Raw genomic sequence first — 50,590 nt, forward strand, 5'->3', positions numbered from 1 at the left:
TAGTTTAACGCAGTAAACCATATGATTGAAAGGAATCTGTGTTATATGCTATAATTAAACTGATAATTGATATCATCTAAGTGAAAGAAGGTGCTTAACTGTGACTTTATATAAGAGTATATTGATAGGTCTTTTGGGTTCATTCTTGATGTTTTTGGGAGATATGATTTTATATTATGATTCTAATGATTACGATAGCAAGGATACTATAAATAATATTATTGGCATAATGAAAAACGTTAACATAAAAAGATTATATCTTGGTGGTCTGTTAGGTCCAATATGTGCCTTTATTTATTGTAACGGGTTTTACCATATTGTTTTATCAGGTCGCGAAAATAATTTAACTTTTGGCTGGATTGTATTTTAATAAATGTTTTAGGAATGATATTTGGTGGAGCTTATCATATTCAATGTGCCTACTTAGGTCTTTTATCAAGGCACGAAAATAAGGGAGCCCTTGATGAATTTTTAAAATTTTTAAAATTTCAAGCAAAAATAGTTTTTGGGATAATGGCACTTGCAAATATAGGAATAGCATTGTTAATTGTATTTGGACTCACAGTATTTCCAAGCTGGCAAGCCCTATTTACACCTATATTTCTTATAATTCTCACTCCTCTTGTTGGAAGATTGCCAAAGGGCCTACATATGATTATTCGCGGAGGTTGGCTTAACATAATATATTTTATTTACTACTTATCTTTACTTATTAGCTTTAGTTAAAAATTTTTAGGAGAGAAGCTATGAAACTTTTATATTTTTTTGATGACAAAATAAAACCTATTACCATGAGCGGAAAATTTTACTGCAAGCCAGAAGATACCGGTATTTTGTGCGAAGGAATAAGTGCTATTAGAGAATATGATGTCAATTTATGGCTCTATACGAAAAATGGTAGAACCATTGCTTTTGATAGTGGACACATTAATTATGATTCTATAGATAGCGAGTTTGAGAAAATAAAAATAAATCCGGATAAAATCGAACATTTATTTTTAACACACTTAGATGTTGATCACGCTGGTGGAATTGATATAAAAGGCAGAAATATTTTTCCAAATGCTCATGTCTACATGGGTGCTGATGAAGAGAAATATATGACAAGAGAGATTCGACGAAAAGTAATATTTCATAACTGTGTGAAAATTGCTGATGGGTGGACTCCTATCAAAGATATTTCAATCTTTGAGGTTGATGGAATAAAGGTGGAAGCCATTCCTGTTCCCGGCCACACAGTAGGTCACACTGTTTACGTAGTCGATGACAAGATTTTAATTTCTGGAGATTGCCTTGCCATTAATGAAAATGGTGGCTATGCCTTCTTTGATTTTTTCACTCAAGATCCAAAGAAGAATAAAGACTCTTTAATTAAACTAAGAGATAAATTAAAAGATTATAATTTAGAATATGTTTGTACAGGACATAGTGGAATACATCCTTATTCTGCAAAGATTTTTAAACACATCGATAAGAGTGCAAACTTTGGTAAGAAAACTCCCTTTCATAGAGATGGGGAATACAATCCTTTTGATAAAAAAACAAAGCCTGACTACAAAAACTGGGTTCCTAAAAGATTGTTGAAGGCTAAGATTACTGAAAGTATAGTATGTCTTATTTTATTTATCATATTTGGTGCAAGTGACCTCATTCTTCAAGGAAGGCAAAGGACTATCTGGGAAATTATTTTGGGACTTGCAGTCTTGATACTTTTATTCTTTTCAATCATGCTTTCTCACATGTATCGAACTTTTGATTACAAGGGTAAGAGAAAACTTGCCAAAACTATTATAGAAGGCGTCGCAGAGTATGTAAAGATCCCAGACGGCGGACTTGGACTTGATGTAGGATGTGGTAGTGGTGCACTTACCATAGCCTGTGCAAAAAGAAATCCAAAAGCGACTATGGTGGGTTGTGACATATGGAGTGGGTCTTACAAGAGTGAATTTTCAAAGAAGCTCTGCCTGGACAATGCTAGGTCTGAGGGAGTAGAAAATGTGAGATTTGAAGAAGGAAATGCAGTGGGTCTTCCTTTTGAAGATGAAAGCTTTGATCTAGTGACAAGCAACTATGTTTATCACAATATAATTGGACATAATAAGCAGAAACTTCTATTAGAAACTTTACGTGTACTCAAAAAAGGTGGCACATTCGTTATACATGACATAATGAAGAAATCAAATTACGGCAATATACAAAAATTTATTGAAAAATTGAAAGCGGAAGGATACGAAGACATAAAACTTATTGATACGACCAATGGAATGTTTGTTGGGCATAGAGAAGCTGTGTTTTTAGGACTTTACGGTTCAACTCTTCTTATTGGGAGAAAATAAAAATCCATATAAATTACCATAAAAAATTTTAGAAAATTAATAGAAGAAGCAGATGATTTAAGCAATGATAACCCCATGGCATACAATGAGATGTTCGCCCTTACCTTTCTTGCTCCATATATAGTAAGTAAGAAAAAAATACTGGCGGAGGCATCCAAAAAATGATCCATAGCATTCTTTATTTTATTTCAGGCGGTAAAGAATGAACCTAAGTTATAATAATAAATATTGGTGAAAATTTGCAAAATTAAGATTAATTGATTATTAAGGGAGTAGAATAAAATGAGTATAACTTATAAAATTGCATCAGAAATAGTAAGACTTCTTGGGGTCAAAAAAATGTTTTTAAAGAACAAGGAAGAGATGCTTGAGTATGCAAAGGGAGAAAACGCAAAGGCGGTATTTGATTTAGATAAGGCAAAGAAGAGAGCCGAGAGAAAAAATTACTATCTCATAGATAGAGATGTTATGGGATACAGGCTTATCTCCTATCAAAAGAATAAAAGCCCTGCTGAGGGAGTGGTGCTACATTTTTTCGGCGGAGGAATGATTACACAACCTGACAAATTGGATTTTGCACTGGCTGAAAGAATAATGGAACAAACTGGCAAAGACGTATGGTTTTTATTTTATCCCCTTTGCTCGGAAGATGTAAAGATAGATAAGACCTATGAAGTTTGTTTTGAAACCTATAGGCTGATGACCCAAATATATAAGGCAGAAAACATAAGTGTCCTTGGATTTTCATCAGGCGCTGGTTTAGCCCTAGGAATTTTTTTGCATAATAATGCATTAGGCAGACCTTTACCAATGGCTGGGAAAATAATTTCAGTATCTCCTGGTGGACTTCCAGATGTAAGTCTTGATGAAAATAAAGAAGTATGGGAAAAATTAAATGAACTTAATCATAAAGACATAATGATTGAACCTACTTATTTTAAAACTGCAAGGGAAATCGTAAAAGGAGATGCAGACTTACCTGAATATATGTTAGACGGAACAAAGGGAGATTTTTCAGACTTTCCAAAAACTTACTTTTATTACGGAGGAAATGAATGTCTTTATGCTTTTGCAGAATACTTTAAAAAGGCAATGGAAAAACATAATGCTCCATATAAAATCATTGTGGGTGAAGGAATGTGCCACTGTTATCCACTTTTAAGATTTTTTAGAGAAGGTAGAGAGGCGCAGGATGAAATTATTGAATTATTAAAGTCTTAATATTACAAAGATATAAGAAAAGTTTATAAGAGGGAAAAATGAACTTTATAACATTTGGAAATAGAAATAATAAGTCAATATTATTTATTCATGGACTTGCCTCTACTGCAGACCTATGCTTCAAACCTCTGCTTCCTTATTTTCAAGATTATTTTGTAATTTTCTGTGAATTGGACGGACATTATGGGACCGATCCCAAAGATTTGACATCCTTGGAAGAAACCGTAGATTCCATAGAAAGCTACATATTAAATCAAATGGGTGGAATTGTCTATGGACTATGTGGATTTTCTATGGGAGCAACCATCGCAGTAGAACTCATTGGAAGAGGAAATATTTCTGCTTCGAAAGTCCTTTTAGATGCGGCTATTACAGCCGAGTTGGGCTTGATGGCAAGACCTTTGACCTATGCTTTTATCATTGGAACAAGTAGAACCAAAAATAAAAAGCCAATACCTAAATTTTTATTAGATAAGATTATGGGCAAAGATAATCTAAGTGTAATCGAAATGATGTATCCGCAAATTTCAAAAAATACGATTAAAAATGCTTGTAAGTTTATTTATCATTACAAGCCCCCAAAAAATCTAAGCAAGTTTTCAAACCCAGTAATGTTTTGGAGGGGAAGCGAAGAGCCAATCCCTTCTAAAAGTGAAAAAATATTAAGAGAGTATCTTCCACAAATGGATACAGAAGTATTTGAAGGAATGGGGCACGGACAATTTCTCCACGAACATCCCCAAGAATATGCTGAGAAACTAAAAATCTTTTTGGAAAATAAATAAGGAGATTATTATGGATATAACAAGAGCTATATTAGATGGAATTGCAATGGCTGCTATCTTTAACGGACCAGTGGCAGCTTTTGTACTGATTAACCCAAGATTTTTCTTCGATTCCTATCCAAAGGCAATTCAAAATTCTGCTCCAGATAAGATGACAAAAAAAGAAAAAAGAATAAATTTAATACTTACGATTATAATTTCAGGGATTGTATTTATATATGGAGTGACCTCTCTTTTACATACAGGAATAAGAGGACTTAGAGATCTTTTCTGGATGAGCTATATTCAGTGGATAATATTAAACTTGGGAGATTTCCTTTTGTTGGATCTACTTTTGTTTCAAGGAAGATACAAGGATAGGATAGTCATACCAGGCACAGAAGGGCATGAGGACTACGAATTTGGAAATTGGATGAAACATTTGGCCATCAAGGAACATTTTATCTTGATGCCATTATTACTAATTCCAATCGTATCCATAGTAGAAGCTTGGCTAGTGGTGTTACTGGGATTATAAAATAAAATTTGAAAGGTGTGAAAAAAGTTGTGATGCAGAAGAAGTACGAGAAAAACTCTTCAAAAAAGTGCAACTAATATAAGATGTTAATTTAGGACCAGATAAATTCAAGCAAAAACAAGAGGAGAGAAATTTGGAAATTAGAAAAATATCAAAATCAGATTTAGAAGAATTAGCAAAGTTAATGGTAGGTGTCTATAATGCTCCACCTTGGAATGATAACTGGACGGCAGAAACAGCCCTGGAATCCTTAACCGATATTTCAGATTTTCCTAAATTTTTTGGCAATGTAATTGTTGATGGGAATAAAATAATTGGCGCAATAATTGGTCATATAAGAAGATATGCTAGTGAATCAACTTTTTATATTGATGAGTTTTTTATTTCTGAAAAATATAGAGGGACTGGTCTAGCAAAAAAACTCTATCAAACTAATATAAAACAATTGCAGCAAAGAGGTATAAGCGGTGCATTTTTTACTACTTTAAAAAATTCTCAAGCCTATAATTTTTATGTAAAACAAGGTGCTTGGGTTTTGGAAGATTCAGCATGTTTCTACCATAAATTTTAGTAACTTTCTATCAAGCTGACACGTGTTTTTGTTAAAAAAATTTTTGATAAGGGTATTATTGTAATTATTTATTACTTGTGGGGCATTTTATTTTACAGCCTATTATAGAGATAAAATATAGAGCCTTTGTACACTAGTATCATCCTGCAACATTTAAAAAAGAACTATTTGAAAGGCTTTTAAAATTAAGCCAGGAGTCTTCAAAATAGAGAAAACATAGCATTTATAATAATTTCATATCAGAAGCTTAAGGATATTGCAATCAAAAAGTCAAAGACAGAAGAAAATTTTTAAGGGTAAAATTCTAGGATAAAAGAACCTAATTCAATATGTAGATTTGTTTATTGAAGAGCTAAAGATATAATTTGAGTTTAAAATAAAATCCATATTCTCTCAGGACTGATTTTTTGTAATTTTTATTTATATTTAATTAGTCCTATGAGTAATACTTTTATATTAATCCCTCTTTTTTCATAAGAGATAACTCTCTTGAAAGGGCAGACCTATTACAAGCTAAAAATTTAGCTAAGTCCTCTCTGGATAATTTATTTGAAAATAGGTAATCTTTTCCATACCTATCTATATACATATTAATTTTCTCCCTAATCTTAGGTTTAGAATATATATCTAATTTGTAAGTTAAGTATGAAATTTGCTCATCATACAATTTTATAATATTTTCCATAAAAATCGGTCTGCTTGAACAAGACCTTTTATTTTCTTCAAAGATTTTGCTAACATCAAGTGCTAAAACTTCAGAATCTTTTTTTGCGACCATGAATCTATCAGCTAAGGAGGAAAAATTCAAAGAAAAAGAATCTGAAGCCTCATAAATTCTATCTATAATTTCTTTATCATCATCTATTGTAGATAGATCAATTCTTCCCTTCAAAACTATACCTGCCTTAAATCCCTTAGAAAAATCATATAGGTATTCGCCTTTACTAAAAACTAAGATTTTATGATCAATACAAGAAAGTATGTGGTGTATAGTACTTTCGTCTAAACCATAAAATAATTTACTTTTCACAATAATTTTTTCCATAAAATCCTTTCTTGTTGCTTTAGCAACTGCAATAAAAATCATCCATGCTATAATTATAAATGTAATGATAATTATTATCAAGGAGGAAGATAAAATGGAAAAAAATAAAATTGTTTTTGGACATGATTTTTTAAAGATGCTTGGAAGAACAAGACTCAGACCAGGCGGCGGTATTATGACCGATTGGTTGCTTGATCAGGTACAGATAGATAAAGATATGCAAGTTTTGGAAGTTGCTTGCAATAGAGGAGATAACCTAATAAGAGTTTATACGAAATATAAATGCAAAGTAATAGGTATAGACAATGACCAAGTTGTCATAGATCAAGCCCTAGAGAATATAAAGCTTTTAGGCTTAGACAAAGAAATTGAAGTTATGAATATGGATGCCTTAAAGTTGGATTTTGAGGATGAAACATTTGACTTAGTAATTAATGAGGCAATGCTCACCATGCTTCCAAATGAAGAAAAAGCAAAGGCTATTAAAAATTATCACAGGGTTTTAAAAAAGGGCGGCTATTTATTAACTCATGATGTAGCATTAGAAAATGAAAGCGAAGATATAAGAAGGCAACTTTCGAAATTTACAAACATGAATGTGTATCCTCTAACCGAAGAAAATTGGAACAAGCTATTTATAGAAAATTCTTTTAGACCTTTTGCACAAAGGACTGGTAGGATGCTTCTTTTAGACAGGGATACGATCATAAAAGATGAGGGGCCAGTAGGGGCTGCAAATTTTTATAAAAATGCTTATTCAGAAGAAAATAGGGATAGATTTGTAAAAATGTTAGAGAGGTCTAAAAATACAAAAATTTCTTATATAGTTTTAGCAAGTAAAAAGGAGGATTAGATGAAAGTTATAAAAAAACAAAGCTAAGCTCATATATAATCCTCATAAGTCTACCCATATTAACTAGTATTTTGGCACTTGCCATAGGTAGGATGCCTCTTAGTATAGCAGGAGATTAAAATGGAAAATATTAGCAAAGGGAAAATATTGACACTAGAAGAGGTCATACCCATAAAAGAAAATCAAACTATAAGCAAGAAACTCTTAGATTTATGTGATCGTCATATCTTACTTATGAGTCTTGACCAAAACACGGACATTTCCCCTGAATTTTATGCTGAAGACAGAATATATTTTGTTTTAAAAGGCGAGATTAACTTTAATAATGAAAAACTTATAAATAATGAATTAATACTTTTTGAAAAAAACAAACTTTTTGACATCGAGACAAATAAAAAAAGTATATTTTTAGAAATTGCCATTAACTTGAAGGAGGATGAAATGAAAAATATTGAAAAAGGAAAGAAAATCAAATTAATTAACTGTTTAGATTATGTAGAGGGAGCAATCGCAAACATCGATCTTGTATCAAAAGAGGAGTTTAAGGTATTTCTAATGGCCTTTGATGCAGGAGAAGGTCTAAAACCACATAAGGCTCCCGGAGATGCTCTTGTTATGGCACTTGAGGGCAAGGCAAAGCTTCTTGTTGGAGACAAAGAAATCGAGATTGAATCTGGAGAACAAATAGTATTTCCGGCAAATGTAATCCATAATGTAACTGCAATTACAAGATTCAAAATGTTATTAATCTTATCTATAGATAAATAAAAAAGATTTTGAATGATTTCTCAATCATAAATCTGAAGCCTAAAAATGGGACCAATACCAGAGTTGGCATTAAAGCTTACTCTGGTATTTATTTGTAATAAAGATGCTCTATAATAAAGAAAATAGCAAATGTACAGAGAGATAAATATCGGCAGTCTTCGGACTGCCTTTATTTCTTCTTTACAAGCACATTTGGCACTGTATAATATTTTCTTGCACCGGAGATTAAACTCTCTTTTCCAATTCTCGTATAAGGTGCGACAAATTTTTCGTCATATATAAACATTCCAAGTACTACGCCAAACTCGCCAATATGAAGCTTTCCCTTGTCGTCAAATTCTACAAATTTTAGTGGGTCCATGTCGTAATATTCTTGGTAGATATAGTTATTTCCAAGGATGTCTCTTAATATTATTTCGTATTCTTCTTTTGAATAGTCTCGTCCTGTATATATTCCTTGGGATGCATAGGAGTCCATTGGTTTTAGTATATAGTTGTCTTTATTATTTAAAACTTCATTAAAGTCTTCTTCTGTTTCAAACTTAAGTGTTTTTGGAATGGACTTTTCTAAAAATTCAATTTCATCCTTCTTTAAAAAGGCTTTGGTTTCGTCCATTAAAAGTATTTCAAAAATTGGTTTAATATGCATTAGTTGTGACCTAAAGGAGCCTAGCATCATAAATGCATTGTCCATGTAGGCGTCTATAAATGGTTTTACTGTATCAATTTTATTCATTATTTCAACGGTGACAGCTCTTCTATACACCAAGTCAACCATATAGTCGCCTTTACATAACTTGCCATTTTTATATTCAAGATCTCTTATATCTATGATTTCACAGTTAACTCCCGCTTCGATGTAGGCTTTTTTAAAGGCTTCAAATTCATATGTTGTACCAATATCTAAAAAGTCTACAATTGCAACATTTGGTTTGCCTTCTTTATTTTTGCTATATATGTCTAGTGACGCCTTAACCCAAGAGTTAATCAAGTCCACATTTATAAGTTCATACTCTTTTGAAAGTTCTTTCATTGCCGAGGTATCTAAAAGTATTTGACCGATTTCGTTGTCCTCATTCATTGCAGAAGATCCGTCAGTATTAAACTCTACAAATTTAAATTTGTCCTTGGAGTTATAAAATATATCGTATCTGCAAATTGGAACGGGAATGTCATATCCAGGGTCGTGAAGAATTAGCTCTTCAAGTTTTTTTGGAAAATTAAAAAGCTTTCTATATTCTTCGTCATCTAGGTATTGTTTTGTAACTTTCCTTGTGATTTGCATAAGTTTTGATGAGATGTCACTTAAGTTTTTTCTAGTGTCTTCACCATAAAAAAGTCCTTGATAGGTTACAGGTATTGGTTCTCCATTATAAATTGCATTGGAATGATTTACCTTGTCAACCATATTTAGGTAGTCACTGTAGTATTTATCTTTATCTTTTTCAATTATTTCAAGGTATTTATCAAAATATTCTTGATTATACAATTAGTCCTCCAATCTTATTTTAAATCTGTCTATGGCTTTTAAAAGGCCCTCTTTTCTATAGATATTTTCAAAAATATCCCTTGGAGTCTTTTTATTTTCAATATATGGCTTTAGAGGTTTTAAATAAGGTTTATCCTCTTCATCGAGACCGTCCATGGCCATTTCGTAAAGTGTATTTGAGAGTTCGCTTAGTGTTTTGCCAAGATATTTTGCATCAAGACCACTTGATATAATGTCCCTCTTTGCCTTTATAGCCTCTTCATAAGTTGTGCCTTTGGCGATTTCATAAAGTTTTTTTAGGTTTTCGCTACTGTAGAAAAGTCCCTTTATTAAGGCTGGCACTGTGAAGTTAAGAGGATATGGCACGGCGTCAAACATTCTAACTTCAATATATTTTTTTGCTCTTATGTCAGGAAACACTATCGATAGGGCGTGAAATATCAGTTCATCTGTAAGTTCTACGCCTTCTTCAACGACTTCTCTTAAAGTCATATCTCCAGTGGAAACTATTTTGCCATCCACATCTCTAAAGATGATTGGCGTGTTATATATCTTTGTTGCATATTTTTCGTATGAAAAGTTTTCATCAAAACCTATTTTGAAAAGTCCAGACCTATCCCTGTCGGTGTTTTCCCAAATCTTTTGTCTAATGGTGTGTAAATTAGTAGGATTTGATTGAAAAATATATGCATTGTCGTACATTGCATAGAGCACAGGTGTGAAGACACTTAATAGAAAATATTTTAATTTAAAGTCCTCTTCGTCTTTGTAATCTATGGCAGTTTGGACAGATGCAGTTCCCTTCATCATATTGTGGGCCATGTCCCCTTGCTTTTTAAAATAGTTAAACATGTGGTCATATCTATGTTTAGGAAGAATTTTTATATCTTCAATCTTAGTAACTGGATGGTATCCAAGGGCTACTAGGGATTGATCCTTTTCATCTAAATGTTTTAATACACTAGGCATAAACTCCCTGTAAATTTTATCAAGTTCCTTTACAGTCCTTTGAGATTTTATGGCTATTTCAAACTGGCTGCCAGGTTCTGTGCTAATATCTACAAGGGGAGAATCTAGAGTTAATATATAACCATCTTCTTCTCCAGCTTCAAAGTCAAAATTATCCTTTAAATATTTAAGTGTTTCATTTACTCCACTATCGCCATAGTAGCTAATGGAAGTTCCGTCTTTATTGGACACTGTAAAGTGTTCCATTTCGACGCCAACGGTGAAGTCTTCTATTTTTTTCTCACCAGACTTTATGTAGCCGGTAATTTTTTGAATATTAACGTCTTTCATAACTCTCCTACTTCTTTATATCATTATATTTAGCATTTATTAAATTTATTAAATCATTAGGTGCTATTTTTAATTGTACCCCTATTTTACCTCCTGAAACATATATGAAGTCCTTGTCCGATGCGGAAATATCAATAACTGTAGGGAAGAGTTTCTTCATTCCAATAGGGGAACATCCACCTCTAACGTAGCCTGTGGTTTTAAGTAGGTCCTTTAGATGAAGCATTTCGATCTTCTTTTCATCAACTGAAGAAGCTGCCTTTTTTAAATCAAGCTCTCTATTTACTGGAATAACGAAGACATAATTGGAGTTTTTTCCAGTTGTAACCAAGGTTTTATATACAAGATTTTCATCTTCACCAAGTTTTTTTGCCACGGACACTCCATCAACGTCCTCACCTGGCTCATAGGTAAAGTATTCAAAATCTATATTTTTTGACTCTAATAATCTAATTGCGTTTGTCTTTAACTTTTTAATAGTACCACCCTTTTCCTTTAATACTATTATTTATTATATCACTAATCTATAAATCATGACTTAGACTTGGCTTATTGGGTAGATATAAGTAAAGATGATATAGAGGAGGTTTCTATGAAAAATAAAATTAAGATTACATTCATTCACCACAGCTCTTTTACAATTGAAACAGATAAATTCTTTTTCATTATCGACTACTTCAAAGGTGAATTGCCAAAGCCAAAAGAGGACAAAGAAACTATTTTTTTGGTGACACATAGCCATAGCGACCACTTTTCAAAGGAAATCTTTAACTATGGAGACTTTAAGAATAATGTCTATATACTTTCAGAAGATTTGAAGGAGCTACCTAAGGAAGACAAGGTAATCTATTTAAGAGACGATATAGAGGAAAAGAAGAAGATATACTCTGCGTCAAATGTATTTTTTATGAAGCCAGATGAAAAATTATCTTACCATAACATCGACTTTTATACCTTTGGCTCTACGGACAAGGGCGTGTCATACTTAATAGAACTTCCGTTTATGACAATCTTTCACGCTGGGGACCTAAACAACTGGGTATGGCCAGAGGACTCACAAATTGAAAGAGAAAAGATGAAGAGGGATTTCGAAAGGGAAATAAATAAGATTCACACGGACATTAATGTGTCATTCTTTCCAGTGGACCCAAGATTAAAGGAGAACTACGACCTGGGAGTGTCTTACTTTTTAGAACAAATTGCACCTGACTATCTGTTTCCAATGCATCTATGGAATGATTTTGAGTTTTCAAAGAAGTTTAAAGAGGATTATAAAGACTGCTACAGTAGTATTTTTGAAATTGAAAAAGACGGACAGAGTTTTGAAATATGTATAGAAGAATAAAAAAGGCTTACCTGATGGTAGGCCAATTTTTATATCATACGTTTAATAAGTAATAGTGCACAAAGTAAAAACAAGATTAAATTTCCAATGGGAACTACTAAATTTTTCTTTGAACCACTTTCTCTATATTCTTCATAGTCAAGGAAACCATTTATTATAAGTACAACTGCAAGTATCCCCATAAAAATATTTTGACTAACTGGGACTTTTAAAAAGTATAGAACCAAGTAGGCTATAGTTGCGGCAATTAGTATTATATTAAGAATCTTTTTCATAACGCCCTCCTTTTTTTTATTATACTATAGGAAGTTATGAAAAATAAAGAAAAGACTCATCCACTAGGACAAGTCTTTAAGACTATTCATTTTCACTTATATTTTTATTTTTCCATTTACGATACTTATTAAGTTCTTTTCTTATCTTCTTAATCATATAAGTAAACACCGCTAGGTCATCTAAAAATCCAATTCCAAGTATAAAGTCTGGTATCACATCCATTGGGTTTAAAAGATATAGTAGTGAACCGATTATTAAAAGTAGGGAAGTTTTTGAAACTTTTTTATAATTGCCATGTAAGTAGTCGCCTACTAAACTAAAAACAGTTCCCAAATCGGATTTTATTTCATTAAATTCATCAACGCCATCTGCCTTTGACATTGATTTTGTAAAAACATCAAAAAATCTATTTTTATTATTCAAAATGCCATTTGCTTTACCCATAAGACCATCTAAAATTGTTTTTGCGTTCATTTTTACCTCCAATATTATAATACTAATTATTTTAGTTTAAGCATTTTCGTAATTTGCCTTTATATTATATACCCGTTTTTAATAAGATGATACAATTATATTTAAGAAACACTAAGGAGAAATTATGGAAAATAAAATTTTGAACCTTGCAAAGGGCGTGGAAGAATATATTATAAAAAATAGAAGGGAGCTTCACAAAATTCCAGAGCTTCATTTAGATTTACCAAAGACTTTAAAATATATTACAGATGAACTTGACGATCTTGGAATAAAATATGAGGTTTATAAAGATATATCTTCGGTGGTTGCAATTATAGAAGGAAGGGGAAGGGGCAAAACACTAGCAATAAGATGTGACATGGACGGTCTTCCAATAAAAGAAGAGACGAATCTTCCATTTGCTTCAACAAATGAAAACATGCACGCCTGTGGCCATGATGGCCATATGGCGGTGTTACTTGGAGCGGCGAAGCTTTTAAATGAAAGAAAGAATTTTAAGGGCAGAGTTAAACTAATATTTCAAGCTGGGGAAGAATATCCTGGAGGAGCAAAGCTTCTAATCGAAAGAGGCGTTTTAAAAGATGTAGACTCTATAATTGGAATGCACGCTGGAAATTTACACAAAGACCTTCCAAAGGGATGTGTCGGTTTTAAAGTAGGACCATTAATGTCTTCCATGGATAGATTTTTAATTAGGGTTAGTGGCAAGGGAGGCCACGGAGCAAGCCCTGAAAACACAGTGGACTGCATAAACATAGCCTGCGAAATAGTTCAGTCCCTAAACAAAATACCTTCCAGGGAGGTTTCTGCAACGGAACCTGCGGTACTTTCAGTTACTAGAATAAATGGAGGTATAAATCAAAATGTGTTGCCAGAGGTTGTGGAGATTGAAGGAACCTGTAGAAGCACTTCAGAACAGGTGCGACAACTTATGTATAGACGAATTGGGGAAATATCTAAGGCAATTGCAGGATGCTTCGGTGGAGAAGTAGAGTACCAATACGATTTTAAATACCCTGCACTTATAAACGACGAAGATTTTACGAACTTTGTAATTAGGTCCACGGGAAAAATTATTTCCAGTGACAATATCAAGATACTAAAAAATCCTGTAATGTCTTCCGATGATATGGCATTTTACCTGGAGGAAATTCCAGGAAGTTATTTCTTTTTATCAAATCCCAAATGTGGGAAGTGTCCTACTCCACATCACAACAGCAAATTTGATATGGACGAAGAGCTACTTTACTTACCGGTGGCTATATATTTAAATATTGTAGAGGAATTTTTAAATGAAGATAACTAAGTCAAGAGCACTACTGCTTTCATTTTTTGCGGTTGCTTTTTACGATTTATTTTTCATGCTATTTTTTAGTATTGTAGAAGTATCTGCAAATTATTTTAAGTTTAATTATGATAGTTTAATAGAAAACAGTTATATGCTAATGGATAGCATTAGCTGCATCTTAATCCTGCCCATATATATTTACATCTATAGGTCTAAAATAGATAGGGATTATATGACGGGGAAAATATCCATATTAAAAGCCACCATTATGGCTTTAGGCTGTGGAGGAATTTCCACAATATGGATGATGATTCTTGGACAGTTGGCAGAGCTAAGCCCAAAAATTAACGATATGTTTAATGATTTTGGAGATAGCTGGGATGAAATGCTTGACACAAACTATATATGGATACTTTTATCGGTGGTTGTACTTGGGCCGATTATTGAAGAACTGATTTTCAGAGGAATTTTAATAAATATTTTAAAGAAACCCTTTGGTAAAATTACAGCGGTTGTACTTCAGGGAATATTTTTTGGACTATGGCATAGGGACCCGGTACAAATTGTATACACTGCTATATTTGGAATATTTTTAGGAGTTGTGTACCTTCGCACAAATAAAATTAAGTACCCAATATATATGCATATTCTAAATAACTTGACCAACTCCCTTCCAGAGGGGCCCGTTTTTGAAGATATTTACTCTGGTGTTACAATAATTTGTTTAGTTTTAATACTACCTGCGGTTATTTTGGTCACAAGAAGGGGTAAGAATGAACTGTATATTAAAGAACAAGATGAATATATAAATTGAATGAAAGTGTCTGATAATATATAATAGTCTAAAAGGGGAGTAGCTATAACGTTCAAGTCGTCAATACGGATTTATCCCGGCTGAACACCCTAGAGGTAGCAAGACCTTTGCTTTATTATAAGGCAAGGGTCTATTTTTTATAAGATTACAGGAGGTAAAAAATGAATTGGTATAATCAAAAACCAGAGGAAATCGAAAACAAACTCGATACCAATAGAAAATCTGGTTTAACTTCCTCCAAAGCCCAATCACTTCTACAAGAGCATGGACCAAATGCGCTAAAAGAAGGAGAAAAGAAGGGACTTGGAGAAAAATTAAAAGAACAATTTTTAGATCCGATGATTATAATACTATTTATTGCAGCAATTCTTTCAGCAGTTGTATCTGAATGGTCAGACGCAGTTATAATTATTGCAATTGTAATTTTAAACGCTGCACTTAGTATTTATCAAGAGGGAAAGGCGGAAGAGGCAATTGCAGCTTTAAAGAAGATGGCATCGCCCTCAGCCAAGGTCTATAGGGATGGACAATTAAAACACATCTCATCAGAAGAACTAGTTCCTGGAGACTTGGTTGAACTTGAAACTGGAGATATTGTTCCAGCAGACCTAAGACTTGTGGATTCAGTTAACTTAAAAATTGAAGAAGCGTCTTTAACAGGAGAATCAGTTCCGGTTGAAAAAAATGCGGACCTTACTTATGACCAAGATATGGGACTAGGCGACACTGCCAATATGGCATATAGCTCCACAATAGTTTCATATGGTAGAGGTATGGGAATTGTAGTTGAAACTGGAGAACATACAGAAATAGGTAAAATTGCAACAAAACTTGCAACAACAGAAGACGAACAAACACCTTTACAAAGAAAACTTGCGGGACTTTCAAAGGTTCTAGGAATACTTACAGTGGGAGTTTGTATTGTAGTTTTAGTAGTAGGAGTTATTTATGGCCATGAATTTTTAAACATGGTACTTACTTCAGTGTCCCTTGCAGTTGCAGCCATACCAGAAGGACTTCCTGCCATAGTTACAATAGTTCTATCCCTTGGCATGAGCAGAATGGCAGACAGACATGCCATAGTTAAAAAGCTACTGGCAGTAGAAACCCTTGGTACAACAACATTTATTTGTTCAGACAAGACAGGAACCCTTACTCAAAACGAAATGACAGTTGTTAAGGCCCTTGTGGACAATGAAGAGATAAATATAACCGGTACGGGATATGCTCCAGAAGGAGAATTTTTCATAGGAGAAAATAAAATTGGCGTTGAAAACGAAGGCTCATTATATACCTTCCTAAATATCTGTGCACTAACAAACGACGCAAAGCTTAAAAAAGAAGCTGATGGTTACGAAATGATTGGTGACCCAACAGAGGGGTCCCTACTTACATTGGCGGGCAAACTTGGAATCACAAAGGAAATGGCAAACGAAGACTACGAGAGAATTGCAGAAATTCCATTTGATTCTGGAAGAAAGATGATGACAACTTTCCACAATAGATTTATCCCGGAAAAGATAGTTTCATTTACAAAAGGTGCACCAGACATTGTAATCGACAGATGTACAAAGATTTTAATAAATGGAAAAGTCGAAGAACTTACAGAGGATATGAGAAAGAATATCCTAGATAAGAATACAGAATTTGCAAGACAGGCTCTAAGAGTTCTTTCATTTGCATTTAGAATTCACGACAGCCTTCCAAGTGAAATAACATCTGAAAACATAGAAAAAGATTTAATCTTTGTAGGACTTGCGGGAATGATTGACCCTGCAAGACCAGAAGTTAAGGTAGCAATAAAAGAATGTAAATCAGCGGGAATAGTTCCTGTTATGATTACAGGGGATTACCTTGAAACAGCCCTTGCAATTGCAAAGGAACTTGGAATTGCAGAAGATGATTCACAAGCTATTATGGGAAAAGAACTTAACAACATGAGCGAAGAAGAAATTAGAGAAGTTGTTAAGACAAAGAGAGTATTCGCCAGAGTTTCTCCAGAAAATAAAGTACAAATAGTAAGTGCTTTAAAACAAAATGGAGAAATAACAGCCATGACAGGGGACGGTGTTAACGACGCTCCTGCAATTAAAAAGGCGGACATTGGTGTTGCCATGGGTATTACAGGTACCGACGTAACAAAGAACACCGCAGAAGTAATCTTAACAGACGACAACTTTGCAACCATTGTTCACGCAGTTGAAGAAGGAAGGATAATATACTCAAATATTAAAAAATTTGTTTCCTTCCTACTAAGCTGTAACGTAGGTGAAATACTTGTAATCTTCTTAGCCATTATATTCAACTGGCCGGTACCACTTGTGCCAATCCAATTGCTATGGCTAAACCTTGTTACTGACTCCTTCCCTGCATTAGCACTAGGAGTTGAACATGGGGAAAAAGATATAATGGAAAAAGCACCAAGAGATCCAAATGAAGCCATTATAGACAAACAACTTACCGTTTCAATAATCCTACAGTCACTGGCAATTACAGTTGCAGTACTGGCATCATACTTCCTTGCACTTAAAAACTATGCACCGGCAGGATGGCAAGAACTCCACGCAGCGGGAACGCTAAACGCTGTTGAACTTAGAGAACCACGTTCCATAGCCTTTACAACACTTATACTATGCGAACTTCTACGCTCATTCTCAGTTAGGTCAGCAGACTACACATTATGGGAACTTGGACCTGCTTCAAACAAGAGACTTCTTCAAGGAGTTGGAGTATCACTACTTCTAACACTTATAGTAGTATATATTCCAGGACTTAATGACCTGTTTGAAACATTCCCACTAGGATTAAGAGATTGGGTTCTTATAATACCTTTCTCACTACTTCCTTTTGTAATTGGAGAAGTGTGGAAAGTTATAAAGAGAAAAAAATAAAAAATATGATGCATCTTTAAAAGAGATGCATCTTTTTTTTATTTTGAAAAATATAAATTACCAATGATATTTATATTTTTACTTTTTTATTTTTATTTACTATGATACAATAACAGCAAGGATTAATCATCTTTAAATTAAGAGAAAGGAGAGTAAAAATGAAAAAAGAAGACAGTAAAGTATTTTTAGGAGGACTTCTTATTGGTGCAATTGGAATTATTTTAATGCATCTAGGAAATCCTGGTAACATGGGCTTTTGTATAGCGTGTTTCTGGAGAGACATCGCCGGAGGACTTGGTCTGCATAGAGCAGAAGTTGTCCAATATATAAGACCAGAAATAATAGGTCTAATACTTGGAGGAACTCTATCAAGCTTTATCTTTAAAGACTTTAGAGTAAGAGGCGGATCAAACACACTTATAAGATTTTTATATGGTGTGTTCATGTCCATAGGAGCACTAGTATTCTTAGGATGTCCTCTTAGAATGATATTTAGACTTGGTGGCGGGGACCTAAACGCAATAGTTGGACTTGTAGGATTTTTAGTAGGAATTATAATTGGTATTCAATTCTTAAAAAATGGTTATTCACTTGGAAGAAATTACAGAGAATCTAAAGTAGCAGGATTAATCATGCCAGCATTTGCCATAATGTTATTAATCTTCTTACTAGTTAAACCTGCATTTATCTTCTTCTCAGAAAAGGGACCAGGTTCAATGCATGCACCAATAATAGCATCATTAGTAGGTGGACTAGTAGTTGGAGCAATTTTACAAAGAACAAGACTTTGTACAGGTGGAGCATTTAGAGATTTATTCCTAATCAAAGACAAACACTATCTATGGGGAATTATTGGAATATTTTTAGCAGCACTAATAGGAAACCTTATCCTTACAAAGGGTCAACTACACATAGGCTTTGCTGAACAACCAGTAGCTCACTCAGATGGACTATGGAACTTCTTAGGAATGGTTATAGTTGGACTTGGCGCAGTACTACTAGGTGGTTGCCCAATTAGACAAACCATCCTTTCATCAGAAGGAGACAGTGACGCAGCAGTTACAGTATTCGGTCTTTTAGTAGGAGCTGCAGTGGCTCACAACTTTGGACTTGCATCAAGCCCAGAAGGAGCTACACCTAATGGAAAGATAGCTACAGTCATAATAATAGTTATTATGCTTATAATGTCCGCAATGACAACAAAATTTGCAAAGGAGAAATAATGAAAAATATAGACGTTAGAGGACTTTCATGTCCAGAACCTGTTATCCAAACACAAATGGCAGTTAAAGCAGGGGAAAAATCCTTAGAGATTTTAGTTGACACAAACATAGCAAAAGAAAATATTAACAGATTTTTAGAATCAGAAGGCTTCAAGGTTCAAATTAAAGAAGAAGGATCCGATATAAAAATATCGGCAAATAAATAATGAAACATATTGTAACATTTCACACCATAAGCGAAGCACTGAGATTTGAAAGAGAATTAAAAGCAAAGAATTTAAAAGTGGGACTTAGACCCGTTCCACGAAAACTTAGCAGTTCATGCGGCAACTGTGCCTTTATAGACTCCAGTGAGTTAGAAGAAGTAAAGTCCATAATGCAAGAAAAAAATTTAGAATATGACGGTATCTATTCAGAAAAAGATGCTATATAAATGTTTGAAACCTTCGACAAACGGATATATATAATATATGGGAGAACAATTCTCAAATTTTTTATTTATTAGGAGGCATTATGGGATTTTTATCTTGGATTATAGTTGGAGCCCTTGCAGGATGGATTGCAAGTATGATAATGGGCAAGAACGAACAAATGGGAGGTTTTGCTAATATAATAGTAGGTATTATCGGTGGTTTACTAGGAGGAGGAATTGCAAGTAAGTTCTTTAGCCTTGGAAAACCAAACGGTATCAACATCTACAGCATACTAATTTCCGTTGTAGGTTCAGTAATACTATTAGCAATAATCAACGCAGTAAAAAAGAAATAAAGATGATTAATTAAAGAGGGAGGCAGTGGCCTTCCTTTTTTGATTTAAATAGAGAGAAACAAAATAAAGTACCTGGGAATAAAAAAACCCCTTGACTAGTCCTTTACTAACAATAATCAAGAGGTTTATCACAAAAATAACAAGATAAATTTATTTATACTCTTCTAAAAACTCATTTATTAAATTTTTGTATTTATCTTCTTCTTTTTTTGGAAACTCTGTATGCTCAAATCCTTTTGCTGTGAATAATTTTTTTCGGTTATGGGAGACTGCGTTATATAAATCTTCTCCCATGTGAGGTGGGGTAACTTTATCTATATTAGAATTAGTTATTAGAATGGGAATTGAAACATCTTTTATCCATTTACAGGCGTTTATATCACTATATTTAAAGTGAAGTTTAAAATTTGTATAGAAATTGCCAGTCCATTTCATATAGGAGAAAGGAATTCCTTGAGATTTTTCAATTTCTTTTAGTTTAGGGTCTAACATTTCATTTGAGTCAGATATGGGGGATTCGAGAATGAGATAATCTATATCACTGTCATCTCGTCCTGCAGCTATTGCAGCGGTTGCCCCTCCATAGGACTCTCCCCACAGAACCAGTTTTCCTGTGTCATCTATTTTGGTTTTAGCTGTCTTTACAGCGTCTAAAACGTCAAAGGATTCTAAGACTCCAAATGTATTATAGAGAGCTTTATTCTCACCAGAATTTCTTTGGTCAATGGCAATTACATCATAGCCCAAGTCTAAAAACAAACGCATTATATGAGGCATGGATGTCTTTGTTCCGCCTAAGCCATGCACTAGAACGGCAATATTTTTATTCCCAGGTTTTCTTACAAGCAGTGCAGGTATTTGGTGGTCATATTTACTTGAAGGTATGCTTAATTCTTCCACAACCTTATCTTCTGCAAAAGCATCAAAATATTTTTGGTACGTTTTGGCATTTTTAATAGTTTCTTCTACAGGCATAATATTTGTAACACCTTTAAAAACTTCTCTTCCCATAAAAATTGAGAAACCTATGGCTAGCAATAAGACGATAATTAGTATAGCAATTAATACTTTTTTTAATACTTTTAACAAAATCCACCTCCCGAGTTTACCAAAATCTTTGTTTAAATATCTAATTTTATTTTATCTTACACTATTTATAAACTCAAACATTCTATCAGCTATTTTTTCCCAAGAGTGGGCCTTAACTTCTTCAAAGATTTCATCTGGAATCTTTTCGCCGCTCTTTGCCCTTTGAACTTGAATGTCGATGGATTTGGCTAGGTTATTTACATAGGTAGGTATCTCTTCTTCGACTGGTGTGTCCAAATTTTTTAATTTTGGTAGTGGACAGAACTCAATGGCACTTGAGTTATTCACCTTGTCTCCCAGTACTTCCATAAGTGGTTTTTGTTCTGAGGAGACTATAAAGCAACCTGAGGCCAAGGCTTCTATGGCAACTAGGCCAAGGCCTTCGTAATATGATGGTAGGATAAATATGTCTGAGTATCTAAACATATCTGCCAGTTCAACTTGATGCTTTGCGTTGAAAAGCTTTATATTTTTTGTGCCCTTTATTGCATTGTGGATTCTTTTTATATTTTCTCCAACGGGCGTGCCGATTACATTTAATATTACATCACAGCCATAGTTCAGTGACTTAAATGCTTCTATCATTTCATAAACGCCCTTTGAATTGTCGATCTTTCCGGCGAATACTACATTTATAAAGCTGTTGTGCTCTTCGTATTTATATTCATCGTCACGGTAAAAAAGTTCTTGATTGTATCCACCGCCGGTGTAATGAATTTTGTCTTTGTCTATGCCGTAGGTTTGTGCAATTTCATCAATTTGTTTTTTTGACAGTGCAAAAGCAAGATCAAGTCTATTTAAGTCGTGAACATATTTTTCTTTCATTATTTTGTTTTGAACGCATTGTCTAATATCTGTGCCATGGCAGATTCCAACAATTTTTTTGCCTTTATCTGAAAGTAAATCTAACACCAACGAAGTTAACATCCAAAGGTGGTGGCACACGATTATATCTGGATCTATTTCGTCAAAGGCCTTTAGTATTTGCTCTTCGAAAGCGCGTTTCCAGTCTTTAACCATGTCTTCTGTCATGTCCTTATACCTGGTGTTGTCATAGGGCATAACATCTGACATTCCAACTATTGGGAAGTTTAGATTGTCGCTTTTAAAGTGAACTGGATAGCAGTTTTCTTCATCAAGTTCTGTAAAAGTATAGCCTATACTATTATCAAATCCATAGATGGCATAGTTTTCTCCATGCTTTTTAAATTCTCTTATTAAGTTTGAAAAGTAAACTCCACTGCCTGTTCTTGCAGGAAGTTGAGCAATTATATGAAGTATTTTCATTTTTTCTCCTATCATAAATTTAGTCTCTCCAATCCTCTATAATTTAACATTATGCGAGAATTTAGTCAAATTATAAATAAGCTAAAAAAGCGCTTAATAATATATGGTAAATATCGTTCTTTATTGTTACAATGTAGTTAAGTATTATTAGTGGAGGAATGTGATGAACAAAATTCTTACAATAATTGTGGGCAGCAAATATGGCAAAAAGATACTGGAAAGTATTGACAAGAGCCTATATAAAGAAGTATTCTTACTTGAAGGCACTGGAACATCTTCCAGTGGACTACATTATTTGCTAAAACTTTACGACATTAAAAAGGACATTATGTCTTTTATAGTTTCAAAAGAAAATTTGGATAAAATTTATAATTTTTTACTTGATGATATGGGCCTTGGTAACGATTTACGAGGTATAGCCTTTGACATAGACATAGATAAATTTGGGGATGAGGATATGAATACAGATAGACGAGAAGAAGGTTTTCTTTACGATGCAATATTTGCAATAGTTAATCATGGACATAGTGATGATGTTATATTAGCTGCTGAAAGAGCTGGAAGTATTGGAGCAACTGTACTAAATGCAAAGGGCTCTGGTTATGAAAAGAGAAATCCTATTTTGGAACTAGTGGTAGAACCGGAAAAAGAAGTTGTACTTATTATTAGCCCCCATACAAAGACCAATGCTATTATTGAATCCATCGATGAAGATATGAATAGTGGTGGAAAGAAAAATGCAATAACTTTTGCCATAAATGTAAATAGGGTTGAAGGGCTTAGAGGTTGAAAAATATTTTTGAGTATGAAAGCCCCATGGGACGTCTTTACATTGGAGAAGAGAGAGGCTTTTTAACTGATATCTCCTTTGAAAAAATAGTTGGAGAAAGAAGAAAAACCGATGTTATTTCAAAAACCATTCAGGAGCTTGATGAATACTTTAATCATCAGAGGACTAATTTTGATATTCCTATTAAATTAAGTGGAACGGATTTTCAAAACAAAGTATATGAATGTATTTATAAAACTTCTTATGGCAGTACCACTAGCTATGGAGAAGTTGCAAGGGTCATTGGTTTTCCAAGAGCATATAGGGCAGTTGGTAACGCCCTAAATAAAAACCAAATACTTATAGTAGTTCCATGCCACAGGGTTGTTAAGAGTAGTGGCGAAGTTGGAGGTTTCAGAGAGGGATTAAATAATAAAAATTTTTTATTAGAACTTGAGAGGGAAAATAATGATAAGACGATTTAAAATATTTTTAGCAGTAATTTTATTAATATTTATCCTATACAATGTGTACAACTTTTTTAATATAGTCATAAATAAGAAGGTATTTAAAAGTTCAAAGGTTCCAAAGGAATTTGATGGCTTTAGAATAATTCAGATAAGTGACTTTCACAATAAAAAATTTCACAGAAGAGATTTTTTCATAAAGTCTGTAATAACACAGAGGCCAGATGTGGTTTTTTTAACTGGAGACTTTGTTGACTCTAGAAAGCCAGACTTTAAATATGCACTTAATGTAATTAAAGAGCTTGTACCTGTAACTAAAATTTATTATGTTTTAGGAAATCACGAGGGAAGACTTAAGGGAATAGATAAATTTCTCGACGACTGCACAGAGCTTGGGGTTGTGGTACTAAGACAGCAGTCTGAAATAATTAGAAGGGGCGACTCTTTTATAAATATTGTAGGTGTGGATGACACCAGTATTACAACCATATGGACCATTAGAGATGTACTAAAGGAAAAGTTAATTAATGGTAATTTAAATATTCTCCTATCCCATAGGCCAGAAATTTTTGATGAGTATGTTGACAAAGGCTACGACCTTATTTTTACAGGACACACCCATGGCGGCCAGGTACGAATACCATTTCTTGGTGCAATCTTTGTTCCAGAACAAGGGGTATTACCAACCTATGACAAAGGCGCATTTACAAAGAAAGATAGCATGATGATAGTTTCATCGGGCATAGGGACTTCTGTAGTTCCCATAAGAATTTTTAACAAGCCTGAGTTAGTATTGGTTGAATTAAAATATGAAAAATAATCTTTACCTTTTAACACTACTCTGCTATACTGTACTAAGGAGGTAGTTATGTTAGACGTAAAAAGACTCACTAAGAAATACAATAAGGTTAAAGCCATAGATGATGTATCTTTCTTTATACCCGATGGAAAAGTTGGAGTTATTATGGGACCAAATGGTTCTGGCAAGTCCACAACTATAAAATCCATCGCTGGTCTTTTAAGATACACTGGAGAAATAAGCATACAGGGATTTGACAACAGGAGCATTGAAGCAAAGAAAGTTTTTGGATATGTTCCAGAAATTCCAACAATGTTTCCGCTTTTAACCGTTAGAGAACATATAATATACACTTTAAAGGCATATGGCCTTCCAATTGACGAAGAAAAGATTGAGTACTTATTAAATACCTTTGAGCTGAAGGACAAGGAAAATAAACTTGGGGACGAACTTTCAAAGGGGATGATGCAAAAGGTTTCAATTTGCTGTGCTCTTATTATAGAACCAAAAGTACTTATGCTTGACGAGCCTATGATTGGTCTTGATCCAAAGGCCATTAGAGAGCTTAAGAAGATGATATTAGAACTTAGGGACAAGGGAGTTACCATACTTATTTCGACTCATATGCTTGAAATGGTGGAAGGGCTTTGGGACACCATAGTCATACTAAAAAATGGAAAAGTCATGGGACAGTTTGACAAGGACATGGTGGAAGGAAAGAACTTGGAAGAAATCTTCTTCAAAGTAACCGGTGATGAAGATGTATAGTTCAAGTGTCTACTATATTAAGAGAAATTTAATTAATAGGGTAAAACAACTTAGATATAAGCCGCTAAAAGTTATTGGGAAACTGCTTATACTACTTTACTTTATAAATCTTCCCTTTATTTTGCAACAAAATTTTAAGAGTATAAACTTTGACTCACCAGAAGGCTATGTTGCGGTTTTTGCAGTTCTTATGATTTACTTTGGAATCCCTGGAACATTAAGTTATTTAAAGAGAAGGGGAATAATTTTTAAGCAGGAGAATGTAAACTTTGACTTTACAGCTCCCTTAACACCAAAGCAAATTCTTTTAAAGGGATTTACATTAAACGCCTTTTATGGATTGATATTACAACTTGCCATGGCAGTTGGAGGCTACTTCGTGTTTCATTTGAAACTGTGGCAGGTACTTTTAATATTTGCGATACAACTTACGGTGTCACTGGCTTCAGACTTTGCCATAGCTGTGATTATATATGCTTCAGAGGACTTAACTGAAAAGCATAAAAGTATTATTCGATATACTGTCTATGGGCTGTTGGTATTAGTTGCAGCCTATATGATTGAAGTTGTAGTTAGAGGTACAGGACCAGTAAGTGGAAGAATTTTAAAAATGTTAAACTCAGACCCACTTATGTTTGTGCCAATATATGGATTTGAAATTGGTGTTATTTCATTAATTATTAAGGGATACACTCTACCAAGGCTTGTGGCAACAATTTTAAGTTTTGTAACTACAATTATCCTGGTAATTTTGGCAAAAAAATGTACCTCCACTGGAGAGTACTATGAAGATGCCATAAAATTTTCAGAAGATTATAGAATTGCCGTTAAAAAGAATAAAGAAACTGGAAAATCCCATAGGGTTGGAAAGAAACAAAAGGTTTTGGAAAATGCTAAGTTCACCATTAAGGGAAACTACGCAAAGGCAATTTTTGAAAAGCGGGTTAATGAATATAAAAAACTTCCTCTACTGGATAAAATAAAACTTCCAGGTTTTGCAGTTTTAGCTTCCTTATTTTTTGTGTTTATATTTGGAGACGAAGAGTTTGGAAAAAATGGATTTTCTGCAGTAATAGGAGCCATTTCTATATATATAAATCTAATATCATTTAGATTTTTATCCATGGACGGGGAATATAATCACTATTCATTTTATTTAATTCCAGACACCATGGGTAAAAAAGTATTTTACTCAGGCCTTTTAGGAAATATAAAAACTTTAGTTGTTTCAATAGGTCTATTCCTTCCATTTTTTATAATAACTGGACAGGGACCACTAAGGATAGTTGGCGCGGTGCTAATGTTTAATTCCATCTCACTTATTTTCAACTACTTAGGCAAGGGGATAATTAAAGTTTTAGAATCTCGCCTTGGAAGAACTTTTGGAATGTTTGCATTTATAATAATTGGAATAATCCTTTCAGGAATCAGCCTAGGAATAGGAACAGTGGCAGAAGTATTTTCAAATGTAGAAGATTCTGGATTTTTTGTTACAGCTGCAATTGCCATACTGATTTCAATAATTTTACTTTTTATAAATGGAAAACTCTACAAGCACATGGAGTTTATTACAGAAGAATAATAAAAACTGTTGGAGTGATATGCCCCAACAGTTTTTTATTGCTATTTAATATTTTTCTTTAATACGCCAAGTAATATTGTGGAAATTGCAGTACCAACTATAAGAGCCAGTAGATACATAAGTGGGTTTCCAATTACTGGAACTACAAATATTCCACCATGTGGAGCCATTAGAGTACAGTTGAATAACATTGACAATGCTCCCGCAACTCCAGAGCCGATTATACATGAAGGAAGTACCCTTGCTGGGTCTTGTGCTGCAAATGGAATTGCACCTTCAGTTATAAATGAAAGGCCCATTATAATATTTGCCGGTGCTGACTTTCTTTGTGTTTCTGTAAATTTGTTTTTAAAGATTAGTGATGCCAGTGCTATTGCAATTGGAGGCACCATTCCACCAATCATAACCGCCGCCATGATATTGTAGTTTCCTGCAGCTATTGATGCAGTACCAAATACATAGGAAGCCTTGTTGAAAGGTCCACCCATATCCACAGCCATCATACCTGCCACTATAAAACCAAGTACGAGGCTACTTGTTCCTTGAAGGCTAGACAACCATGTGTTTAGTCCCACATTTATCTTTCCAACCACAGGCTCAATGGCAAGTGTCATTACAAGTCCTGTAAATAAAACACCGAACACAGGATAGATTAAAATAGTTCTAATTCCGTCTAGGTTCTTAGGAAGTGGATTTGTTATCTTCATTAAACCATTTACAATATAGCCTGCTAGAAAACCTGCAGCTAGTGCTCCCAAGAATCCAGAAGTTCCAGCAGCTGCTATGGCACCACCGACAAAACCTGCCACAAGGCCCGGTCTATCGGCAATACTCATGGCAATAAAGCCAGCAAGTACCGGAAGCATAAATGAGAATGATAGTCCACCAATGGTCTTGAGTGTCTTTGCAGTTTCAGTTATTGTACCAAGATTTGATCTTTGTTCTACTGTAAGAGCGCCAAGGTCAACGGACAAACTGTCAACTAAGAATGAAAGGGCAATTAAAATCCCTCCACCAACTACAAATGGAAGCATATGGGATACACCATTCATCAAATGTCTATATATCTTATGTCCTATACTTTCATTTTCAACTTTGTTTTCCTTTACAGAACTTCCGCCCTTTGCCTTATAGATTGGTGCATTTTCTGAAAGCACTCTTTCAATTAACACATCTGGTTTTGAAATACCGTCAGAAACTTGAGTTTCAATAACCTTTTTGCCAGCGAATCTATCCATTTGCACATTGGTGTCAGATGCAATTATTACACCATCTGCATTTGCAATGTCTTCTTCAGTTAAAACATTTTTTGCACCACCGGAGCCCCTTGTTTCAACTTTGATATTGTATCCCAGTTCCTTTGCCTTCTTTTCAAGGGCTTCTGCCGCCATATAGGTGTGGGCAATACCTGTAGGACAACCTGTAACTGCAACAATGTTTTTAGTTTCCTTTGGAACTTCTTGAGATAAAGGAGCTTCTTCTTCAAACTTTTCCTTTTCCGCATTGTCGATTATTTCTAAAAATTCTTCCTTGCTCTTTGCCTTTACAAGAGAGCTTATAAAGTTTTCATCCATAAGCATTTTTGAAAGCCTTGCAAGAATTTGTAGATGCAAATTTGAATCACTGTCTGGTGCTGCAATTAAAAATAATAAATTTACAGGATTTCCGTCCAATGAATTAAACTCTACGCCATCAGGAATTGTAATTGCTGCAAGGCCTGGTTCTTTTACTGCCTTAGACTTACCATGGGGAATGGCAACACCTTCGCCAACTCCTGTGGAGCCCTGTTCTTCACGATGATAAACTTGTTTTTTAAACTCTTCTAGGTCTTCAATATTGTTTAAATTATTCATAAGATCTACAGCAGTATCAATGGCCTCATTCTTGCTATTTAAACTTTCGCCAATGGAAATGCTATCTTTTGTTAGTAAGTCGGTAATCTTCATATCAGCCCTCCATATACCATTATGATGATAAGGTTTTCAAACCTAATAAATTACAAGCACTACCTTAAGATAGTGCTATTGTATTTTTGTTTTATTTATTTTTTTAAAAGCTCTTTAAGATGTCTATATATCCAGTTGCCGCTTTTTTCATTTTCTTCTTCATTAGGAACTTTTCCGTCAAATACAGGAGTTTCTTCTGAAATAGCTTCTTTAAGAAGGCGAGTTGGATTTGTAATAGCATCTGCAACCTTTGTTAATACGAGTCTCTTTCCTTTAAATCTTTCCATAGGAACTTTTGTGTCCGATGCAACAATTACACTAAATGCCTTTTCAATATCTTCATTAGTAAGTTCGTTTCTTGAATTACTTCTACCTCTAGTTTCAACTTTGATATTGTATCCAAGTTCCTTAGCCTTTTGTTCCAGTGCATCCGCTGCCATATAAGTGTGAACAATACCTGTAGGACAACCTGTAACGGCAACTATATTCTTTGCTCCAGAAATATCTTCTTTCTTTTCTTTCTTGAAGCCTTCATCTTTGAATTTTTCCTTTTCAGTTCTGTCGATTATATTTAAAAATTCTTCCTTATCCTTTGCTAGAACTAATTCATCTATAAAACTTTGGTCCATAAGCATTGTAGAAAGTCTTGAAAGAATCTTAAGATGTATATTTGTATCATCTTCGTGGTCTGCAATTAGAAATAATAACTTAACTGGTTCGCCGTTTAGAGAATTAAAGTCAAGTCCATTTGGAATAGTTATTGCAGAAAGACCCGGCCTAATAACTGCGTCTGACTTTCCATGGGGAATGGCAACGCCTTTACCAACTCCTGTTGAAGAGATATCTTCTCTAATAAGAACTTGTTTCTTAAATTCGTCCACGTCTGATAAGTTATTAAGGTTTTTCATTAGGTCGATAGCTTTGTCGATGGCTTCGTTTTTGTTTTCAAAACTCTCTCCAATAAGAATACTATCTTTTGTTAGTAAGTCAGTAATTTTCATAATCATTCCTCCAATGCATTAATAGTTATATTTTTAATAAGTTTCAAAACGTCATCACTTGTGGCAAGTTCTTCAGAAAATGCCGATGCAGCACCACATGCAAGGCCATACTTCAAAGCTTCTTCAAAAGAATTTTTCTTTATATATCCATATAAAAAGCCTGCCACCATGGAGTCGCCGGCGCCTACGGAGTTAACAAGTTCTCCCTTGGGAGAGTTGCCACAGTAAACTCTATTCCCTTCAGTAACTAGTATAGCACCCTTTTCGCCCAGTGACACTAAAACATTTCTTGCACCAAGCTTTTGTAACTCTCTTGCATAGTAGATGACATCAGCTTGAGAATTAATTTTTACATTAAAAACTGAACCTAATTCCTCTTCATTAGGTTTAATCAAAAAAGGTTTATAGGACAGGGATTTTTTTAGCTGTTCCTTTTCGGCGTCAACTACAACTTCCACATCTTTGCTATTTACAAGCTTCATAATTTCAAGATAAAAATCAGAAGGCATGGATGGAGGGATTTTACCTGCCAATACTAAGTAGTCACCATCGTTTAAATTTTTAATCTGATTAAGTAATTTGTTTTTTGTCTCTTCACATATGCTAGGTCCCTGTGCGTTAATTGCAGTTTCACTATCGGAACGGACCTTTACATTTATTCTTGTCAGAGCATCTTCTTGAAAGATTAAATCTTCATGAATATTTTTTTGTTTTAAAAGCAGGGCCAAGTGCTCTCCCGTAAAGCCTCCCACAATTCCAAGGGCCGTGTTTTCAAGTCCCAAATTGCTTAAGACCTGACTTACATTTATGCCTTTGCCACCGGGAAGAAACTTTTCGCCATGGCTTCTGTTTATAATTGACGCTTCAAAATTTTCTACATCCACAATGTAGTCTAAGGAGGGATTTAGAGTAACTGTTTTAATCATTTTATCTCCTTATAATATTATTTACTATTTTATATAAACTTACCCTGTTTCGCTTGTTTCAAACTTCCTAGATGATTTACTGGTAAATACTTAATCAATATTCAAACTTGTGATAAAATATGATACATAAACATCTTGTTAACTAGAAGTCATAAGAGGGAGAAGACAATGATAGATTTTAAAAATGAAATTGCTAACATATTAAGTGAAAAGATAAGTGAAATTTCAAAAGACGAAATATTTCAAAATATCGAAGTACCACCAAGCTATGAAATGGGAGATTTTGCTTTTCCAACTTTTCAATTAGCTAAGGTATTTAGAAAAAACCCAGCTGTAATAGCAACAGAATTAAAAGACTCAATAGATTCAGATATGTTTGAAAAAATTGAAACAAAGGGAGCGTACTTAAACTTCTTTATAAATAAAGAAAAATTATCAGAGACAATTATGAAAGAGTCCATTGAAAAGAAAGAGGAATTTGGTCGTGTAGACATTGGAAACGGTAGAAATGTAATAGTTGAATACTCTTCACCAAATATTGCAAAGCCATTCCACATTGGCCACATTAGAACTACAATTATTGGTGACTCTTTAAAAAGAATTTTTTCATTCCTTGGATATAATGCAATTGCATACAACCACCTTGGGGACTATGGAACTCAATTTGGTATGCTTATAGTTGCAATAAAAAAATGGGGAAACCTAAAGGAAATTGAAAATAATCCTATTCCAGAGTTACTTAAGTTATATGTAAAAATAAATGAAGCTATTGAAAATGACGAAAAGCTTCACAGAGAGTGTAGAGATGCCTTTGTGGATCTTGAAAACAAAGACCCTGAAGCAGTTAAAATGTGGGAGTGGATTAGAAATATTTCACTGGAAGAGTTCAAAAGGGTTTATAAGATGTTAGATATTGAATTTGACTCTTACAAAGGCGAACACTATTACTCAGACAAGATGGACGAACAAGTTAAAAGGATGGAAGAACAGGGAATCCTTGTGGACTCTCAAGGTGCAAAGATAGTTGACCTTGAAAAGTATGACCTACCACCTGCACTTATAATAAAATCTGACGGCTCCACCATCTACATCACAAGGGATGTGGCGGCGGCAAAGTATCGTCATGATAATTACAAACCATACAAAAATATATACGTTGTAGCTTCACAACAAAATCTACATTTCCAACAACTTAAATATGTGCTAAAGGAAATGGGATATGATTGGTATGACGAAGTTACCCATGTTCCTTTTGGAATGGTATCTCTAGAAGACGGAACCCTTTCAACAAGAAAAGGTAGAGTTGTATACCTTGAAGATGTATTAAATCGTGCTGTTGATAAAGTTGATGACATACTTACAGAAAGAGAAGAAGAAAAGGGTATAAAGATAGAAGACAAGGAAGAACTTGCAAAAGAGATTGGAATAGGCGCAGTTAAATTCCAAGAACTTTTCAACCAAAGAATAAAGGACTATGTATTCTCATGGGACAAGACCTTGTCATTTGAAGGAGAAACCGGACCATATGTACAATACGTGCATGCAAGAATCTGTTCACTTCTTAAAAAAGGTGACTTCAATTTAGATATGGAATTTGATCCGGCACTTCTAAAGACAGAAGAAGAAATAAATGTGCTTAGAGTGTTATATAACTTCAAAGACACTGTAATAGATGCCCATGAAAAGATGGAACCATTCTTCGTAACAAGATATGTGGTAGAACTTGCCAAGGAGTTCAATAAATTCTATAATAGAGTTCCAATTCTTGACGAAGACGAAAAGTTAAAGAATACAAGACTATTACTTTGCTATACAGTTAAGAATGTAATAAAGAAGGGGCTTTATCTACTTGGAATAAAAGCACCAGAAAAGATGTAGTTTATTAGAATTGAGAATCACGCCTTCATGTTATTAAGGGGAAAATTTTTGTAAAGCAAAAATTGAAGTCGAAGAATCTCATTTCAATTTAATAAAATTTTATAAAGAGCCCACCATTGTGGGCTTTTGAATTTGGTTAGGAGATAATATGACAGCATTAGCTATGTCCACATTAGATATGCTACTTTTAGGGGTGGGTGTATCCGCCGATGCCTTTGCAGTTGCCATGTGCAAGGGACTTTGTCTAAGTCGATTCGACAGGGGATATGCCACAAAGATAGCAGTTCTATTTGGATTTTTTCAAGGTATGATGACCTTTTTAGGTTACTTTATAGGATATAGATTTATAGGGTTGATAATGAACATTGACCACTGGATGGCATTTACACTCCTATTCTTTATAGGAGGCAAAATGGTTTATGAAGCCATTACCGAAGAAAAAGACGAAGATTATATATGCCCACTTGATATGAAATTTGATATAAAAGAAATGCTTGTACTTTCGGTTGCAACAAGTATTGACGCTTTAGCAGTAGGCCTTTCCCTACTTGCATTTAATGTAAATATATTAAAACCTTCTGGAATAATAGTACTGACTACATTTGCTTTTTCATTTGTGGCAGTATATTTAGGATTTAAATTTGGAGACAAATTCAAAAAGAGCTCAGAAGTTTTAGGTGGAAGTATATTGATTCTTATAGGACTTAAAATATTGTTAGAACATCTTTTAGATCATGGATTTTTAAGTCGCTAGAATTAAAAGTAATAAATATTAGAGTAATGAAGAGAATACGAAGTTTTAAATTTATTCTTTTCATTACTCTTTTTTATATTGAAAAAAAATTCTAGGCTTGTATATACTCAACATATACAAGGAGTGATAAAAATGACAATAAAAATTCAAAAATGGGGTAATAGCCAAGGCATAAGAATACCAAAAGTCATTCTTGACGAACTTAATATTAGCGAAAAAGACGAGTTAAAAATAAAAGTAGAGCACAATAAAATATTAATAGAAAATATAGGGCAAAGAAAAAAATAGTAAGGATTTCTTCAATGGCTTTGACGGATATTATAAAAGTGTGAACGTTAATTTGTGAGACTAAATGGGCTATAGAAATGATAATGATTATTGATTTAATCTTAAGCACATGCTAAAATGAATCTACAAAAGCTCGTGCTTTTAAAATAAAAAGAAAGGATAGTTTTAAATGAAAGAACCTGTAAAAAAATTATTGAGAAACAAAAGCTACTTAAGTTACTTTTTTTCAACAGCTTTTTCTATGGGCTCAAGTAATATACTTCAATTTACTTTGGCATTATATATTCTTGAAAAAACAGGGTCGCCTTTAGTATATGCTTCCATTCTTTCTATTGTAATTGTGCCTAGAATTTTTCTAACGCCTATAGGTGGAGTGGTAGGAGACAGGCTAAAAAGAATAAACATAATTAAAACTCTAACCTTAGTACAATTATTAATCATGACTTTTTACGCGATTTATTCGGGTACATATAGAGATATTTCTCTCTTTTCTGTTTATGTTTTAGTTATTGCATTGGAAATGATAGAGGTATTTTACAATGCTGCGGAAAGTTCAATTTTATCGGAAATAATAGATAAGGATTTAATGGAAGAAGCTGTAACTCTATCTAGAGTGGACGATGGTATTGTATATATAACTACACCTGTGGTTGCGGCATTCATATATAAGAAGTTCGGTATTTTTGGTGCGTTTATATTAATATCTAGTTTATTATCCCTTGCAATGGTATTAAACTTTTTCATAGATACACCCTATGCTTCTAATAAAAAAGAGAATAAAGTCGGAGGATTTAAGAATTATTTTTTAGAATTCAAAGAAGGCTTGGAAGAATTAGGCAGAAATAAATTTGCTAAAATCTTTGTTATTGTAGCTCCTTTAATAAATTTTTCATTCTCAGCAGTATTTAGCGTAGTGATTACTTATGTGTTTTTAGAAGTGTTTAGCATAAGCGAATATGCTTATGGAGCATATAGAGCGGCAACGGCAAGTGTAAGTATTGTTCTTCCGTTTTTAATACTACCTATAATTAAAAAAGTTAAGCCTGAAAAATTACTTAAATACAGCTCGCTTTCCATATCGGCATTTTTATTTCTAATAGGCTGCAGTGTTTATTTTGGAATGAATGGAGGAAAGGAAAACATATTAGCGGCAGTGTGTCTAATAACCGTACTTGATTGTCTAGTAATTAGTTCGGTGATGCCATTAAATATTGCAACGCAGGTATTTTTTCAAAAGAATATCAAAAATGAATACAGAAGTCGAATCATGTCAGTGTTTAGTATGTTGGCATTGTCATCCATACCACTAGGAAATATGTTTTATGGATTTTTAGCAGATAAATTTCCAGCCTACACCTGTGTTTTTATAGCAAGTTTAGCAGTGTTTATTTCCTACCCAATTATTATATTTGCTTCAAGAGAAGAATCTCTTCAATAAAAAAACGCCCCCTTCAGAACGAAGGGGGGATTTTTTATCCTCTATAAACAACATTTCCACCACAGATGGTATACTTAACAACTCCCTGTAGTTTCATTCCTCTATAAGGAGAGTTTTTTGATTTGGAAACAAATTCATCGTAGATTATTTCTTCATCGGGATTAAAGATTGTTATATCTGCAGGCAAATATTTTTTTATTTCTCCCGCAGGAAAGTTAAATAACTTTGCAGGGTTTAGAGACATCTTTTCAATAAGTTGTTGAAGTGTTAGATGTCCCGGCTTTACAAGTTTTGTTATGGAAAGGGACAGTGAAGTTTCAAGTCCAAGGATGCCGCTAGGTGCCCTTTCAAATTCCCTTTCTTTTTCCTTCATGGTATGGGGAGCGTGATCCGTTGCAATCATGTCGATTGTACCGTCTTTCAAACCTTCAATAAGTGCAAGTCTATCTTCCTCTGTTCTAATTGGTGGATTTATTCTTGCCAGGGTTCCAAATTTTAAAACATCTTCTTCGTTTAAACTAAAGTGATTTGGTGTTACTTCGCAAGTTGCATTTACTCCAAGCTCTTTAAATAATTTTATTATTTCCACCGATTCTTTGCATGATATATGTTGAATGTGGATGTGGCCCTTGGTACTTAGTCCTATTGCCAAGTCCTTTGCAATTTGTGAATACTCTGAAACCTTTGATGCGCCCTTTACATTAAAGGCCTTTGCAACTTCCCCTTCATTTACTCCATGGGAGCCTAGCATATCCGAGTCCTCTTCATGAAGGCTTATTGGTACATTTAATTTATATGCCCTGTCTAGTGCGTCTTTTAAAAACTTTCCGTCTTTAATCACAACACCGTCATCACTAAGACCAACGGCACCAAGTTCAATTAGCTTTTCGAAGTCTGTAAACTCTTTACCACTTAACTTTTTGCTTACTGTGGCAATGGTCTTAACATTTATGGGACATTTTTTTGAACGCTCTAAAAATTCTTTCAATGTGTCTTCGTTATCCATGGTGGGGTTGGTGTTTCCCATGCAAACAACTGTTGTAAATCCACCTCTTGCAGCTGCATTTGCCCCAGAGTAGATATCTTCCTTATGGGTAAAGCCTGGGTCTCTAAAGTGAACATGCACATCCACAAGGCCAGGGGAAACCACTAGACCCTTTGCATCTATAACTTCTTCTCCATCTTCCCTTAGGTCCTTAGCAATTTCTACAACTTTTCCATCTTTAATTCGAATATCCAACACTTCATCCACATTGTTTTTAGGGTCAATTACATGACCATTTTTTATTAACATATGTCCTCCTTAAGTTCCACGCTTCCAGTTTTAAGATGTATGACTTTGCTTTTTGTCTTGATGACAAGAGAATAATTTTCATCAATATCAATTACTTTGCCTTTTTCTTTGTGCCCTTCATAATCGAAAGTAACAAAGTGGCCCTTTAGATACGACTTTTCTCTATAATACTCATAAAAATCTTTAGAATCAATATTTTTATAGTGGTGGATTACATTATCAATTAACCTTGCGATAAACTTTGCCTTTAGTGCTTCATCAAAGTCTTCAATAACATAGCCTGCAATACTTGAAATATCATTTGGAAGAGCTTCTGGTTTAAAAAGATTTACCCCAATGCCCAGCACCGCATAGGATAAATTTAACTGTTCAAAGTCCATTGAACCTTCCGTTAAAATGCCACAGATTTTTTTATTGTCAATAAAGATATCATTAACCCATTTTATTTTAGTATCCTTATTAGTAAACTCCTCAATGGTTTTAGAAACAGCAACAGCAGCAGACGTTGTAATGTTTAGAGCCTTTTCCATAGAAAACTTTGGACGAAGGAGCATGGACATATACACTCCAGTGTTACCGGGAGAGTAAAAAGACTTGCCCTGCCTGCCCTTGCCACTGGACTGGCTGTCTGAAATAACAGTATAGTACTCAGGATAATTTTTATTTGCGAGCACCTTAACATAATCATTGGTAGAAGAAACTTCATCTAGGTACTCAAGAGAAATTTTATTTTCGCATAGGGATAGAATATCCTCTCTAAAACCCTCTCTGCTCTTTCTTAATAGACGATAACCATATTGGTTTTTTGCCTCTATTTCAAAGCCTTCGCTACGAAGCTCTTCAATTGCCTTCCAAATGGCATTTCTTGTAACTTGAAGCTCCAGCGCCATCTTGGTGCCGGGAATAAAATTATTTATATTTTTTTCTAAAAGTTTAAAAACTTCATCCTTTATCTTCATAATCTAACCAACTTTCTTTAATAGCCCTGCAATATAATCTGCTAATAAAATCTTTAAAACATCAGGAATTATAAATGGAATTACACAAAGGGACAGCGCCTTTGAAAAACTCATGGCGGCCTTTGTGTACATATTTATAAACCAAAAAGTTCCAAATATGTAACATATAATAAGACCAATAAACATAGAAAAATATCTGCAAGACCTCTTGTCAGGCAAAAACTCCAGAAGTTTTCCAGTAACAATTGCAGTTAATAAAAACCCTATGATGTATCCGCCAGTTGGCCCGGCAATGGCTGCAACCCCGGACTTAAAACCAGAAAAAACTGGAAGGCCAACAAGCCCAAGGGCGATATAAGAAAGCACGACAAAAAATCCCTTCCATGTTCCAAGAACAAGAATAGTTAAAAAGATTGCAAAAGTCTGTAGAGTAAAAGGCACCACCATAGGTATGGGTATCCATGAAGATATAACCATAATCCCAAGCAACATTCCCATAAAAGCAATATCTCTTGATTTATTCATTTAATCACCCCTTAGTAAAATATTATGTATTTATTTCCCGATTTTATTTAGCTTATTTGTAGTGATTTTCAAAATTTACCGTTACATTTCAATTCGATTTTATTTTTCGTAAAACTTATACTTTTTATTTTTCAATTCACATTTCGTTTTTGCAACACTAATGCTTTTCATTTCGATATCACATTTCGTTTTCACATCACTTATGTTTTTTATTTTTCAATTTACATTTCGTTTTATCTAGTTTATAGTGGTTTTTATTTTGATTTTCATTTCACATTTCATTTTCGTATAACTTAAATTTTTAATTTTATTTCACATCGATTATGCCTTTTATTTTCGCTATTCATTTCATTTTAACTATTAATTTTATTTTAATCACAATCTTAACGTATATTTCTTTACATCTTAATTACTTCCACAGTCCATCTCTTTATATTATATTCCCACGACAGGGGAAACCTGTCAACTAAAATGTTACAACTAGGTTGACAGGATGGGTAGGCGGAATATTTTGGTGGAAAGTGTCATAGGTATTGAAGTGAATGAAAAATATGATAGTTAGTGACATGATTCAAGAAAATAGAAATATAAATGTTTTTTTAACGGTCTTACTTTCCTTTTTAATTTAAATTTCTATTCCAATTTATGTTTTGATATGCTTCTTACTTAGTTTCATAAATTATTTTCTAACAATACACTCTCTTGACAATGCAGCCTGTCAACTAAAAAATTAAAATTAAGTTGACGGGATGGGTAGGCGGAATGTTTTAAGATAAAAAGCACTGTTATGGTTAAATTTTGTGGTGAGAAGGTAGAAATAAGTCGATTTCAAAATGGTTCTAAAAAGTATTCTTAAATATAAAAGTATTTGCGTTTGCATAGACAACTTAAACAAAGCTTGGTAAAAAAGAAGGCTTAAAAATTAAAAATTTTTAGGATAGGCAAAGAAATAAATTTTGTAGAAGAGGTCATAAATAATAATAAAAAACATTAAAGTTTTAATTGTTTTTTCAAATTGTAAGAATTTTGTAATAGTTATGTAATAATTTTGAAATAATTGGATTGTATAATTATAGTAGGAAGAAAAATAAATCAAAGTAATGATAAGGAGTGAGGGTTATGAAAAAAACATTATTACTTTTACTGATAATTGGTTCAACTCTTTTTGGATCTTATATGCTATATGGCAATGAAGAAGATAGGCCTAGTGATGCAAATTTAACTGTAAACAATAGAACTTCTGTAAATTTCAAAAACATTGGACTATATAATGGAAATTGGGCAAGCATTTTGTCTGATGTTAGGGAAAATAAAATAGACCACTCTAAGAACTACTACTTTAACTTAAAGGACTTAGAAAGCAAGGATGAGTGGTGCTTAAAGGGAATCGACAATGATGGAAGAGAATATTTTTCATATGTAAAATTAAAGCCTGGTGATGAGCTTGTTGTAAAGGATATTAAAAATGGAAAGCTTATTACAAATAGCGACTGTGAACCGGGGAAGGACTTAAGTAATTTTGATATGGCGAGCCTTGTTTCAAATTGGGAATATAGAATCGACAACGATAAAATCATTTCAAGGTTTGTATGCAAGTACAAACACAGCACAAAGGTTATGGGCAAGGACAACAAAATAAATAGTTCTAAGATTACATCTCCTAATAAGAGTTCACAAGTTTTTGGAGAAAAGGGTAAAAAGAATCTTTCTTGGATAGAGATTGTGTATAATTAAAGTATCAAAGACAGAAAGAGGATTTTATGATAAATTACAATATTTTAGTTTGTGAAGATGACAAGAGTATAGGAAACTCCATAAAAATATTTTTGGAGAACAAAGGTTATACTGTTTTTAATGCATATAATGGAGTTGAAGCTCTAAAAATTTTTGAAGAAAAAAATATTCATCTAGTTATAATGGACTTGATGATGCCGCTTATGAGTGGGGAAGAAGCCATAAGGGAACTTCGTAAGGACACCTATGTGCCAATTATAATTCTGTCTGCAAAGTCGGAGGAAGAGGACAAGGTCAATGGACTTAACATCGGCGCCGATGATTATATTACAAAGCCTTTTAATGCCAACGAGCTAGTGGCAAGGGTAAACTCTGCCATAAGAAGATTTTATAGATACACTGAAGATGAAAATAACGATGACAAAATTGAAGTTTCAGATGCAGTGCTAGATTTAAACAAAAAAATTCTTGAAATAAATGGACGTGAGGTTCATCTAACCTCCATTGAGTTTGATATATTGAAGCTACTTATGTCAAACCCAGGGAGGATATTTTCAATGGACGAAATTTACGAAAGGGTTTGGAACGAACCGGCAATTGAGTCGAAGACCGTTTCGGTACATATTAGGAGAATTAGGGAGAAGATAGAGATTGATCCTAAAAATCCAAGGTACCTAAAGGTTGCATGGGGGGTAGGTTATAAATTTGAAGCAAGCTAATCTAGATAAAGAAATGAATTTCAAAGTGGATATGAAGTTAGTTTTAAAGAGGATGCTCGTGGCTCTTTTAATACTTGCCATATCAACTGGGACGGGAATTTTTTTCTATAAAAATTATGGACAACTCAGTGAAGATGAAGTTATTCCATACTATTTAAATAATGGTTTCGGAAGTTACACTGATAACAAAGAATACGGTAACTATATGGGCGACTACTACAACACCGATTTGTTTATCGACTATTACTTTAAATATGGCGACTTTTACCCTTCCGACTCAATGGGTCATCCCATTGAAAAAGTGAGTAGTGGAGAAGAGATGCCTGAAGATGCAAAGCCAGAGGACTACTCTGTGCTAAGTAATATAAAAGAAAAGACCATAGACGGATTTGAGTCCTACTATAACGACAACGACTTTGTATTTTTGTCAAAGGGCCATATAAAAGACGGTAAGCTTGTCTTCGAAGGCAAGGAGCTAAAGAAGGAATATAAAAAAGCGATTATTCCAATTGTAAATAACTACATGAGTAATACCATCTACGAAAACCAGACCAGATATATTCCTAAAAGTAGCCCCGACTTTAACGACAAAAAATTTCACGAGATGCAAGGCTCCAATGAATCGGAAATTGAATATATCTACGCAGATGACGGCAATGAAGTGGTGGGAGTAAATATAAAAACACCTAAGTATAAGACGGCAAAGCTAGAAAGTTTTAACATTGGAATGACAAAGGATAAATACGAAAACAATCCGATTATAAAACACCCGACAAAACTTGTGTTTTCCTATGGATTTTTACCGGGAATTGCAGTCATGGCAATATTGTTTTTAATTTATGATTCCTTTTCCGATTTTGATAAATATAAAAACCTTCCAGTTATTAGGGCGTTTAGAAAAACGCCAATTGAAATAAAAATATTATTTTGGGTTGGTCTGATTTTAATATCGGGAGTAGGCCTTAACTATCCAGTAAGGTTTGGAGATATAAACTTTATAAACATTAGCTACATTTCGTCAATGGCATCCCTAATGCTTTTTTCATTTGCTGTTATATTAATTGAAAGATCCATTATTCTTCAAATCAAATTAATCTATAGGAATGGATTTAAAGAGGGATTTTTAGAAAATTCACTTATTGTAAATGGGTTTTCAATAACAAAGGACTACTCTAAAGTTGGCGTAAAAAAATTAAGCAAGAAGATAAAGACACTTCAAGGAGATATTGGAGAGTATTCATTAGGAAAGATTGTGGCCATAGTTGCAATATTTTTAATTCTTATGTTAATTGGACAAACTCTTGAAGTTAGCTGGCTTCTTACTCCAGCAATCGCATATATAATAGGCAAGGTAATATATACGTGGTCAAGGAGCATCTCAAAGATAAATAAACAAAGTAGTCTAATTGCAGAGGGAAACTTCGATGAAAAAGTAGACGAAGATATTCCGCACTTCCAAGTTATTGCAAAGAACTTCAACACCATTGGAGACAATATAAATAAATCTGTAGAAGAAAAGGTTAAGGCGGAGAGATTAAAGACCGACCTTATTGCAAATGTAAGTCACGACTTAAAGACCCCACTAACATCTATAATTTCATATTCGTCACTTCTTAAGGAAGAAGACACTCCTGAAGAGATGAAGGAAGAATATGTTGATATTATTTATGAAAAGGCAACGAAGTTAAATAATCTTATTGAAGATTTATTCCAAATCAGTAAGATTACAAGTAACTCTATTCATTTCAATAAAGAAAAAATAGATATTGTTGCATTTATAAACCAGGTTACTGGGGAATTTAGAGATGAGTTTGACCAAAAGGGAATGAAACTTATACTAAACGAGCCGGAGTATCCGATATACTGTCTACTGGATGGTCAAAAGACCTATAGGGTATTTGAAAACCTAATTACAAATATATTAAAGTATTCACAGGACAATACCCGTGTGTATATAACACTGGACGATGGCGGTGACAAGATTCGAATTACACTTAAAAATATTTCCAAGTTTGAACTGGATATCTCACCAGAAGAATTACAACAGAGATTCATCAGGGCGGACAAATCTCGAAACACCGAAGGAAATGGCCTAGGACTTTCCATTGCCACATCATTTGTGGAAGGGCAAGGTGGAGTTTTCAATATGGAAATAGACGGCGATTTGTTTAAGACGATTATTTATTTTAAGAAGTTCGAGGAGTAAAAATAATAATATCCTAAGGAGGAAGAGATGAAAAAGCTAAGCATAGGTTTTTTAATTTTGTTAATGGTGGTGTTTACATCTTGCAATAAGGATGTGAAAAATGTTGACACTTCAAATTCAAAAGACGGAATAAATACTACAGAGAATGTAAGTAATGCGGATTCTAAAATCTCAACAGAGGAGATTAGAAAAGATGAACTGAGATTTAATTATCTTGGAGCGGAACGGGGCTATATTGGGTTTGAACTTTTCTATGAAGGCCACGAAGATGATATGAAAGATTTATTTGAAGAGCTTGATAAGGTAAAGGTGGATGACCACTATAAATTAATTGGATACACCACTCTTGTTCATGAAAACAAATCAATTAACTTTAACTTTCCAAATGATGGGGAAGAGCTTGGCCTAAACATGGAAGAGTTTGATAATGGAGAAAGAAAATCAAGCTGCGCAGAACTAAAAAAAGGAGACAGAGCCTATGAGCTCATTGTAAAGATATATGAGAATGCTTTGAAGTCTTCAGAGCTTTCACCTGAAATAATTCAGAAGGCCTATGATGAAAATTTCAGTTTAAATAATTTAAAATAATTTATCATATGTGGAAGGGCAAGGTGAAGTTTTCAATATGGAAATAGACGGCGATTTATTTAAGACGATTATTTATTTTAAAAAGCTTGAGGAGGCATAATCTACCAAGGAGGAAGAGATGAAAAAGCTAAGCATAGGTTTTTTAATTTTGTTAATGGTGGTGTTTACATCTTGCAATAAGGATGTGAAAAATGTTGACACTTCAAATTCAAAAGACGGAGTAAATACTACCGAGGATGTAAGTGCTACGGATTCCAAAATCTCAACAGAGAAGATTAGAAAAGATGAACTAAGATTTAATTTTCTTGGAGCGGAACAGGGCTATATTGGATTTGAACTCTTCTATGAAGGACACGAAGATGATGTGAAAGATTTATTCAAAGAGCTTGATAAGGTAAAGGTGGACAACCACTATGAATTTATTGGACACACCACTCTTATACATGAAAATAAATCAATTAACTTTAACTATCCAACAGATGGGGAAGAGCTTGTCCTAAATATGGAAGAGTACGACAATGGAGAAAGAAAATCAAGCTGTGCAGAATTAAAAAAAGGAGACAAAGCCTATGAGCTCATTGTAAAGATATATGAGAATGCTTTGAAGTCTTCACAGCTTTCGCCGGAGATAATTCAGAAGGCCTATGATGAAAATTTCAGTTTAAATAATTTAAAATAATTTTTATGCCCGCCGTGCAGGTGGGTATTTTTTATGCGCAATTTTTTAAGCTGAAAAAGCCACTATTTCTATGTTATAATAAATTAAGAAAGGAAGGTATTATGAAAACAATTTGTATTTTTAATCAAAAGGGCGGAGTGGGTAAGACCACCACTGTTGTGAACTTGTCCTGTGGCATGGGAATAAGAGGGAAAAAGGTTTTGGTTTTAGATATGGATCCACAAGCCAACACCACTTCTGGACTTGGACTTGATAAAAACAATTTAGACAATTCAATATATGATTTATTTTCATCATCTACTTATGACATAAATGATTTAATTCATGAAACATCAAGCGAAAATGTTCATATAATACCTTCAAATATACAGTTATCAGGTGTGGAAATCGAACTTATCAGCATGGAGGAAAGGGAGTTTTATGTTAAGAAGGCCATAGAGTCTTTGAAAGATGAATATGATTTTATCTTTATAGACTGTCCACCATCTTTGGGACTATTAAGTATAAACGCCCTTGTTGCTTCGGACTCTGTTATAATTCCGATTCAGTCGGAGTACTATGCTCTTGAAGGACTTAGCCTAATTATAGAAACGATTAATCTTGTGAAGAAGTCTTTGAACAGCTCTTTAGAGATTGAGGGAGTGCTTTTGACAATGTATGATGGAAGGAATAATTTGGCGGTTGAAGTTGAAAAGGAAGTTAAGAAGTACTTTAAAGACAAGGTGTTTTCTACGATTATTCCAAGAAATGTACGACTTGCAGAGGCGCCAAGTTTCGGTGAATCGATTTTTACTTACGACAAAAATTCTCTAGGAGCGGCGGCTTTTAAAGATTTGACTAAAGAGATAATAAATAATAACAGGTGATTAGATGACTAAGAGAAAAGGTTTAGGAAGAGGCTTAGGCTCACTTATTCCACAAGACAGCATAGAAAAGTCCCTGATGGATTCTGATTTAGGTTCGGAAATACTTGAGCTTGATATAGATAAAATATACCCAAGGCACGACCAGCCAAGAAAGGAATTTGACGAAGATAGTTTATTTGAACTTAAGGAGTCAATTGAAGAGTTTGGTATAATTCAGCCAATTATAGTTAGAAAAGTAGACTCAGAATATGAAATTGTCGCTGGTGAGAGAAGGTATAGAGCATCTCTATTGGCAAATCTAAAAAAGGTTCCAGTTAGGATAATTGATGCTACGGACAAAGAGATTATGGAGATGTCCGTTATTGAAAACATTCAAAGGGAGGACTTAAATCCCTATGAAGAGGCGACTGCCTACGAAGAGCTTTTACGAACATATAACTATACTCAAGAGGAACTTGCAAAAAGGCTTGGCAAGTCGAGATCTTATATTGCAAATACCATTAGACTTTTAAAGCTTGACCCTAAGATACTCGAGTATTTGAAACAGGGAGATATAACTTCTACTCAAGCGAGAACTCTTCTTTCTATACAGGATGAAAAAGAGCGCTTCAAGATGCTTGAAAAGTTACTACTAAACAAGTCTTCTGTTAGGGAAGTTGAAAAGAAAACAACAAATAAAAGACCAAAGGATATTTACAAAGTCGAAATTGAAGAGAGACTTGTGGATTTTTTTGGGACTAAGGTCAATTTAAAACCTAAGAAAAAAGGTGGAAAGATAGAAATCCTCTATATGAGCAATGAGGATTTAGATAGAATTTTAGAAATTTTGGGAGGTATTTAATATGTATATTGATATGGATTTAGTTAACTTTCTAGAAAAAGTTAAGGGACCTGAAATGCCAGGTGGTGGCTCTGTAGTAGCTTATACTGGTGCTCTTGGTGCAGCTCTTACACTTATGGTTGCAAACTTAAGTTTTGGCAAGAAATCTTTTGAAAAGCTAGACGATGATATAAAAGAACTTGTTAAAGCAGACTATGTTAAGATGGAAAATAAAATTGAAGAGCTTAAGCTAATGGTTGAAGCTGACGCTAAGTCCTTTGACGCAGTTCTTGAAGCTATGAAATTACCAAAAGAAACTCCTGAAGAAAAGAAAATTAGAAATGAAAAGATGCAAGAGGGATACAAGACAGCCCTAGAAGTACCTCTAAAGACTTGTGGACTAATAATTGACTGTATGAAGCTTCAAGAATCATTTGCAAAATATGGAAATATTTGGGCAATAACTGACCAAGGCGCTGGAACTGCACTTCTTTATGGCAGTGGAGAAGCGGTGCTTCTAAATGTAATTATAAACCTTGAATCAATTGAACCAGGAGATTACAAAGACGGAATAGTTGAAAAACTAGAAGAGTATCAAGAAACATTAAAAGACCTTCACGAAGAGCTTATGGATAGTTGCTACAATAGATTGAAAGAGATGAAGTAAATGATTTATTTTGACAATGCTGCTACTTCTTGGCCAAAGCCTGAAATAGTTTATGAAAAGACAATGGAGGCAATGAAAGATTTTGGAGCAAATCCGGGACGAAGTGGCCATGCTATGTCTTTAAAGATGGATAGGGAAATCTTTACTGCCAGAGCAAAAGTTGCAGAGTTTTTCGGAGGGGACAATCCTCTAAACTTAATATTTTCGAAAAACTGTACTGATGCACTTAACATTGCCATTAAAGGTGCATATAAAGAAAAGAGCCATGTAATAACCTCTGCACTAGAACATAACTCTGTACTAAGGCCGCTGGTTCATTTAAGAGATGAGGGTCATATAGAGCTTACAATAGTTGAAGCAGACGAAAAGGGAGTGCTTAATCCAGAAGATTTTAAAAAAGCCATAAGGGACAACACTGACCTTTGCGTAATAACTGGAATGTCAAACTTAATCGGAACTATTACTCCTCTTGATGAAATAATAAAAGTTCTTAAAGAAAAAGATATCTTTGTCATTGTAGATGGCGCTCAATGCGTAGGGTATCTAGACATTGATGTGAAGAAACAAAACATAGATATACTTTGCTTCCCAGGACACAAGTCACTTCTTGGACCTATGGGGACAGGTGGATTATATATAAACACAGACAGAGTTTTAAGAACTGTTGTAGAGGGTGGAACTGGATCTTTTTCACAAGATTTAAATATGCCAAAAATATATCCAGACAGACTTGAGGGAGGTACATTAAACGGACCATCCATAGTAGGGCTTGGATATGGAATAGACTTTATTAATGAAACTGGACTTGAAAAGATAAGAGAACATGAAAATAAACACAGAGATAAATTTATTGAAGGAGTAAAAAATATTCCTGGAATTGAACTTTACGGACCACTTGACGAAAGACAGGGGCCTGTAGTTACATTGAACCTTGATGGAATTGACTCCTCAGCCCTTGCATATAAGCTGGACCAAGACTATGGAATAGCCACAAGAGCAGGTTTTCACTGTGCGCCATTGGCGCATAAGACAATCGGCACAGAGGAAAAGGGCGCTGTGAGATTTAGTTTTTCTTACTTCAATACCGACGAAGAAATAGATAAGGGCATTGAGGCTCTTAAAAACATATCTAATGAGGTAAAAAGTGGAAACATTTAAAACGATAGTACAAACAGGAAGCTTCTTTTTATTCATATTGTTAGCGCTTCTTATGTTTATAGCATTTACGAATATCTTTAAATTAAATAAAAAAATAAACAGACTTAAAAGGCGATACGACAATATACTAAGAGGAAGAGGAGAGCTTAACCTTGAAGAGATACTTTTGTCCCACTCTGAAGACCTGGACAAAGTTATAATATCCCAAGAGCAGATAAAGCAAAGGCAAGATGCTTTGGAATCCGTTATAACTAAAACCGTTCAAAAAGTTGGATACGTTAGATATGACGCCTTTCCTGAACTTAGAAATAGACTTTCTTTCTCCCTTGTACTTTTAGATGGAAAGGACAATGGAGTTATACTTACAAGTATTTATGGCAGAGATAACTCAGTAACTTTTTCTAAGGTGGTAGAAAGAGGAAAGGTTTCGGAAGATTTGTCGGAAGAAGAGAAGGCGTCTTTAGAAATGGCATTAAAACAAGGAGATTAAATTGGACATAATTAAAAATGTTAAAGATAAAATAGAAGGAAAAAATATAAAAATTGTCTTTCCTGAAGGGGAAGATTTAAGAATATTAAATGCAACAAGTAGACTTCAAGAAGAAAGCATCATCCATCCAATACTACTGGGAGATGTTGATGAAATAAAAAAAGTTGCAAGTGAAAATGGACTGGATATTTCAAAAATTGAAATACTTGACATGAAAAACTACGAAGAAAAAGACTTGTTACTTAAATCCCTCGAAGAGAGAAGAGCTGGCAAGAATACAAAAGAAGAATGTGAAGAAATGCTTAAGATTCCAAATTACTTTGGAACTATGCTAGTTCATACTGGAAAGGCTTCAGGACTTGTAAGTGGAGCGGTAAACTCAACTGGGGACACAGTTAGACCAGCGCTTCAAATAATAAAGACAAAACCGGGCATTTCAAGAACAAGTGGTGCAATGCTTATGCTTGGACCAAATGAAGAGCTATATGTATTTGCAGACATTGCAATAAACATCGAATTAGATGCTTCACAACTTGCGGAAGTTGCTATTTGTTCAGCAGAAACTGCAAAGCTATTTGGACTAGATCCTAAAGTTGCAATGCTTTCATTCTCCACAAAGGGATCTGCTAAGCACGACTTTGCAACTAAGATGGCAGATGCAACAAAACTTGCAAAGGAATTAAACAAAGACTTAGTAGTAGATGGAGAAATGCAATTTGACGCAGCAATTTCACCTGTGGTTGCAAAGAAGAAGGCCCCAGGTTCAGAGGTTGCAGGACATGCTAATGTATTTATATTCCCAGACCTACAATCTGGAAACATCGGTTACAAAATTGCACAAAGACTTGGAAACTATGAAGCCATAGGACCAATTCTACAAGGGCTTAACAAACCAATATCAGACCTTTCAAGAGGCTGTGTAGAAGAAGATATTTATAAAATTGCCCTTATAACTGCGGCACAATCATTACAATAAAAAGTGAGTAGTTTCGGAAAAACCGAGACTACTTTTTTATTGGGTATAACATACTAGAGGTGAGAATATGAGTGAATTTTATACTTCAATAGCAAACTACTATGAACAAATATTTCCTGTAGGAGCTGAAAAAATTAATTTTTTAATGAAGAGTAATCCTAAAACTGCAATGGACATCGCCTGTGCCACAGGAGAAGTCATGAAGGCACTTCAAGAAAAAGGTGTAAAAGTTTTGGGGATTGATTTGGACGATAAATTTGTAGAAATGGCAAGAGAAAAAGGCCTAGATGCAATAAAATTAAATATGCTAGACCTTGACGAAATAGATGAAAAGTTTGACCTGCTTTACTGCATTGGAAACTCCATAGCTCACTTAAAAGACTATGATGAAATAAAAAAATTTTTACAAAAGTCCTATGACAGAATAAACTTCGAAGGAAGAATTGTAATACAATTTATAAACTTTGAAAAATTTTTGAAAAATGAAAACGAAAATGGATTTCTAGGTAGCCTTCCAGATATAAAAAATGATAAATTTACATTTTATAGAAACTACTTTAAAGAGAAGGACCATATAAGATTTAACACCACACTGGCAATTAACGATCTAATAATAGAAAATAACGAAATACTATTTCCGCTATTAAAAGATGAAGTTGTTAGCATAATGCAGGAAGTGGGCTTTAAAAACATAAAAGTATATGGAAACTTTAAAGGCGAAGACTTTGACGAAAAAGTTAGCTTACCAGTAATAATAACAGGAGAAGTAAAGTGAACGAAACAATTAAACATCAACTTAAACACAGAAGCATTAGAGAATTTAAAGACCAAGAGGTATCAAAAGAAGACCTAAATATTTTTAAAGAAGTCATACAAAGGACAGCCACTAGCACCGGAGTACAATCCTATTCAGTAATAAGAGTGGTGGATAAGGAAAACAGAAAAAAGATAGCAGAAGTCTGCAAGCAAAGTTATGTAGAAACGGCGCCAGAACTTTTTATATTCATTGTGGACTGCTACAGAAACAATGAAATAGTAAAAGAAAAAACAGAAAAGAGCTATGAACAGGCCTACGACATGGAAAAATTTTTCCAAGGCTTTACCGATGCAGCCCTTGCTTCACAAAACTTAATGAACGCCATAGAATCAAAAAATATGGGTGGAGTATTTTTAGGGTCAATCCTTAATGACAGCAAAGAGATTATAAATATTTTAAAACTTCCGAAATATACCTTTCCTGTACTTGGAGTTGCCTTTGGGTATCCAAATCAAGAGCCAATGCTAAAACCAAGAATGGACATGAATTTAAGATTTTTTGAAGACGAATACAAAATCTTCGACAACTACCTGGAAGAGATAATAGATTATGACGAAGAGATGAAAACATACTATGACCTTAGACAAAAAGACAAACCACTGGACTCATTTAGTGAGCAGTTGATACAGAGATTTGAAAACACATTAGAAAAAAGAACGCTTATATTAAATGTAATTAAAGAACAGGGCTTCGACTTTAAATTAAAATAACTATAAATAAAGTAGGAACGAGAATAAGAAAACTTTAAAAAGAATTAAAACAAGGAAAATAATAAAAACATTTGACAAGATGGAAATAACTTGTTAATATAATTAGGCACTCAAGGAAGTGCCTTTTTAAATTCTTCGAAAAGAAGCAAGTTTTTTTAAAAAAGTTTAAAAAAGTGCTTGACAATATATTTTAATAGTGATACTATTAAATAGTTGTCGCTCAAAGCGAGTGCAAAGAACCTAAACAAGTGAAAAGTGTAAAAAACTTTTGAGTAAGTACAACCAAACAATTTCGGTGAAAAAAATAAAGTCAGCGAGAGCTGATCAAACATTTAATAGAGAGTTTGATCCTGGCTCAGGACGAACGCTGGCGGCGTGCTTAACACATGCAAGTCGAACGATGAACCTCGAAATGATTTCTTCGGAG

53 protein-coding genes, 1 rRNA gene and 1 pseudogene are annotated in these 50,590 nt (G+C 34.0%); 41 read left to right on the plus strand and 14 right to left on the minus strand.

The annotated features are described in order from the left end of the window. Positions 1 to 163: 163 nt before the first annotated feature. The 8 genes and pseudogenes from WKS98_RS06660 (at position 164) to WKS98_RS06695 (ending at position 5,430) form a co-directional block, all read left to right on the plus strand. Entirely contained in the window at positions 164 to 370 is a 207-nt protein-coding gene (locus tag WKS98_RS06660; protein ID WP_498918067.1) for a hypothetical protein, read from the plus strand. A gap of 14 nt (positions 371 to 384) precedes the next feature. Beyond that, a complete protein-coding gene (locus tag WKS98_RS06665) occupies positions 385 to 726 on the plus strand; it encodes a hypothetical protein (protein ID WP_498917980.1) in 342 nt (113 codons plus the stop codon). A 65-nt stretch (positions 727 to 791) separates the two neighbouring features. After that, positions 792 to 1,415: pseudogene (locus WKS98_RS06670) on the plus strand (MBL fold metallo-hydrolase); the annotation flags it as partial. A gap of 162 nt (positions 1,416 to 1,577) precedes the next feature. Then, positions 1,578 to 2,336, plus strand: coding sequence for a class I SAM-dependent methyltransferase (locus WKS98_RS06675; protein ID WP_498918069.1), 759 nt, complete (start codon positions 1,578 to 1,580; stop codon positions 2,334 to 2,336). Between the two features lie 282 nt (positions 2,337 to 2,618). Further along, a complete protein-coding gene (locus WKS98_RS06680; RefSeq protein ID WP_498917982.1) occupies positions 2,619 to 3,557 on the plus strand; it encodes an alpha/beta hydrolase in 939 nt (312 codons plus the stop codon). A 38-nt stretch (positions 3,558 to 3,595) separates the two neighbouring features. After that, the gene (locus tag WKS98_RS06685; RefSeq protein ID WP_237037086.1) at positions 3,596 to 4,342 is read left to right on the plus strand and encodes an alpha/beta fold hydrolase; all 747 of its coding nucleotides are present in this window, start codon (positions 3,596 to 3,598) and stop codon (positions 4,340 to 4,342) included. 10 nt (positions 4,343 to 4,352) lie between these two features. Next, positions 4,353 to 4,859 (plus strand): hypothetical protein, encoded by a 507-nt coding sequence (locus WKS98_RS06690; RefSeq protein WP_498917983.1) that lies wholly within the window; start codon positions 4,353 to 4,355, stop codon positions 4,857 to 4,859. A gap of 133 nt (positions 4,860 to 4,992) precedes the next feature. Then, on the plus strand, positions 4,993 to 5,430 hold the full coding sequence (locus WKS98_RS06695) for a GNAT family N-acetyltransferase (protein ID WP_498917985.1): 438 nt from the start codon (positions 4,993 to 4,995) through the stop codon (positions 5,428 to 5,430). 451 nt (positions 5,431 to 5,881) lie between these two features. Here WKS98_RS06695 and WKS98_RS06700 read toward each other — a convergent pair whose 3' ends face one another. Beyond that, positions 5,882 to 6,475 carry a Crp/Fnr family transcriptional regulator gene (locus WKS98_RS06700; RefSeq protein WP_498918071.1) on the minus strand — a complete coding sequence of 198 codons (594 nt, stop codon included), beginning with the start codon at positions 6,473 to 6,475 and terminating at the stop codon, positions 5,882 to 5,884. A gap of 94 nt (positions 6,476 to 6,569) precedes the next feature. On the opposite strand from WKS98_RS06700, the gene WKS98_RS06705 reads away from it, so the two are divergent. Together WKS98_RS06705 and WKS98_RS06710 are read left to right on the plus strand one after the other, a co-directional pair. After that, positions 6,570 to 7,328, plus strand: a complete 759-nt coding sequence (locus WKS98_RS06705; protein WP_498917987.1) for a class I SAM-dependent methyltransferase — start codon at positions 6,570 to 6,572, stop codon at positions 7,326 to 7,328. 120 nt (positions 7,329 to 7,448) lie between these two features. Then, positions 7,449 to 8,096 (plus strand): cupin domain-containing protein, encoded by a 648-nt coding sequence (locus WKS98_RS06710; protein ID WP_498917988.1) that lies wholly within the window; start codon positions 7,449 to 7,451, stop codon positions 8,094 to 8,096. 169 nt (positions 8,097 to 8,265) lie between these two features. On the opposite strand, the gene WKS98_RS06715 is transcribed toward WKS98_RS06710, so the two are convergent. The 3 genes from WKS98_RS06715 to ybaK are packed head-to-tail and all read right to left on the minus strand — an operon-like array spanning position 8,266 to position 11,362. Further along, entirely contained in the window at positions 8,266 to 9,585 is a 1,320-nt protein-coding gene (locus WKS98_RS06715; RefSeq protein ID WP_498917990.1) for a glutathionylspermidine synthase family protein, read from the minus strand. Beyond that, positions 9,586 to 10,884 (minus strand): glutamate-cysteine ligase family protein, encoded by a 1,299-nt coding sequence (locus WKS98_RS06720; protein WP_498917992.1) that lies wholly within the window; start codon positions 10,882 to 10,884, stop codon positions 9,586 to 9,588. 7 nt (positions 10,885 to 10,891) lie between these two features. Further along, positions 10,892 to 11,362, minus strand: coding sequence for a Cys-tRNA(Pro) deacylase (gene ybaK, locus WKS98_RS06725; RefSeq protein ID WP_498918072.1), 471 nt, complete (start codon positions 11,360 to 11,362; stop codon positions 10,892 to 10,894). A 114-nt stretch (positions 11,363 to 11,476) separates the two neighbouring features. On the opposite strand from ybaK, the gene WKS98_RS06730 reads away from it, so the two are divergent. Beyond that, positions 11,477 to 12,229 (plus strand): MBL fold metallo-hydrolase, encoded by a 753-nt coding sequence (locus WKS98_RS06730; RefSeq protein ID WP_498917994.1) that lies wholly within the window; start codon positions 11,477 to 11,479, stop codon positions 12,227 to 12,229. Positions 12,230 to 12,258: 29 nt separating this feature from the next. On the opposite strand, the gene WKS98_RS06735 is transcribed toward WKS98_RS06730, so the two are convergent. Together WKS98_RS06735 and WKS98_RS06740 are read right to left on the minus strand one after the other, a co-directional pair. Next, the gene (locus WKS98_RS06735) at positions 12,259 to 12,504 is read right to left on the minus strand and encodes a hypothetical protein (RefSeq protein WP_498917996.1); all 246 of its coding nucleotides are present in this window, start codon (positions 12,502 to 12,504) and stop codon (positions 12,259 to 12,261) included. Between the two features lie 82 nt (positions 12,505 to 12,586). Then, a complete protein-coding gene (locus tag WKS98_RS06740) occupies positions 12,587 to 12,979 on the minus strand; it encodes a YkvA family protein (protein ID WP_498917998.1) in 393 nt (130 codons plus the stop codon). 124 nt (positions 12,980 to 13,103) lie between these two features. On the opposite strand from WKS98_RS06740, the gene WKS98_RS06745 reads away from it, so the two are divergent. From WKS98_RS06745 to WKS98_RS06775, 7 genes are all read left to right on the plus strand, one after another. Further along, on the plus strand, positions 13,104 to 14,285 hold the full coding sequence (locus WKS98_RS06745) for a M20 metallopeptidase family protein (protein ID WP_498917999.1): 1,182 nt from the start codon (positions 13,104 to 13,106) through the stop codon (positions 14,283 to 14,285). Continuing rightward, positions 14,272 to 15,081 (plus strand): CPBP family intramembrane glutamic endopeptidase, encoded by an 810-nt coding sequence (locus WKS98_RS06750; RefSeq protein WP_498918001.1) that lies wholly within the window; start codon positions 14,272 to 14,274, stop codon positions 15,079 to 15,081. The genes WKS98_RS06745 and WKS98_RS06750 overlap by 14 nt, the downstream gene beginning before the upstream one ends. Before the next feature lie 161 nt (positions 15,082 to 15,242). Then, positions 15,243 to 17,972: a cation-translocating P-type ATPase gene (locus WKS98_RS06755; protein ID WP_498918003.1), complete on the plus strand. Its 2,730-nt coding sequence runs from the start codon at positions 15,243 to 15,245 to the stop codon at positions 17,970 to 17,972. Between the two features lie 158 nt (positions 17,973 to 18,130). After that, positions 18,131 to 19,195 carry a YedE family putative selenium transporter gene (gene yedE, locus WKS98_RS06760; RefSeq protein WP_498918005.1) on the plus strand — a complete coding sequence of 355 codons (1,065 nt, stop codon included), beginning with the start codon at positions 18,131 to 18,133 and terminating at the stop codon, positions 19,193 to 19,195. Beyond that, entirely contained in the window at positions 19,195 to 19,401 is a 207-nt protein-coding gene (locus tag WKS98_RS06765) for a sulfurtransferase TusA family protein (protein ID WP_498918007.1), read from the plus strand. Before yedE ends, WKS98_RS06765 begins: the two co-directional genes overlap by 1 nt. Next, entirely contained in the window at positions 19,401 to 19,628 is a 228-nt protein-coding gene (locus WKS98_RS06770; protein ID WP_498918008.1) for a putative Se/S carrier protein, read from the plus strand. The genes WKS98_RS06765 and WKS98_RS06770 overlap by 1 nt, the downstream gene beginning before the upstream one ends. Before the next feature lie 80 nt (positions 19,629 to 19,708). Continuing rightward, positions 19,709 to 19,963: a GlsB/YeaQ/YmgE family stress response membrane protein gene (locus WKS98_RS06775; RefSeq protein WP_498918010.1), complete on the plus strand. Its 255-nt coding sequence runs from the start codon at positions 19,709 to 19,711 to the stop codon at positions 19,961 to 19,963. Between the two features lie 150 nt (positions 19,964 to 20,113). Here the strand turns inward: WKS98_RS06775 and WKS98_RS06780 are convergent, their stop codons facing one another. Together WKS98_RS06780 and WKS98_RS06785 are read right to left on the minus strand one after the other, a co-directional pair. Continuing rightward, entirely contained in the window at positions 20,114 to 21,052 is a 939-nt protein-coding gene (locus WKS98_RS06780) for an alpha/beta hydrolase (protein ID WP_498918012.1), read from the minus strand. A 51-nt stretch (positions 21,053 to 21,103) separates the two neighbouring features. Then, positions 21,104 to 22,339, minus strand: a complete 1,236-nt coding sequence (locus WKS98_RS06785; RefSeq protein WP_498918014.1) for a glycosyltransferase family 4 protein — start codon at positions 22,337 to 22,339, stop codon at positions 21,104 to 21,106. A gap of 163 nt (positions 22,340 to 22,502) precedes the next feature. Here WKS98_RS06785 and WKS98_RS06790 point away from each other — a divergent pair, with 163 nt between their 5' ends. Genes WKS98_RS06790 through WKS98_RS06810 form a run of 5 tightly spaced genes read left to right on the plus strand, consistent with a single transcriptional unit; the run spans position 22,503 to position 26,724 of the window. Then, a complete protein-coding gene (locus WKS98_RS06790; protein WP_498918016.1) occupies positions 22,503 to 23,129 on the plus strand; it encodes a P-II family nitrogen regulator in 627 nt (208 codons plus the stop codon). Continuing rightward, positions 23,126 to 23,593 (plus strand): methylated-DNA--[protein]-cysteine S-methyltransferase, encoded by a 468-nt coding sequence (locus WKS98_RS06795; protein ID WP_498918018.1) that lies wholly within the window; start codon positions 23,126 to 23,128, stop codon positions 23,591 to 23,593. Before WKS98_RS06790 ends, WKS98_RS06795 begins: the two co-directional genes overlap by 4 nt. Next, positions 23,577 to 24,395 (plus strand): metallophosphoesterase, encoded by an 819-nt coding sequence (locus tag WKS98_RS06800; protein WP_498918020.1) that lies wholly within the window; start codon positions 23,577 to 23,579, stop codon positions 24,393 to 24,395. The genes WKS98_RS06795 and WKS98_RS06800 overlap by 17 nt, the downstream gene beginning before the upstream one ends. Before the next feature lie 48 nt (positions 24,396 to 24,443). After that, positions 24,444 to 25,142 (plus strand): ABC transporter ATP-binding protein, encoded by a 699-nt coding sequence (locus WKS98_RS06805; RefSeq protein WP_498918022.1) that lies wholly within the window; start codon positions 24,444 to 24,446, stop codon positions 25,140 to 25,142. Continuing rightward, positions 25,135 to 26,724, plus strand: coding sequence for a putative ABC exporter domain-containing protein (locus WKS98_RS06810; protein ID WP_498918023.1), 1,590 nt, complete (start codon positions 25,135 to 25,137; stop codon positions 26,722 to 26,724). Before WKS98_RS06805 ends, WKS98_RS06810 begins: the two co-directional genes overlap by 8 nt. A gap of 41 nt (positions 26,725 to 26,765) precedes the next feature. Here WKS98_RS06810 and WKS98_RS06815 read toward each other — a convergent pair whose 3' ends face one another. The 3 genes from WKS98_RS06815 to pfkB all read right to left on the minus strand — a co-directional run bounded on the left by WKS98_RS06815 (position 26,766) and on the right by pfkB (position 30,597). Then, positions 26,766 to 28,670 carry a PTS fructose transporter subunit IIABC gene (locus WKS98_RS06815; protein WP_498918025.1) on the minus strand — a complete coding sequence of 635 codons (1,905 nt, stop codon included), beginning with the start codon at positions 28,668 to 28,670 and terminating at the stop codon, positions 26,766 to 26,768. A gap of 95 nt (positions 28,671 to 28,765) precedes the next feature. Continuing rightward, on the minus strand, positions 28,766 to 29,671 hold the full coding sequence (locus tag WKS98_RS06820; RefSeq protein ID WP_498918027.1) for a fructose PTS transporter subunit IIA: 906 nt from the start codon (positions 29,669 to 29,671) through the stop codon (positions 28,766 to 28,768). 2 nt (positions 29,672 to 29,673) lie between these two features. After that, positions 29,674 to 30,597: a 1-phosphofructokinase gene (pfkB, locus tag WKS98_RS06825; RefSeq protein WP_498918029.1), complete on the minus strand. Its 924-nt coding sequence runs from the start codon at positions 30,595 to 30,597 to the stop codon at positions 29,674 to 29,676. 168 nt (positions 30,598 to 30,765) lie between these two features. Between pfkB and argS the strand changes: the two genes are divergently transcribed. From argS to WKS98_RS06845, 4 genes are all read left to right on the plus strand, one after another. Further along, positions 30,766 to 32,475: an arginine--tRNA ligase gene (gene argS / locus WKS98_RS06830; RefSeq protein ID WP_498918030.1), complete on the plus strand. Its 1,710-nt coding sequence runs from the start codon at positions 30,766 to 30,768 to the stop codon at positions 32,473 to 32,475. A gap of 148 nt (positions 32,476 to 32,623) precedes the next feature. After that, complete coding sequence (locus WKS98_RS06835; protein WP_498918032.1) at positions 32,624 to 33,229, plus strand: manganese efflux pump MntP; 606 nt, start codon at positions 32,624 to 32,626, stop codon at positions 33,227 to 33,229. 132 nt (positions 33,230 to 33,361) lie between these two features. After that, positions 33,362 to 33,517: an AbrB/MazE/SpoVT family DNA-binding domain-containing protein gene (locus tag WKS98_RS06840; protein WP_498918034.1), complete on the plus strand. Its 156-nt coding sequence runs from the start codon at positions 33,362 to 33,364 to the stop codon at positions 33,515 to 33,517. A 169-nt stretch (positions 33,518 to 33,686) separates the two neighbouring features. Continuing rightward, the gene (locus WKS98_RS06845) at positions 33,687 to 34,955 is read left to right on the plus strand and encodes an MFS transporter (protein ID WP_498918036.1); all 1,269 of its coding nucleotides are present in this window, start codon (positions 33,687 to 33,689) and stop codon (positions 34,953 to 34,955) included. Between the two features lie 34 nt (positions 34,956 to 34,989). Here the strand turns inward: WKS98_RS06845 and WKS98_RS06850 are convergent, their stop codons facing one another. The 3 genes from WKS98_RS06850 to WKS98_RS06860 are packed head-to-tail and all read right to left on the minus strand — an operon-like array spanning position 34,990 to position 37,733. Further along, on the minus strand, positions 34,990 to 36,249 hold the full coding sequence (locus WKS98_RS06850) for a dihydroorotase (protein ID WP_498918038.1): 1,260 nt from the start codon (positions 36,247 to 36,249) through the stop codon (positions 34,990 to 34,992). Further along, a complete protein-coding gene (locus WKS98_RS06855) occupies positions 36,243 to 37,208 on the minus strand; it encodes a biotin--[acetyl-CoA-carboxylase] ligase (RefSeq protein WP_498918040.1) in 966 nt (321 codons plus the stop codon). Before WKS98_RS06855 ends, WKS98_RS06850 begins: the two co-directional genes overlap by 7 nt. Positions 37,209 to 37,211: 3 nt before the next feature. Continuing rightward, the gene (locus WKS98_RS06860) at positions 37,212 to 37,733 is read right to left on the minus strand and encodes a biotin transporter BioY (protein ID WP_498918042.1); all 522 of its coding nucleotides are present in this window, start codon (positions 37,731 to 37,733) and stop codon (positions 37,212 to 37,214) included. A 1,119-nt stretch (positions 37,734 to 38,852) separates the two neighbouring features. Here WKS98_RS06860 and WKS98_RS06865 point away from each other — a divergent pair. The 14 genes from WKS98_RS06865 to WKS98_RS06930 all read left to right on the plus strand — a co-directional run. Continuing rightward, positions 38,853 to 39,467 carry a hypothetical protein gene (locus WKS98_RS06865; protein ID WP_498918044.1) on the plus strand — a complete coding sequence of 205 codons (615 nt, stop codon included), beginning with the start codon at positions 38,853 to 38,855 and terminating at the stop codon, positions 39,465 to 39,467. Positions 39,468 to 39,493: 26 nt separating this feature from the next. After that, entirely contained in the window at positions 39,494 to 40,186 is a 693-nt protein-coding gene (locus tag WKS98_RS06870) for a response regulator transcription factor (RefSeq protein WP_498918046.1), read from the plus strand. Beyond that, complete coding sequence (locus tag WKS98_RS06875) at positions 40,173 to 42,392, plus strand: sensor histidine kinase (protein WP_498918048.1); 2,220 nt, start codon at positions 40,173 to 40,175, stop codon at positions 42,390 to 42,392. The genes WKS98_RS06870 and WKS98_RS06875 overlap by 14 nt, the downstream gene beginning before the upstream one ends. A 27-nt stretch (positions 42,393 to 42,419) precedes the next feature. Continuing rightward, positions 42,420 to 42,980: a hypothetical protein gene (locus WKS98_RS06880; RefSeq protein WP_498918049.1), complete on the plus strand. Its 561-nt coding sequence runs from the start codon at positions 42,420 to 42,422 to the stop codon at positions 42,978 to 42,980. A gap of 118 nt (positions 42,981 to 43,098) precedes the next feature. After that, positions 43,099 to 43,659 (plus strand): hypothetical protein, encoded by a 561-nt coding sequence (locus tag WKS98_RS06885; RefSeq protein ID WP_498918051.1) that lies wholly within the window; start codon positions 43,099 to 43,101, stop codon positions 43,657 to 43,659. Between the two features lie 101 nt (positions 43,660 to 43,760). After that, on the plus strand, positions 43,761 to 44,525 hold the full coding sequence (locus WKS98_RS06890) for a ParA family protein (protein ID WP_498918053.1): 765 nt from the start codon (positions 43,761 to 43,763) through the stop codon (positions 44,523 to 44,525). A 4-nt stretch (positions 44,526 to 44,529) separates the two neighbouring features. Next, positions 44,530 to 45,366, plus strand: coding sequence for a ParB/RepB/Spo0J family partition protein (locus WKS98_RS06895; RefSeq protein WP_498918055.1), 837 nt, complete (start codon positions 44,530 to 44,532; stop codon positions 45,364 to 45,366). 1 nt (position 45,367) lies between these two features. Continuing rightward, the gene (locus tag WKS98_RS06900; RefSeq protein ID WP_498918056.1) at positions 45,368 to 46,012 is read left to right on the plus strand and encodes a cyclodeaminase/cyclohydrolase family protein; all 645 of its coding nucleotides are present in this window, start codon (positions 45,368 to 45,370) and stop codon (positions 46,010 to 46,012) included. Continuing rightward, positions 46,013 to 47,170 carry an aminotransferase class V-fold PLP-dependent enzyme gene (locus WKS98_RS06905; protein WP_498918057.1) on the plus strand — a complete coding sequence of 386 codons (1,158 nt, stop codon included), beginning with the start codon at positions 46,013 to 46,015 and terminating at the stop codon, positions 47,168 to 47,170. After that, complete coding sequence (locus WKS98_RS06910) at positions 47,157 to 47,660, plus strand: DUF4446 family protein (RefSeq protein ID WP_498918059.1); 504 nt, start codon at positions 47,157 to 47,159, stop codon at positions 47,658 to 47,660. The genes WKS98_RS06905 and WKS98_RS06910 overlap by 14 nt, the downstream gene beginning before the upstream one ends. 1 nt (position 47,661) lies before the next feature. Continuing rightward, the gene (gene pta / locus WKS98_RS06915) at positions 47,662 to 48,636 is read left to right on the plus strand and encodes a phosphate acetyltransferase (RefSeq protein WP_498918061.1); all 975 of its coding nucleotides are present in this window, start codon (positions 47,662 to 47,664) and stop codon (positions 48,634 to 48,636) included. Positions 48,637 to 48,703: 67 nt separating this feature from the next. Continuing rightward, complete coding sequence (locus WKS98_RS06920; RefSeq protein ID WP_498918063.1) at positions 48,704 to 49,411, plus strand: class I SAM-dependent methyltransferase; 708 nt, start codon at positions 48,704 to 48,706, stop codon at positions 49,409 to 49,411. Further along, entirely contained in the window at positions 49,408 to 50,163 is a 756-nt protein-coding gene (locus WKS98_RS06925; RefSeq protein WP_498918065.1) for a nitroreductase family protein, read from the plus strand. The genes WKS98_RS06920 and WKS98_RS06925 overlap by 4 nt, the downstream gene beginning before the upstream one ends. A gap of 332 nt (positions 50,164 to 50,495) precedes the next feature. Next, positions 50,496 to 50,590: ribosomal RNA gene (locus tag WKS98_RS06930) — 16S ribosomal RNA — on the plus strand; the annotation flags it as partial.

The sequence above is a fragment of the Lagierella sp. ICN-221743 genome, assembly GCF_037890055.1.
Taxonomy (GTDB): Bacteria; Bacillota; Clostridia; order Tissierellales; family Peptoniphilaceae; genus Mediannikoviicoccus.

What these genes read in the sequence shown, in the direction of transcription:
- WKS98_RS06805 (WP_498918022.1), top strand. Translation starts at nt 24,444, where the DNA reads ATGTTAGACGTAAAAAGACTCACTAAGAAATACAATAAGGTTAAAGCC.
- WKS98_RS06850 (WP_498918038.1), bottom strand. Translation starts at nt 36,249, where the DNA reads ATGTTAATAAAAAATGGTCATGTAATTGACCCTAAAAACAATGTGGAT.
- WKS98_RS06800 (WP_498918020.1), top strand. Translation starts at nt 23,577, where the DNA reads ATGATAAGACGATTTAAAATATTTTTAGCAGTAATTTTATTAATATTT.
- WKS98_RS06900 (WP_498918056.1), top strand. Translation starts at nt 45,368, where the DNA reads ATGTATATTGATATGGATTTAGTTAACTTTCTAGAAAAAGTTAAGGGA.
- WKS98_RS06775 (WP_498918010.1), top strand. Translation starts at nt 19,709, where the DNA reads ATGGGATTTTTATCTTGGATTATAGTTGGAGCCCTTGCAGGATGGATT.
- WKS98_RS06810 (WP_498918023.1), top strand. Translation starts at nt 25,135, where the DNA reads ATGTATAGTTCAAGTGTCTACTATATTAAGAGAAATTTAATTAATAGG.
- WKS98_RS06710 (WP_498917988.1), top strand. Translation starts at nt 7,449, where the DNA reads ATGGAAAATATTAGCAAAGGGAAAATATTGACACTAGAAGAGGTCATA.
- WKS98_RS06865 (WP_498918044.1), top strand. Translation starts at nt 38,853, where the DNA reads ATGAAAAAAACATTATTACTTTTACTGATAATTGGTTCAACTCTTTTT.
- WKS98_RS06880 (WP_498918049.1), top strand. Translation starts at nt 42,420, where the DNA reads ATGAAAAAGCTAAGCATAGGTTTTTTAATTTTGTTAATGGTGGTGTTT.
- WKS98_RS06740 (WP_498917998.1), bottom strand. Translation starts at nt 12,979, where the DNA reads ATGAACGCAAAAACAATTTTAGATGGTCTTATGGGTAAAGCAAATGGC.
- WKS98_RS06750 (WP_498918001.1), top strand. Translation starts at nt 14,272, where the DNA reads ATGAAGATAACTAAGTCAAGAGCACTACTGCTTTCATTTTTTGCGGTT.
- WKS98_RS06665 (WP_498917980.1), top strand. Translation starts at nt 385, where the DNA reads ATGATATTTGGTGGAGCTTATCATATTCAATGTGCCTACTTAGGTCTT.
- WKS98_RS06700 (WP_498918071.1), bottom strand. Translation starts at nt 6,475, where the DNA reads ATGGAAAAAATTATTGTGAAAAGTAAATTATTTTATGGTTTAGACGAA.
- WKS98_RS06720 (WP_498917992.1), bottom strand. Translation starts at nt 10,884, where the DNA reads ATGAAAGACGTTAATATTCAAAAAATTACCGGCTACATAAAGTCTGGT.
- WKS98_RS06660 (WP_498918067.1), top strand. Translation starts at nt 164, where the DNA reads ATGATTTTATATTATGATTCTAATGATTACGATAGCAAGGATACTATA.
- WKS98_RS06765 (WP_498918007.1), top strand. Translation starts at nt 19,195, where the DNA reads ATGAAAAATATAGACGTTAGAGGACTTTCATGTCCAGAACCTGTTATC.
- WKS98_RS06855 (WP_498918040.1), bottom strand. Translation starts at nt 37,208, where the DNA reads ATGAAGATAAAGGATGAAGTTTTTAAACTTTTAGAAAAAAATATAAAT.
- WKS98_RS06685 (WP_237037086.1), top strand. Translation starts at nt 3,596, where the DNA reads ATGAACTTTATAACATTTGGAAATAGAAATAATAAGTCAATATTATTT.
- WKS98_RS06790 (WP_498918016.1), top strand. Translation starts at nt 22,503, where the DNA reads ATGAACAAAATTCTTACAATAATTGTGGGCAGCAAATATGGCAAAAAG.
- WKS98_RS06870 (WP_498918046.1), top strand. Translation starts at nt 39,494, where the DNA reads ATGATAAATTACAATATTTTAGTTTGTGAAGATGACAAGAGTATAGGA.
- WKS98_RS06745 (WP_498917999.1), top strand. Translation starts at nt 13,104, where the DNA reads ATGGAAAATAAAATTTTGAACCTTGCAAAGGGCGTGGAAGAATATATT.
- WKS98_RS06895 (WP_498918055.1), top strand. Translation starts at nt 44,530, where the DNA reads ATGACTAAGAGAAAAGGTTTAGGAAGAGGCTTAGGCTCACTTATTCCA.
- WKS98_RS06860 (WP_498918042.1), bottom strand. Translation starts at nt 37,733, where the DNA reads ATGAATAAATCAAGAGATATTGCTTTTATGGGAATGTTGCTTGGGATT.
- argS (WP_498918030.1), top strand. Translation starts at nt 30,766, where the DNA reads ATGATAGATTTTAAAAATGAAATTGCTAACATATTAAGTGAAAAGATA.
- WKS98_RS06705 (WP_498917987.1), top strand. Translation starts at nt 6,570, where the DNA reads ATGGAAAAAAATAAAATTGTTTTTGGACATGATTTTTTAAAGATGCTT.
- WKS98_RS06840 (WP_498918034.1), top strand. Translation starts at nt 33,362, where the DNA reads ATGACAATAAAAATTCAAAAATGGGGTAATAGCCAAGGCATAAGAATA.
- yedE (WP_498918005.1), top strand. Translation starts at nt 18,131, where the DNA reads ATGAAAAAAGAAGACAGTAAAGTATTTTTAGGAGGACTTCTTATTGGT.
- WKS98_RS06845 (WP_498918036.1), top strand. Translation starts at nt 33,687, where the DNA reads ATGAAAGAACCTGTAAAAAAATTATTGAGAAACAAAAGCTACTTAAGT.
- WKS98_RS06690 (WP_498917983.1), top strand. Translation starts at nt 4,353, where the DNA reads ATGGATATAACAAGAGCTATATTAGATGGAATTGCAATGGCTGCTATC.
- WKS98_RS06920 (WP_498918063.1), top strand. Translation starts at nt 48,704, where the DNA reads ATGAGTGAATTTTATACTTCAATAGCAAACTACTATGAACAAATATTT.
- WKS98_RS06680 (WP_498917982.1), top strand. Translation starts at nt 2,619, where the DNA reads ATGAGTATAACTTATAAAATTGCATCAGAAATAGTAAGACTTCTTGGG.
- WKS98_RS06885 (WP_498918051.1), top strand. Translation starts at nt 43,099, where the DNA reads ATGAAAAAGCTAAGCATAGGTTTTTTAATTTTGTTAATGGTGGTGTTT.
- WKS98_RS06820 (WP_498918027.1), bottom strand. Translation starts at nt 29,671, where the DNA reads ATGAAAATTACTGACTTACTAACAAAAGATAGTATTCTTATTGGAGAG.
- WKS98_RS06735 (WP_498917996.1), bottom strand. Translation starts at nt 12,504, where the DNA reads ATGAAAAAGATTCTTAATATAATACTAATTGCCGCAACTATAGCCTAC.
- WKS98_RS06835 (WP_498918032.1), top strand. Translation starts at nt 32,624, where the DNA reads ATGACAGCATTAGCTATGTCCACATTAGATATGCTACTTTTAGGGGTG.
- WKS98_RS06815 (WP_498918025.1), bottom strand. Translation starts at nt 28,670, where the DNA reads ATGAAGATTACCGACTTACTAACAAAAGATAGCATTTCCATTGGCGAA.
- WKS98_RS06770 (WP_498918008.1), top strand. Translation starts at nt 19,401, where the DNA reads ATGAAACATATTGTAACATTTCACACCATAAGCGAAGCACTGAGATTT.
- pfkB (WP_498918029.1), bottom strand. Translation starts at nt 30,597, where the DNA reads ATGATTAAAACAGTTACTCTAAATCCCTCCTTAGACTACATTGTGGAT.
- WKS98_RS06785 (WP_498918014.1), bottom strand. Translation starts at nt 22,339, where the DNA reads ATGAAAATACTTCATATAATTGCTCAACTTCCTGCAAGAACAGGCAGT.
- WKS98_RS06905 (WP_498918057.1), top strand. Translation starts at nt 46,013, where the DNA reads ATGATTTATTTTGACAATGCTGCTACTTCTTGGCCAAAGCCTGAAATA.
- WKS98_RS06730 (WP_498917994.1), top strand. Translation starts at nt 11,477, where the DNA reads ATGAAAAATAAAATTAAGATTACATTCATTCACCACAGCTCTTTTACA.
- WKS98_RS06890 (WP_498918053.1), top strand. Translation starts at nt 43,761, where the DNA reads ATGAAAACAATTTGTATTTTTAATCAAAAGGGCGGAGTGGGTAAGACC.
- WKS98_RS06755 (WP_498918003.1), top strand. Translation starts at nt 15,243, where the DNA reads ATGAATTGGTATAATCAAAAACCAGAGGAAATCGAAAACAAACTCGAT.